This window comes from Massilibacterium senegalense (genome assembly GCF_001375675.1).
Classification (GTDB): Bacteria; Bacillota; Bacilli; order Bacillales; family Massilibacteriaceae; genus Massilibacterium; species Massilibacterium senegalense.
Window position 1 is genome coordinate 470,514 of the sequence record NZ_LN831785.1, and the last position, 51,317, is coordinate 521,830.

Annotated in this window: 40 protein-coding genes, 8 tRNA genes, 1 rRNA gene and 3 pseudogenes (1 of these 52 only partly in view); 1 reads left to right on the forward strand and 51 read right to left on the reverse strand. The window is 35.0% G+C overall.

Features of this window, described 5'->3' with window-relative positions; all coding sequences use genetic code 11:
* The 14 genes and pseudogenes from BN1372_RS03060 to BN1372_RS03130 form a co-directional block, all read right to left on the reverse strand.
* Nucleotides 1-636 carry the 5' portion of an aspartate/glutamate racemase family protein gene (locus BN1372_RS03060; protein WP_062197386.1) on the reverse strand. It extends 60 nt beyond the left edge of the window, so only the first 636 of its 696 coding nucleotides appear in the window; the start codon lies at nt 634-636; the stop codon falls past the left edge of the window.
* A gap of 107 nt (nt 637-743) precedes the next feature.
* The gene (locus BN1372_RS03065) at nt 744-1,793 is read right to left on the reverse strand and encodes a DUF1835 domain-containing protein (protein ID WP_062197387.1); all 1,050 of its coding nucleotides are present in this window, start codon (nt 1,791-1,793) and stop codon (nt 744-746) included.
* Between the two features lie 323 nt (nt 1,794-2,116).
* Nucleotides 2,117-2,365, reverse strand: coding sequence for a hypothetical protein (locus BN1372_RS03070; RefSeq protein WP_062197388.1), 249 nt, complete (start codon nt 2,363-2,365; stop codon nt 2,117-2,119).
* The gene (locus BN1372_RS03075; RefSeq protein ID WP_062197389.1) at nt 2,355-2,864 is read right to left on the reverse strand and encodes an RNA polymerase sigma factor; all 510 of its coding nucleotides are present in this window, start codon (nt 2,862-2,864) and stop codon (nt 2,355-2,357) included. The genes BN1372_RS03070 and BN1372_RS03075 overlap by 11 nt, the downstream gene beginning before the upstream one ends.
* A 10-nt stretch (nt 2,865-2,874) precedes the next feature.
* A complete protein-coding gene (locus BN1372_RS03080) occupies nt 2,875-3,252 on the reverse strand; it encodes a hypothetical protein (protein WP_062197390.1) in 378 nt (125 codons plus the stop codon).
* Between the two features lie 9 nt (nt 3,253-3,261).
* Nucleotides 3,262-4,014, reverse strand: a complete 753-nt coding sequence (locus tag BN1372_RS03085) for an ABC transporter permease (protein WP_062197391.1) — start codon at nt 4,012-4,014, stop codon at nt 3,262-3,264.
* Nucleotides 4,011-4,730, reverse strand: a complete 720-nt coding sequence (locus BN1372_RS03090; RefSeq protein WP_062197392.1) for an ATP-binding cassette domain-containing protein — start codon at nt 4,728-4,730, stop codon at nt 4,011-4,013. Before BN1372_RS03090 ends, BN1372_RS03085 begins: the two co-directional genes overlap by 4 nt.
* Nucleotides 4,731-5,008: 278 nt before the next feature.
* Nucleotides 5,009-5,407 (reverse strand): RidA family protein, encoded by a 399-nt coding sequence (locus BN1372_RS03095; protein WP_062197393.1) that lies wholly within the window; start codon nt 5,405-5,407, stop codon nt 5,009-5,011.
* Nucleotides 5,408-6,338: 931 nt separating this feature from the next.
* Nucleotides 6,339-7,247 carry a D-alanyl-D-alanine carboxypeptidase family protein gene (locus tag BN1372_RS03105; protein ID WP_062197395.1) on the reverse strand — a complete coding sequence of 303 codons (909 nt, stop codon included), beginning with the start codon at nt 7,245-7,247 and terminating at the stop codon, nt 6,339-6,341.
* A gap of 161 nt (nt 7,248-7,408) precedes the next feature.
* The gene (locus BN1372_RS03110) at nt 7,409-7,945 is read right to left on the reverse strand and encodes a M15 family metallopeptidase (protein WP_062197396.1); all 537 of its coding nucleotides are present in this window, start codon (nt 7,943-7,945) and stop codon (nt 7,409-7,411) included.
* A 95-nt stretch (nt 7,946-8,040) separates the two neighbouring features.
* Complete coding sequence (locus BN1372_RS03115) at nt 8,041-9,162, reverse strand: HAMP domain-containing sensor histidine kinase (RefSeq protein ID WP_062197397.1); 1,122 nt, start codon at nt 9,160-9,162, stop codon at nt 8,041-8,043.
* Nucleotides 9,155-9,856 (reverse strand): vancomycin resistance response regulator transcription factor, VanR-F/VanR-M family, encoded by a 702-nt coding sequence (gene vanR / locus BN1372_RS03120; RefSeq protein ID WP_062197398.1) that lies wholly within the window; start codon nt 9,854-9,856, stop codon nt 9,155-9,157. The genes BN1372_RS03115 and vanR overlap by 8 nt, the downstream gene beginning before the upstream one ends.
* Nucleotides 9,857-10,041: 185 nt before the next feature.
* On the reverse strand, nt 10,042-10,422 hold the full coding sequence (locus tag BN1372_RS15815) for a Tn7-like element transposition protein TnsE (protein WP_187118382.1): 381 nt from the start codon (nt 10,420-10,422) through the stop codon (nt 10,042-10,044).
* Between the two features lie 9 nt (nt 10,423-10,431).
* Nucleotides 10,432-10,983 (reverse strand): annotated as a pseudogene (locus BN1372_RS03130) (TnsD family Tn7-like transposition protein); the annotation flags it as partial.
* Nucleotides 10,984-11,387: 404 nt separating this feature from the next.
* Here BN1372_RS03130 and BN1372_RS03135 point away from each other — a divergent pair.
* Nucleotides 11,388-12,574: pseudogene (locus BN1372_RS03135) on the forward strand (IS256 family transposase).
* 842 nt (nt 12,575-13,416) lie between these two features.
* Here the strand turns inward: BN1372_RS03135 and BN1372_RS03140 are convergent.
* The 37 genes and pseudogenes from BN1372_RS03140 to rrf all read right to left on the reverse strand — a co-directional run bounded on the left by BN1372_RS03140 (nt 13,417) and on the right by rrf (nt 51,223).
* Nucleotides 13,417-13,920, reverse strand: a complete 504-nt coding sequence (locus BN1372_RS03140; protein ID WP_062197401.1) for a Mov34/MPN/PAD-1 family protein — start codon at nt 13,918-13,920, stop codon at nt 13,417-13,419.
* Entirely contained in the window at nt 13,898-15,526 is a 1,629-nt protein-coding gene (locus tag BN1372_RS03145) for a ThiF family adenylyltransferase (RefSeq protein ID WP_062197402.1), read from the reverse strand. Before BN1372_RS03145 ends, BN1372_RS03140 begins: the two co-directional genes overlap by 23 nt.
* The gene (locus BN1372_RS03150) at nt 15,519-16,406 is read right to left on the reverse strand and encodes an SMODS domain-containing nucleotidyltransferase (RefSeq protein ID WP_062197403.1); all 888 of its coding nucleotides are present in this window, start codon (nt 16,404-16,406) and stop codon (nt 15,519-15,521) included. Before BN1372_RS03150 ends, BN1372_RS03145 begins: the two co-directional genes overlap by 8 nt.
* 4 nt (nt 16,407-16,410) lie before the next feature.
* Entirely contained in the window at nt 16,411-17,385 is a 975-nt protein-coding gene (locus BN1372_RS03155; protein WP_062197404.1) for a hypothetical protein, read from the reverse strand.
* Between the two features lie 231 nt (nt 17,386-17,616).
* Complete coding sequence (locus BN1372_RS03160; protein WP_325062676.1) at nt 17,617-18,330, reverse strand: hypothetical protein; 714 nt, start codon at nt 18,328-18,330, stop codon at nt 17,617-17,619.
* A gap of 238 nt (nt 18,331-18,568) precedes the next feature.
* Nucleotides 18,569-19,672: a TnsD family Tn7-like transposition protein gene (locus tag BN1372_RS15460; RefSeq protein WP_062197405.1), complete on the reverse strand. Its 1,104-nt coding sequence runs from the start codon at nt 19,670-19,672 to the stop codon at nt 18,569-18,571.
* Nucleotides 19,673-19,678: 6 nt separating this feature from the next.
* Nucleotides 19,679-20,410, reverse strand: a complete 732-nt coding sequence (locus tag BN1372_RS15465; RefSeq protein ID WP_062197406.1) for a TniQ family protein — start codon at nt 20,408-20,410, stop codon at nt 19,679-19,681.
* A 290-nt stretch (nt 20,411-20,700) separates the two neighbouring features.
* Entirely contained in the window at nt 20,701-22,014 is a 1,314-nt protein-coding gene (locus BN1372_RS03175; RefSeq protein WP_230198786.1) for an ATP-binding protein, read from the reverse strand.
* Nucleotides 22,001-24,121 carry an integrase catalytic domain-containing protein gene (locus tag BN1372_RS03180; protein WP_230198787.1) on the reverse strand — a complete coding sequence of 707 codons (2,121 nt, stop codon included), beginning with the start codon at nt 24,119-24,121 and terminating at the stop codon, nt 22,001-22,003. The genes BN1372_RS03175 and BN1372_RS03180 overlap by 14 nt, the downstream gene beginning before the upstream one ends.
* A 799-nt stretch (nt 24,122-24,920) precedes the next feature.
* Nucleotides 24,921-26,888: a hypothetical protein gene (locus BN1372_RS03185; RefSeq protein WP_062197408.1), complete on the reverse strand. Its 1,968-nt coding sequence runs from the start codon at nt 26,886-26,888 to the stop codon at nt 24,921-24,923.
* Nucleotides 26,882-28,501 carry a UvrD-helicase domain-containing protein gene (locus tag BN1372_RS03190; protein WP_062197409.1) on the reverse strand — a complete coding sequence of 540 codons (1,620 nt, stop codon included), beginning with the start codon at nt 28,499-28,501 and terminating at the stop codon, nt 26,882-26,884. Before BN1372_RS03190 ends, BN1372_RS03185 begins: the two co-directional genes overlap by 7 nt.
* On the reverse strand, nt 28,485-30,263 hold the full coding sequence (locus BN1372_RS03195) for an ATP-dependent nuclease (protein WP_062197410.1): 1,779 nt from the start codon (nt 30,261-30,263) through the stop codon (nt 28,485-28,487). Before BN1372_RS03195 ends, BN1372_RS03190 begins: the two co-directional genes overlap by 17 nt.
* A gap of 108 nt (nt 30,264-30,371) precedes the next feature.
* Complete coding sequence (locus BN1372_RS03200) at nt 30,372-31,229, reverse strand: DUF2726 domain-containing protein (RefSeq protein ID WP_082418924.1); 858 nt, start codon at nt 31,227-31,229, stop codon at nt 30,372-30,374.
* A 239-nt stretch (nt 31,230-31,468) separates the two neighbouring features.
* The gene (locus BN1372_RS03205; RefSeq protein WP_062197412.1) at nt 31,469-31,897 is read right to left on the reverse strand and encodes a hypothetical protein; all 429 of its coding nucleotides are present in this window, start codon (nt 31,895-31,897) and stop codon (nt 31,469-31,471) included.
* Between the two features lie 19 nt (nt 31,898-31,916).
* On the reverse strand, nt 31,917-33,443 hold the full coding sequence (locus BN1372_RS03210) for a Tn7-like element transposition protein TnsE (protein ID WP_074018116.1): 1,527 nt from the start codon (nt 33,441-33,443) through the stop codon (nt 31,917-31,919).
* Entirely contained in the window at nt 33,424-35,268 is a 1,845-nt protein-coding gene (locus BN1372_RS03215; protein WP_062197413.1) for a TnsD family Tn7-like transposition protein, read from the reverse strand. Before BN1372_RS03215 ends, BN1372_RS03210 begins: the two co-directional genes overlap by 20 nt.
* A 26-nt stretch (nt 35,269-35,294) precedes the next feature.
* The gene (locus tag BN1372_RS03220; RefSeq protein ID WP_062197414.1) at nt 35,295-36,134 is read right to left on the reverse strand and encodes a TIR domain-containing protein; all 840 of its coding nucleotides are present in this window, start codon (nt 36,132-36,134) and stop codon (nt 35,295-35,297) included.
* Nucleotides 36,135-36,162: 28 nt separating this feature from the next.
* Nucleotides 36,163-37,839, reverse strand: coding sequence for an ATP-binding protein (locus BN1372_RS03225; RefSeq protein ID WP_062197415.1), 1,677 nt, complete (start codon nt 37,837-37,839; stop codon nt 36,163-36,165).
* Nucleotides 37,814-39,970 (reverse strand): Mu transposase C-terminal domain-containing protein, encoded by a 2,157-nt coding sequence (locus BN1372_RS03230; RefSeq protein ID WP_062197416.1) that lies wholly within the window; start codon nt 39,968-39,970, stop codon nt 37,814-37,816. The genes BN1372_RS03225 and BN1372_RS03230 overlap by 26 nt, the downstream gene beginning before the upstream one ends.
* Entirely contained in the window at nt 39,967-40,806 is an 840-nt protein-coding gene (locus BN1372_RS03235; protein ID WP_062197417.1) for a heteromeric transposase endonuclease subunit TnsA, read from the reverse strand. The genes BN1372_RS03230 and BN1372_RS03235 overlap by 4 nt, the downstream gene beginning before the upstream one ends.
* 153 nt (nt 40,807-40,959) lie before the next feature.
* Nucleotides 40,960-42,762 (reverse strand): glutamine--fructose-6-phosphate transaminase (isomerizing), encoded by a 1,803-nt coding sequence (gene glmS / locus BN1372_RS03240; RefSeq protein ID WP_062197418.1) that lies wholly within the window; start codon nt 42,760-42,762, stop codon nt 40,960-40,962.
* A gap of 569 nt (nt 42,763-43,331) precedes the next feature.
* Complete coding sequence (locus tag BN1372_RS03245) at nt 43,332-44,417, reverse strand: isomerizing glutamine--fructose-6-phosphate transaminase (RefSeq protein ID WP_187118383.1); 1,086 nt, start codon at nt 44,415-44,417, stop codon at nt 43,332-43,334.
* A gap of 412 nt (nt 44,418-44,829) precedes the next feature.
* Complete coding sequence (gene glmM / locus BN1372_RS03250) at nt 44,830-46,188, reverse strand: phosphoglucosamine mutase (RefSeq protein WP_062197420.1); 1,359 nt, start codon at nt 46,186-46,188, stop codon at nt 44,830-44,832.
* A 120-nt stretch (nt 46,189-46,308) separates the two neighbouring features.
* Nucleotides 46,309-47,535: a CdaR family protein gene (locus BN1372_RS03255; protein ID WP_062197421.1), complete on the reverse strand. Its 1,227-nt coding sequence runs from the start codon at nt 47,533-47,535 to the stop codon at nt 46,309-46,311.
* Complete coding sequence (gene cdaA, locus BN1372_RS03260; RefSeq protein WP_062197422.1) at nt 47,528-48,343, reverse strand: diadenylate cyclase CdaA; 816 nt, start codon at nt 48,341-48,343, stop codon at nt 47,528-47,530. Before cdaA ends, BN1372_RS03255 begins: the two co-directional genes overlap by 8 nt.
* A 135-nt stretch (nt 48,344-48,478) precedes the next feature.
* Entirely contained in the window at nt 48,479-49,093 is a 615-nt protein-coding gene (locus BN1372_RS03265) for an anti-sigma factor (RefSeq protein ID WP_062197423.1), read from the reverse strand.
* A 15-nt stretch (nt 49,094-49,108) separates the two neighbouring features.
* A pseudogene (locus BN1372_RS03270) lies at nt 49,109-49,444 on the reverse strand (sigma-70 family RNA polymerase sigma factor); the annotation flags it as partial.
* Between the two features lie 161 nt (nt 49,445-49,605).
* Nucleotides 49,606-50,184: an RNA polymerase sigma factor SigW gene (gene sigW / locus BN1372_RS03280; RefSeq protein WP_407656430.1), complete on the reverse strand. Its 579-nt coding sequence runs from the start codon at nt 50,182-50,184 to the stop codon at nt 49,606-49,608.
* A gap of 124 nt (nt 50,185-50,308) precedes the next feature.
* Nucleotides 50,309-50,384: transfer RNA gene (locus tag BN1372_RS03285), tRNA-Lys, on the reverse strand.
* A gap of 6 nt (nt 50,385-50,390) precedes the next feature.
* A tRNA-Gln gene (locus BN1372_RS03290) sits at nt 50,391-50,465 on the reverse strand.
* 12 nt (nt 50,466-50,477) lie between these two features.
* A tRNA-Tyr gene (locus BN1372_RS03295) sits at nt 50,478-50,562 on the reverse strand.
* Between the two features lie 8 nt (nt 50,563-50,570).
* Nucleotides 50,571-50,646, reverse strand: a tRNA-Thr gene (locus BN1372_RS03300).
* A gap of 20 nt (nt 50,647-50,666) precedes the next feature.
* Nucleotides 50,667-50,742: transfer RNA gene (locus tag BN1372_RS03305), tRNA-Val, on the reverse strand.
* A gap of 96 nt (nt 50,743-50,838) precedes the next feature.
* Nucleotides 50,839-50,913 (reverse strand) — tRNA-Glu (locus tag BN1372_RS03310).
* 24 nt (nt 50,914-50,937) lie between these two features.
* A tRNA-Thr gene (locus BN1372_RS03315) sits at nt 50,938-51,013 on the reverse strand.
* A 3-nt stretch (nt 51,014-51,016) separates the two neighbouring features.
* Nucleotides 51,017-51,091: transfer RNA gene (locus BN1372_RS03320), tRNA-Asn, on the reverse strand.
* Nucleotides 51,092-51,107: 16 nt separating this feature from the next.
* Nucleotides 51,108-51,223: ribosomal RNA gene (rrf, locus tag BN1372_RS03325) — 5S ribosomal RNA — on the reverse strand.
* Nucleotides 51,224-51,317: the final 94 nt, after the last annotated feature.

Below are 51,317 nucleotides of genomic sequence, written 5' to 3' on the forward strand. Positions count from 1 at the left end.
CAATGGTACAGTGGCATCTTCTTGTTTTACCAATAACCCAATTTCCGTACAACCAAGAATGATTCCTTCTGCCCCGCATTCAACCAAGCGTTCCATTACTGCTTTATAATACTCCCTCGATACTTGCTTGATTTCTCCTACACATAACTCTTCATAAATCACTTTGTTCACCAGTTCGCGTTCTGGCTGATTGGGAACTAAAACATGGATGCCACTTGATTCTAATCTGGACTTATAAAAATCTTGTTCCATTGTATACTTCGTTCCTAGTAGACCTATCGTACTTATGTTAGATTTTTTAATTTGGTTTGCTGTAGCATCTGCGATATGCAAAATGGGTATGCTAATTTTTTCTTCCATATGTCCAATGACTTTGTGCATCGTATTTGTACAAATAACAATAAAATCTGCACCTGCATTTTCTAATGAAATTGCAACATCCCCCAATAGTTCACCTGCTTTATCCCAATCGCCTTCAAACTGATACTGTTCTATTTCTGCAAAATCAACACTATATAACAAACACTTTGCTGAATGCAGACCTCCTAATCTATTTTTAACCTCTTCGTTGATAATTTGATAATACTCCACTGTAGATTCCCAGCTCATTCCACCAATTAATCCAATTGTTTTCAAAAGGTTTCACTCCGATTTCATGAAAATTTTTCAAGCATAACTTTTGCCTAATAAGTACATATAAAAAATTACATACTCTTGTGAATGTTTTATGTTCCCTACATGAATTAGTGAAAGGGATTTACTAGTCGCACACTATAAAACCGCAGCCCTTTTAAATTCCCCTGCATTTCAAAAATACCTTTTTCTATCAACTTTCTTAATCGATACTCTAAAAATACATCTCCTACACACTGATCTAAATGTCCTAACGCTTCTCCTATTAATCTCGCAGATTTCATAAACTCTTCCGATTCTTGTTCACGTTCCCGCTCTATCTGAAGTTTTTTTGCTAAATTCATCATGTACTGGTCATAATAGTCTTCTCTGACACTCTTTATTTTCTCTTTTCTCCAAATCCGCAACGTTTCCTTCGTTTCCGCAAGGGCTAACCATTCGTTTTCATACTCTTTTCTTTCATGTTCCGATAAAATCTGACCCGCACCTTGTTCGTAAATGACTTGCAATTGTTCTGAAGAAATTTCTCCTGTATGCAAAACTGTGTATTTACTATCTGGCCGATTAAAATGTTCTTCATATGCTTTTGTTGCGTTGACTACGGTGATTTCGTTTGGTTTGTTTGATAATGCATGTAGCACAAATCGAAGTCCTGTTTGCTCGTGTGCATTTTCAGCTACCCAAATGATAATCGGTACATCTTCCGGAATTGCACTCATTTGGTTTATCGATTTATGGAAGAATTGTTGAAAATCTTCCTGTTCATCATGATAGATTTGTTTCATCCAATCTAATCTAGCTTCTTGTCCTATTTTTTTATGCAACATCCAAACAGGTCCAATCGAAAACATTTCCCAAAAGGAAAGTACTTTTTCTACTGGATCAACTTTCATTTCCCTTAGAGCCATTTTCAGTGATCCCGCAGTTGAATCTCCAAAAACAATATGGACTTTTTGCATCTCGTTTTCCATCGTTTCTGATTGTTCTTTTGGTAGCTTCAAAACTAATTCATACATTTTTTCTATTGTACGAATAAACTGTGTTTCTGGATAATCTGTTTCTCTCCACAACGCTACTTGACACATAACTTGAAAAAGCAGCGTTTTAGCTTCTGATTCTGGTAGTTCTTCGATGATTTTTTTCAATTTTTCTATCTGCATAAATTATCCACCCCTTTTCTAAAATGATTTATTTTTCAATGATACGTATTCACACAAACGATCATCTCCATTGTTTAAATACTCATATACACACAAAGATTAATAATGCGTGCCAGTTTCGCGTTAAAAAATTTCACCCCCATCCTTTATTTACGACAACGAGTGGTGATAGCAAGAGCATTGATAGCGCGTAGAGATGTATGCCCATAACGTTACAATCACTTACAACTTTAGCAAACTGTCCTACTATCCTTTATGTGACACATCATGTCGAATACATTTTGTAGCAAAATAATCTAAAAAAACATACGTGACCTTTTTGTTTAACTTATCCATAGCATTTGAAGGATTGTCATAAAAACAATACTTACTAACGGAACGATTCTCATTGCTTGCAAACCAAAAAATGTTTTGTGAACCGTTTCGAGTGGATTTTGTGTTGGTGAACCTAAATAGCGAATAAATCGTTGCCATCTCGTTTGTTTCATCGCAAGTTTTTCTTTCGGTATTTCAACGGTATAAGCATCCAGTTGGTTCTTTAAAACTACTTCATCTTTAAATTCATCCTTCATCCTGAAAATCCTCCTTTAGTTCGTCCTTCAAAATTTTGATGGCATGATGTAACCGCGACTTTACCGTACCTACTGGAATAGCTAATATTTGTGCAATTTCTTCTTGTGGCAAATCGTCATAATAAGCAAGAATGATGACAGCGCGTTGTTTCTCAGGCAATTTTGCAATTGCTTCCTGGATGATTATTTTTTCATCTGTCGAAAATCGTTGTGTCGAAATCGGCACTAAAAACGGCAAAAGAGAACGCCATTTTTTACGACGATTTAATTTGTTCATAAGAAGCCGATAAGCAATTTGAAATACGTATGCTTTAACGATTCCTTTTTCGCTATCAAATTCGTGTTTCTTTTTTTGTAATACTTCAAATGCATCATGAACGATATCGACACTTAGCTGCTCCTCACGAGTATAACGATATAAAAAACAATATGTTGGCTTATGTAACTGTTCATAAAGGGCTGCAAATCCTCGTTCATCACCTTGCTGATAGTCCTTCATCCACTCCTCATTACTCTTGATCATTTTCTACCTCTAAATGAGCTTTGATTGATTTTAATGTAACCGAAACACGAGAAAGAAGATACAAAATCGTCACAATTACCCATGCTTGAGATTGATTAGTAAAGAACTGAACGAAAGGATTTTCAATCGTTTCCCCAGATGAAAGAAGAAAGTTTAACGCTTGTACGCAAATAATCGTATACATCGCTATGACTAGTGTTAACGAATCAAATACATTCCAGCGTAGAAAAACGGTTGTTTTGTTATAATTTATTTTTCTATTTTCTCGTACAATGTATTTGCGATCATATGGAATCATAATCGCCATAATAATAGTAATAAAAATCCCCGTCACCACTAATGACACCGTCCAACCAATATCCATTTTTACCACCTACCTTCCATACATTTTTTTCGCAAAAAAACTAAGCAATACACTTAATACAAGGAGAATAAGAAGATACTGATAAAAAGGTAACCAAGTGCTATTCGTTACGTCTAATTGAGCTTGTAATGTATCATTCAAATACAACATCGGATTCCAGCTTAAAAATACATAATAATCTTGTGGGTCCTTACCATTAATCGTTAAAAATAAAGACGGCATCGTAATCGAAAACATGCCTACTATCATAATGGAAGTTAACATACTTTGTGCAACCTTTTCATTTTTAAACATGCCTGCCAATATAAAACTTAACGGATAAAGTGTCAGCAAAACAAAGTTACACATAAGTAAAATCATAAAAAATGTGCGCAATGAAATAGGAATGAACAACCCATATCCAACTAAAATGAACACTAAAAATATATTCATTAAAATAAAAACCCCAGCGCCCATTCCTAAGTAGTAAGCAAAAGAAGAAATATCGGTACGCTTCAACCAGTGAAAGGTTCGATTTGCTTTTAACTCTACTAAATTAATCGTAGCAGCAGAAAATGCAAACGAGTAAATGAGTAACATGATAGATATCGGTAGAAACTGTCCCTTCACCATATAATCGAATGTTTCCGTACTATTTGTTAAAGCAAATTTACTCGCCCAAGACATAGGAATAAACAGAAAAGCCGGCAATAAGTTTCCTAACAACACCCCTAAATTCCTCACATTTTCTAGCATATAGCTTTTCGCAATATGGACAATCATCCTACCTTCCCTCCTAACACTTGACCCGTTACTTCAAAATAAATACCCTCAATCCCTGGAAATATCGTATTTTGATACTTCTTCTGTACTTCATCCTTTGTACCATGCTCTATCATCTGTCCCTTTTGTAAAATATAAACGTAATCAAACAAGGATTCAAAACCCGCTACCTCATGGCTAATGACAATCATTATTTTCCCTTCTTGCAATTGTGTCGTTAAAAATTGCTGTAATTTCTTTTTCTTCGTTAAATCTAAATCGGCAAAAGGTTCGTCTAACAAAATAATAGGTTTATTTAATAAAAAAGCTAAAATAATAGAAACTGCTTTTCTTTGACCACCGGACGCATGTTTCATTAAAATATGTTCAAACGACACAATATCTAGTAAGTCATATAACTCTTGTATGTTAGATGGATTCGTTATAAGTTTTTGAAATAATACTATTACTTCCCGTATTTTTAAGTTGGGATAACTTTCAAATGATTGATATTGAATTGCAGTTTGATCATACGCATGAAAGACTGCATCATTTCTATAAATAGAACCACTATCGTATACTTCGCCCCCTGCAATACAGTTTGCTAACGTTGATTTACCAGCACCATTTTCACCTAAAAGCAAATAACATTTTCCTTGTTCAAACGTTGCTGAAACACCATCTAATATAGCCTGACTACCATATTTTTTTACAAGATTATGTACATGTAATACCAATAAAAAAACCCTCCCTCATTGTGTTTTCATTACCTATACACATAAGGAAGGGAAAAAGTTCATTTTATTTTTAAAAACAATCAATTATTCATCACTTCTCTTTGCTGTTCATCTACGCATTGATACAACCTTCTAGCAGGTAAGCAAGCAGCAACGTGTTTTATTATCTTTTTTCTACTAAATATAACGCCACTTCTCACTTAAAATGTGCCCATATTAAAAACCATAGAATCACCTAGCTTTAGGTGTTCCATGGTTTTGATGAGTGTGTTTGAACTTTATACTTTAGCTGCCCAAATTTCTATTTCAATTTTTATCTCGGGTAACCCTAACTCAGCAATATATCCAATCGTCATTGCTGGATAATCATTGCCAAATAATTGTTCCCACTCTGAATCAAAAAATTCCCAATCAATTTCCTCAGTAGCCCATATGTTCACTTTTATAATGTTTTCAGCGCTTAAGTCCTCAGAATCTATCACTGTTTTTATATTGATAAATGTATTACTTACTTGTTCATTCATAGTTTGTGGAAATTGTCCATTTCCATCTACACCGACTTGACCTGATGTAACGTATAACTCTGCATTCCTTGGAATTTTTGTAATATGTGTGTAATTGCCAACTGGTGCCGGAATACTTGTTGGGTTTTTTCTTGTGATTTTTTCGTTTTTCATTTATTTACCTCGCTATTTAAAAGATTTTTCTGCAGTTTTTCCTAGAACGTCAAATTTCGACTCACTTCATCCTTGAAAAGATTTCTAGAAAAAAACAGCAGTGGAGTATCCATATCCGTAAGATAAAAACTTAAGTGATTTTTTCTTCATGGTAAACACTCCTCCCTCTTAAAGTGACAAGATTTTTAATAATTATTGCTATTGTATAGGAAATAGGTTCTTTACGCAACTTAAATATTAATCTAAAGTATGTATATGCTTGTCGCCATTGTAGTTGTAAAATTAAAGTGTTCCCTCATCCCATCTTCCAAACCCTTGTCATTCCTGTCTTTCTCCCGTTTTCTCTATTTCCATTGTCAAATGAGTTGTTCCCTAACTCGCTTATTTTCCATCCTGTTTTTTGTAAATACCTTGATTTTTAGAAGAATAAGTTGTTCCGTAGAGACAGGAATATAAGGAATTAAGAAGGAGGGTTTCCAGGCTTTTTTCTGGTTCTTTCTCCGCTTTTGGACATAAAAAACGAGGAAAACTAGAGACAATCCTCCAATTTTCACTCGTATTAGGGAATAACTTATTTGATCAAGAGAACAAGTTATTTTGCTACGGAACAATCGAATTTTGCGATAACAATTATATTTATTGTTAATGATATACCACATATCAGGAGCATATAAGACTTAATTGAAAATTATAAGGGAGAGTTACAGGTAGACACAAAAATGTCAAATGACAATAGAGTTGTTTAAATCTAAATGTTTCTTTGGAATAAAGTTTGATCAAAATTCCTTGCAAACCCAATTTCTATGCTAACTACAAAAGGCTGCACTTTGAAAGATAATTTTTTTATGAGCCCTTTTGTTAACGTTATATGCGGGTTACCTGATGTATCTAATCAAAACTTTATTTTAAAAGCAACACTTATATCTTTTCATTATTCATTTGATTTAATTTTTGTATACAATTTCAACGTATCCACTATTTGTGCTTTGTCTGGATGACTAATGTCTTCTAGTGGAGCCCCCATGACGATACTTATATATTCACGATCATTTACCAACCCAAGTGTTGCCCAACATTGTCCAGCCTCATACGTTGTACCAGATTTTCCACCAATAATTTCAAAACCGTTTTGCTCCCCTTTATTCAGGGACGTGAGAACAGTTGATTTTAACAAAATTCCATCAGGATGGTCTGCAGTTGGCGTTGTTTGAAATGTCTCTGTTGTAAAAATCGTTTTAAAATGACCATTATCTAAAGCATAATCTAAGAGCTTGGCCATATCAGAGGCTGTCGTATATTGTTTTTTATTATGGAGGCCTTCAGGATTAGTAAAGTGTGTCCCATTTAATCCTAGTTCAACAGCCTTGTCATTCATCATTTGAACAAAGCCTTCCACACTTCCGCCCACATGAATAGCTAAAGAGTTAGCTGCCTCACCACCAGAAGTTAAAATAGTACCATATACAATATCCCGATATGTTACTGCTTCCTTTCCAAAAAATCCTGCCATTGAAGAGTTGCTTGCAACCATTTCCCGATACGTATCTATATCTATAGGAGCAATTGCAGACAAGTCATCAATATTCTCAAGTGCTACAATTGTGGTCATAATTTTTGTGAGCGATGCAGGATATGCCTTAGACTTAGAATTCTTTTCATAAATTACATTTTCGGTTTCCCTATCAACCACATAAATATAAGGACTGACATAATCATCGGTACTAAAAAGGTGAAAAAAATCTTTCATATTTACATTCAATGTATCTTCTACTCTAAGTAATACAAATATAACAATTATCATGATCGTTGAAACTTTTACAAACGTTAAAAACCTTCTCATACCGCCTCTACCTTTCAATAACAACATATTTGCTTGATTATCTATAATGAATGCTTTAAAACACTGTTTTCTTAAAGAAGCCCGCTACTTTAAGCGCAATAATTCACAATATAGCTTGAACACTTTTCCTGTGAAGATGGTAATTGTCATTCACTTTTTTCCTATTTCCCTGCGTATAAGGATTGCCTAGGAGGGCTTTCTCCACTTTGCAAATCATGTATGCTCCGTCCAAAATTCATTTGTAAATGGGGGTAATCTTTGAAGTCCTGCCAGTCTCCTCCCCATTGAAAGCCTAATTCTTTTGCAATGTCGACAACTTCCAACCAATCCGATTTTCCGTTTCCGTTATCATCGAAAGTCATATCCCATATGGGTTGTTTCTTTTGATTTAGTAAGGCAAAATCAATGGCTAGTCCATAATTATGGTACGACTCGCCTCCCTGAGCGTGAGTAATAATTTCTCCTTCTGTAGTTCTTCCTTTTGTATAAAGATGATTTTGTTCTTCAAAACTGCGAAAATCATCTGTAATCATGACCTCAATTCCTTGTGCCTTTGCCTGTTGGATTAGCTGTTCGCTTCGCTCGGAAACGACATGATAAAGCCCGTCCGGCAGTTCAGAATCTAGATTATTTAGTTCATTTAAGAAAGTTACACAGAAAAATAATATTAATAAAAAGAAAAAGCCCCACTTCTTCATTTCTTAGTTCCCTCCCATGCTTCTTGACTTAAAATATAGGTGAAACTATTTAAAAAATAAGTGGGGTAATTCTTAAATTTTTCTTAAATTGTATATCAAAGATCATTATTCTCAATGGGTTCATTCACCTCATTTGGCAAGCGGACTTCAAAAATTGTCTGGATTATACTACTTTCGGCAGTAATCGATCCATTATGCTGTTCCACGATATTTTTAGCAATGAACAAGCCAAGACCTGTGCTATTTTCTTTATGCGTCCGTGACTTATCTCCGATATAGAACATATCAAAGAGATGTGGAAGTTCATCTTTAGGAATGCTGTCTCCGTAATTAACTACCTGAATAACCACATCGTTTTCATCAATAGAACCATTAATATCAATATACTGACCGTCATATCCATAACGAATTGCATTAGTCATAAGATTTGCGAACACACGTGCCAATAAATCTCCATCACCCATAATAGGTAAATGAGTATCACAATTCATCCGAGCAATTAAACGGTTCTTTTCAAATAAAGGATACAATTCTTCTAATAATTGATTAAGAAGATCAGTTAAATTTATTTCTTTTTTTCCGACTGGAAGCATTCCATAATTCATTCTAGTGATCTCAAATAATTCATCAATTAGTCTTTCTAAGCGTTGGGATTTAGTAAAGGCAATCGTTAAAAAATGTCTAGTTTGCTCTTTAGTTAGGTTTTCTTCTTTAAGGATTAAGTCCAAATATCCTAGAACAGAGGTAAGCGGAGTTCGCAAATCATGAGCTAAATTTACGACTAATTGATCCTTACTGCTTTCTGAAAAATCCCCTCGTTGAATCGCTTCTTGTAATTTTTCACTTGCCAAATTAATGTCTAGGGCAATCTCACCAAACTCATCATTGGATCGAATATGTACTCTATGATTAAAGTCACCATGAGCAAGGTTACGAATTCCGTTTGAAATCTCATTAAAATAGATAGAATAGGGCTTAGTAAGTAAAAAGAAAAAAAGAAAAGATATTAAAATAAATAAGATAAAAAAGATATTAAAATCCCCGAATCTCCTCATCAAAATGCGAAGTTGAGCCAAAAAATCCCCGTATTGAACCTCTGTGTGATAATAGAACTGGAGAACTTTAAAAGTTATATACGTTATACTACCTGATAAAAACATGCTTAACCCGAATAAAAGTACCATTTTCGAACGAAAACTACGCTTTATTTTAGCCATTGAATGTATACCCTACTCCCCATACTGTCTTAATCCATTTGTCCTTCCTTTTATCTTCTTTAAGTTTTTTCCGTAGCGTACGTATATGAACCATAACGGTATTACCACCTCCAAAATATGCTTCATCCCACACCTGCCTAAAAATATTTTCCACACTAAAAATCTTCTTAGGGTGACTCGCTAATAAGTACAAAATATCAAACTCTTTAGGTGTCAGCTCGATTGTTTCTCCATATAGAGTAACTAGACGCTGCTCAAGAGAAATAACTAATCCCCCATACTCTAAGACGATTTGATTATCTGTAACTGTATTAGGCTTATTTAACTTCATGAACCGACGGAGCTGAGCATTAACACGAGCTACCAATTCTATTGGAGTGAAAGGTTTAGTCATATAATCATCTGCTCCAATTACAAGTCCATGTACTTTGTCAAAATCGGATGTTTTAGCACTCAAAAATATGATAGGCATATTATACTTTTCACGAATACGGCGGGTTACCTCATAGCCATCCACTTTTGGCATCATGATATCTAAAACTAGCAAATCAATAGGTTGAGTCTCAATGATATGAATAGCCTCTTGTCCATCTGATGCTTTAATAACATGATACCCCTCTTTTTCCAGATGAATGGCAACAAGTTCGGCAATTTCCTCTTCATCATCAGCAATCAATATCGAAATATCTTTCATCTTCCCACTCCTCGTAATTCGAAACTTCCTATTAACTTACCCGGTACTTTAAGTATATCGTTTCGCAATCTCTTCTATAGTTTTAAATCTTATTTTGGCATTTCCATATTAAATGACCCAATTTTCGGATCCAGAGGAGATAAAAAGCGATATGACTGTATTCCAAAACCACCCAAGCGATAAATTCACAAGAATCTAAAAAGCCTAAAAGCCCATTGATCTTGAGTTTCTTTGAAGTGCTTTATCTTTATACTCTCCTGATTTTGTAAAAAGGAATGGCTCCAACTACCACTAGAATTCGCCAAATTATTAGGTAAATTATTAATAATATGTTCGTTATTAACATAATTTCCTTTAGATAGCATTAATAAAGTTAATAATGAACGATTATCCGGAACTGCAATTTCTAGTTTATAAGATGTCTTCAAATTAGTCGATGCTCTGACAATCGCACATACTCTCCTTCTCCCATCCGGCAAATATGAAAACTTCCGTCCTAAAGGAAGATAAACAAAATTCACAGAAACACTTAAGTGTTTATAAAATTCAGCAAGATACCTAATCATTGCAATGAATTAATCTAATCCATAGTTCATATATGTATCAGCAATTTCCATAGATTGGAATTCTATAGGTGTTATCTCCCCTCCATACATTGATTCATCTAGCCCAAAAACGCCCTGTTTTATTCCTTCACCTTGACCGGAGTTTGAAATGTATACTTCTCCTTGGTTCACTTTTTGCTCTTGTTTTGGTATCCTATTTACTATAATTGGTTGATGGAAAGTCATCTGAGTAGTCTCTATATCAATGACCGGTTGATTCGCGTCCTCTCTTGATCGCTCTCCGTTGTTTTCATTTAATATATGTACTTGCGACTGATTTTGATTTGACAGTCGCTTTTTTCTTTTATCTGGTGTATATAGACATTTTTTTATTGATTTATGTTGAATATCCAACACTTTAAAAATATCTGTTGTATGTTTTCTTGCATAAATAAAACCACATGAACATGTAAATCTACCAATCAAATTTTTCGTTTTAAAATCCCTTATTACTTCTACATCCTGAATGATGAACTGCTTATAGTGTGATGTAGCCTTATTTAAACAAGGAAATGGACCAGTTACAAATGCACCTTTATCTGTAAAATTATACTAAAAATATTTGATGTCCCGCTGTAAAAATTGTAAGAAAAATAAATGGCGCAATGGCTGAATACAACAATTCATTTGGATATGGATTTGTGAAGAAATGCAGCATTTAATCACCTCATATTTTTTTATTATAATAACTTCACCGACCTGATACTCAATTTTATTATGTAAGATTTTATCTTCTAAGAAATTATATTTCTTCCTCAACTTACATCTTATATATTTTTCAATTTTATTAGTCGCAATAAAATATCTCTTTCTTTCATAGAGAGTGTAAAATATTTTGTGTAAATGAAAAATTCCATGTAAAAAGGAAGGCCTTTTCTTGGTAGAATTAAGTCACCATAACCAATCCTAGAAAAGAGGTCTTCCCTATGAATCAGTTTACAACAGAAATTGTCGATGCACTAGTGAAAAAGCAAGATATTACGGAAGTTTTCCGTTCGCACCTAGAAATGACAATCAATTCGCTGCTGGCGACGGAACTAACAGAATTTCTAGCCTATGAAAAGGATGATTGGACTGGCTTTAACTCAGGCAATTCACGCAATGGGTCTTATTCGCGCACGCTTCACACAGAGTATGGCAACTTGGCCATACAAATCCCTCGTAATCGTAATGGCGAGTTCAAACAACAGACGGTCGCTCCTTATAAGTGCTCAAACGATACGCTGGAAGAGACGGTGATTCACCTATTCAAGAAAGGTATCACGATGGCTGAAATCGCTCAGTTAATCGAGAAAATGTATGGGCATCATTACACACCACAAACGATTTCGAACATGACAAGGGCGGTATCGGAAACAGTTGAAGCGTTTAATAAACGTCCGCTGCACAATCGCTATGTGTGCGTGTATTTAGACGCAACGTATATTGCCGTACGTCGTGATACGGTGTCAAAAGAAACTGTTTACATCGCTGTTGGAATTCGTGAAGACGGCTCAAAGGAAGTGCTTGCTTACACGATTGCCCCAACGGAGTCGGCTTACAACTGGCAGGAGCTGCTAAAAGAGCTGAAAGACCGGGGCGTGGAAGACGTCCTATTATTCGTATCAGATGGCTTAAAAGGCATGGCTAACGCTACTTTTAGCGTGTTTCCAAAAGCGAACTATCAAGTACGTCTTGTGCATGTTGGTCGCAATATTATGCACAAAGTGCGTGTAGAGGATCGCAAGGAGGTATGCGAAGATTTTAAAACGATTCACCAGGCAAAGGACGCCGAAGCAGCTGAGCTAGCTCTTGGGCAGTTCTATTAAAAATGGAGAAAAAAGTCACGAAAGGCTTACTTGATAACCCATATTTACTGACGTTTTATCAATTCCCAAAAGCGATTTGGCGAAGCATCTACTCGACAAATCTGATTGAATCTTTTAATAAACAAATCAAGAAATATACGAAACGTAAGGAACAGTTCCCGAACGAAGAATCGCTGGAACGCTTCTTGGTAACGCAATTGGAAGATTACAATCAACGTTTCGTCACGCATTGTCCTATCGGCTTTAATCAGGCCCGTGCAAAGTTGGAAGAAATTTTTGAGCAGTTGCATGAAGCTGTAAAATAATCAGGACGCGCCAGCGCGAAATTTGGATGTATAGGAAAGGGCTAGCCCTTTCCTATACATCCAAATCAAAGCCACGAACAAGTCTATTTGAATACGAAAGTGACGAACTACCTTAAAGGGTTGAAAAGTCATTTACACAAAAATATTGACAGTCCCAAAAAAGCCTTACTTCCAAAAAGGTCACCTCGTTTATTCAATTTTACTTAATTTTTATTTTACTCTTACTCCATTTTTAATTCAATTTCTTCATGTAGTTTCGACATACAATCTCAAAATGTTACATAAAAAACAAGTGTGATTGTCGAAAATAGGCCTCTAGTTTCAAAGATTATCAAACCCTGCTATAACTGATAAACTAAAGTGTACAGTTTCCTAACTAATAGGTAAACACTGGAAAGGACACCGATTCTATACCGTAGGGAAAACAACAGAATAGAGCAAAGATAACGAAGAGAGAAGAAGGTTTAAATCCTTATTGGAAAAGAGATTGAGGGGTTTTGAACAAAAAGAAAAGGGACGAATTCCTACTGAATCCGCCTCGATATTGTATTAATTTATGATTGAAAAAAACCGTTTGAATAATGATTGATTACATAATAGACTACCCGTTGCCTTTGCCGTTTGGATACCAACTATTTAGCAGTAGGTACCGACTTTTTAGCATAGAATCCAACTTTAAGGCAGGGAGATATAATAGAAAAACGAGCATAGAATAAAGACCAAGAATATTTCCCTCATATCTTTAAAGTACCTATAGTTCAACATCTATTGCGATTCTGACACTTCATTTAAAATTGATATAAGTATATTAGATTCTCATTACTTAAAAGGAATAAAAATAATCAATGATACTTAATAATCCAAGGTGGATTGGGTATCTTGGAACATGATATGGCTTTCAACTTACTATCACTGTTAAGAGAATACACACCGATTTTTGATGGATCATAATGATTAACAATTACAGTCACTAAAGAGTCCCTGTACTCTGCAGGGATATACTTTGATAAACGCTGTATCGCAATTAAGTCTCTTTTACTCGGGTTAAGATTATTAGACAAATGCGTATGCCAATCGCCCAAAAAGTACAATTTGTAATTAGATAGTTCGTTAAGTTTATTGCAAAACTTAGTTACATATTTACCATCAATTTCAATTGAATCAAAAGACATTTTTGCATTTTCTCCTGGGTCTGAGGCATGGGTAATAATCAATTGTTCTCCCTGTTGATATCCAACGAGTGCACCCCCTACCTCAGTTTTGAGTTCATGTTGACCAATAATTTCATTTATATTGGAAATACTATTCTCTGTAAATAATACTTTATTGATTTTCATAACATACATCACAGTCCTCTAATGCAGGGTTACTTAAATACTCCACACTATAGTTCCGATTCCCTCCATGGTCTCTTTCACTCCATAAAATATAGTGTTTCTTATCCAAATCCACACCTAACAAGGTGTCCATAACAGCTTGCGAAACTAACCCACCTGCAATATTAACACTTGATATTCCTCCAATGAATGTTGGTTGATCACAGCCTGGTGCAAACTGCATTTCTCCTGCAGGTGAACTTGGAGGTTTCTGCTGTCCGTGATTTCGATTCCAACAACCCCAACATCCTGAATGATTAGGTATACATTTTACAACTTCACAGCTCCAAGCCCCATTTGTAACGGAGCTAATAATTAGAGGTATTTTATTATTAACACAAAGTCTATTTAGAAAATGTGATACACTGTGCTCCCCTGTAGTATCTACAATTATATCGGAGTTTACTAATACCTCATTAATCCTTTGATAAAAAGAAGAATCTTTAATATTACCTACTGCAACTTCATATACATCTACTTTTGCCATTGGTGCTAATTCTCTGATTCTATCGCCAACACCAATTACTTTAGGCAGCCCATACCAATACTGTTTAACTTGATGTCTTATTGCATTCGAGGGTTCATAAGTATCATAATCAAACAAATTAAATTCATTGACTCCTTCTTGTGCCAAAGTAGTTGAAACAATTGACCCTAAAGAACCTGACCCTACTATTGTAACTACATGATTTCTTAATAAGGAGCCATAAGGAGTACGAATTTTATGATCATCTTCACTTACCAAATAGCATTGTATCCATGAGGCGGTTCCCTGAAGGATTTTTAAGGCAATCCATGCCATTCTTTTATTTCCTTTTTTACCCCACTCATCTTCAAAAACAAAGAATAAAAATTGATTTTTACTTGGTTTTATACGAATGTTATTCTCAACCAACCATGACTTAATATTTTCAGTTGTCAATGGTGGAGGGCTATTTACCATGTAAATCTTAGACCTATATAAGGTTGAACCTTCGAACCAATCCTTGTAGCCAGAATGTGCATCGTTATTCTCATTTTGTAAGGTAATTGATTTGAGCATTCCTCTCTTTTGTCTAACAGAGTAATTTATTACCATATCATTTACACTCTCTAAATCAGAAAGTACCATATCTCCAAACGGTGGAGGTATTAATATACCACCATCCGCATAATTATATTGGTTTACAATTGGTTCTGGAACAAAATCATTATAAATTCCAGATTCCTCGTCAATTGTTAATGGTGAATAATTAACTATTAGTTCCTCAGCCTCTTGGAGAACCTCCCTCGCCGTAAAATCGGCTCTCCATCGTTCAGAGGAAAAGCCAAAGCAACATAAAGACTTAGTTAATTTCCTCTGGTGCCGTACTAAAACCAATTCATCTTTAACATCACTAATCACCGTAGGCGGAAACGAAGGGTATCCGTTTGGATATATAATTCTCAATGGATACTCTTTTAAAACTGATGATTTTCCAATAAACTCGACAGTATCACTATGTTTATTTAATAAGAAGCCTTTTGATTCGAGGAAATGTTTCTCCCTCTCAAAAACCTCTGGCATCTTTTCATACCATAATATCCCTTTATCCATGTCTTCTATCTGGTTGCCTCCCCCAATCGGACGTATTCCTCTTCACCACACTGGAACCTGTATAATAACTATTATTAGTTGTACCAGTGAAGTCATTAAATACCTTTTTCCAAGCAGATAATTGACTATCATTGTCATCATCTAAATAACTTAAACAATTAGATGCAGTGGTTTTCATAAATAGTTTTTTGTGATATTCAATTACATCAGCAACGTTATTATTTGAGTTGGCAGGATCTATTAGGTTGATATCCTCAACATTGTCTACAATATACTCTAAAACTTCTTTAGTTCTATCCTTCAAGCCTGTAGCAACCGAATCCTCTAAAGCCTGTATAACCAATAATTCCATAGCAAATGATTTAAACTTTACATTCCATTTGTTTTTCCAGATTTTCATAAGTTTAATTACATTACGACAACCACTCTCAGTAATGTGAGACTTATGCTTCTCTATGTTTGTTTTAATTCTACTATCATCATCAGACCGATATAAAAATACGTCATTATTACTATCATCTTCCTCATCTATTCGACGACCAGGAACTACATCAACATCGAAATCTATTAATCCAATTGATACTTTCTGCTTTCTTACATTATAATTATCGTCTAAAAAGTCGAATACTGCGTTATACATTTCCTTTAATGTATCAAATGATTCCTTCTTGAAATGAAAAGCAAGGTCTAAATCTTTACTCGAATTAATTGCTGTATGCTTTGCTATAGACCCTGAGTATTTAACCGTTTTAACCTTATCGCCAAATTCATCTCTTATTGCTATTTCTACTTCATCTCTCTTTTTCTTAATCTCTTCTTTAGCTTTATCATCAATCTTTTCTTCTTCAAGTAACGATTCAAGATATTCCGCAATAGTCATTATTTTATCTCCTCTCATATGATACTACATTTGCTAAAGACACCATATTGCTTGTTAGGCTCGTCGGCATATTTGCTAAAACAGCATAAGGGTAAGAATTAATTAAATTAGCGTCCTCCCCAACAATCCTATTGTCAAAAGTCGCATAAACTACTATTGGAATGCTTAGGTCTAATTCCTTCAGTTTTCCAATATATTGCTGTATTATCCCTTCCTGTTCTTTTCCATCTAATTCATATCTATAAATAATAATATCTATTTCTTTATTATTAATTTTTTTCTCAAATTCTTCAAATTCATCTAAACCGATTATTTGTGCTTCCCCTACAATCCCACGAATCCTGGCTACTTCAATGCTCTCCATTTCCTCTTTTTTATTTTCAGGAGTTAAAACTACAACCCTACTGTTTCGAATAGAATGTTGGCTTTCTATAAAACGTTCTAATTCATTGTATTTTACCTCAAAACCTTCAATCGTAGGATCAATTAAACTTTTAATTTTATTTTTCGTTTCTTCTTCAATTTCCTTTACAAAATTCTTTATGGTTGTGTTTGCCTGCTCTCCAATTTCATTAATAGAATGCTTTATAGTTGTATTAGCATTTTCTTTTACTTCTGTTTTCGTTTGACCAAAAATCCAATACAGGACTATTATTCCTCCTGTTACCAAGACACCTAATGCCACAAAAAATAAGCTGACTAAGTTCATGAAACTCTCTCGGTCATTATTTGCAAAATCCTTATAGTTTGTATACTCCTGTTTAAGAAAATCTATTGTTTTTTCAGCATTACCATTTCCTGTTGTGGAGTTGCTAACGATTAGATTATTGACCTCACTGCTTAATGCAGCAAGTTTTTCTTCTAATTGATCCTGCTTTTTGTTCGTTGAATAATGAATGTATAATAAAAAGAATAAATTGAAAGCTAATAGAATTATGAGTAGTATCCCTAGCACCTTTTCAATATTGCTTTTCAACATATCCACCCCCTGTATTTCTATTTATTATTTTTCCAAGTTAATCTAGCATGGAGAAATTATTTACTGATTCCCCTGACTAGCCTCTCAGGTGTAAAATGTAGAATTATCAGTTCAAAGTATTAATTATTATCTACATAATTAGAATAATACTTTTCCCAATAATTCTCCTCGTCACCAACTATACTATGTAACCACTCATACATTAGCATATTTTCCAGCAATCGCTTTTTTCTATCTCATAAAGGGTTTTTTGGAAATTTTGGGGTATAGCATGTTTAAATTAAATAAATTACTTTTTTGCTTATAATCATACTCATATGGCATCCAATCTTGATTTGTTTTTATTCTATGTTTGACTGGCCACATAGAAATATCTTCAAAAAACCTGTTTGTGTAATCAGTAACAAATGCCCAAATATTCACTTTGTATTTATCCCACGTATTGTTCACCCATTTATCAATTTCTTCTGATAGGAGGATTGGTAATTGATCTTTTTGACTATGGATGCGATGATAATCTTTTATAAATCTAAACAACATTTCAGTTTGATTCCCTAAAAAAGGATTCTTTTTGATAATTTGCGAATAGCAATCGTATGAACATGCCCTAAATTCATCTTCTTTATGGTATAACAGAAATAATTCATTCCTCTTTAAGACACTTATAATGGAGCGATGTATATGTTTTTCATGATCATCATAAATACTCACAAGCCAGTCCTGAATTTCTCGGTCATACTGTCTCAACTGATTTCTAAACTTTTCTAACCTCTCATTATTTACGAATGTTTTTTGATCCATCTCATCAACTGGAAGATACTGATTGAAATACTCAAAAACATAATTGACACAGATTCTCAAATTTTCCATGCGTTCATTTACATCGAACTCATTTAATTTATCTTCTTTTTTACGGCGAGCTACATATTCCTCCAAATTCAGCATCCTGTTATCACCTCGCATACAATAAAAATGTATTCTTGCTTTCTTATTAACCCTGAAACTCTTAATTATTAAGTTCTCTAAAAACTCTACAAGGCATATTCAGCCTTGCCTACAGTCACTATCTACTTCTATTTTACAGCAAAAGTCTAATAAAACTATGCAAATACCGAAATATTCCAACTAAACATTATATTATTTATCAAACCATCAAAAAAGAGTATCCCATTGTTTAGAGATACTACCCCATGTCTATCAAACAACTATGAAGAAGCTCATTCACTTCTTCGTAGAAGTTTTTCTTAATTCCAGCCTGTCTAAGCACCTTCCAAACTCTTATCTTCTCTCCGTCATCATCCATTTTCTCAATGACATATTTTATCCGCCGTTGTCGAAACTCTTTGTCTGATTCACAAACATCATCTATAAATGCTTTAGTTTCAGGCATTTTGTCCATATGTTGCTCCAATAACGCTCTTTCTCCGATTGCATCCCCAATAGCTTTAACTGTTATCATTTTCGGCTTACCAGGTCTGTTTTGTATATCCTCTGTCGCCTTTTGAACACTCTTTAATATTTCCTGATCTCTTTTCTGCCAATCTACTCGTTGATTTACACTCTTAATCTTTCGCAATTTAGGTGAATGATCGTTTAACCATTCTCTATCATTTCTATATAAAAAGGCATAAGTAGAGGGCTCTTGATTCCTCAACGCTGTTTTGGATAGCTCTGGTTTTCCTTGCTGTAACTTTATCCAGATTTGACGTTTTTGTTCCAATATAGCCTTCTTTGAATAATGTTCTACTTTGGATTTAACTTCACTCTTTTTACCGTTTGCATATTTAATCACGGTTCCAACATCTGCATTCATCCTTCGAGCAATCTCCCGATAACTTAGGTTTTCTTCTACCAAAGATTGTAGCTCATTTTCCCATATGGAACCAAAGTTCATAATACGAGTATACTTATACCGATCTTCTTGCTCTTGATCCCTACCTTGCCTTGTATAGGAAAAACCACATGTGAGGCAAGTAAACCTTCCAATTGGTTTCTTTGTTTTCTCACAACTTCTAATAGTAACCTCTTCAATGAGATCTTTCTTATACTCTGAACACACAACGTTCAAACAAGGCCATTTGGGTTTACCAAAGGGGTTACTTTCAAATGAATTCTCCTTAAACACCGATTGAACATCCAATCCAAGAAAATTTAGCATCAATATGTGATAATAAGGATGAAAAGACTGTCGGTGTTTACGAGAAATATTGAATAACCATTGTCCAACACCTGCATGAAGACTCTTCAGCAATTCTTCAGGATAATACCCACGAAAATTATCATGCAAATACTTCTAATCCACCCGCCCATTATGGTTAGCAAATCCTTGATCCATTAAATGATAACGATAAAATCTTGTGAAATGTGAAAAGGACTGGGATTCATAATGCCCATTCAATAAATGCTCAGCTTGTAGAAGGACTTCCTTGAATCTTTCTAGGATATTCCAATCCACTTTCTTTTCCCTAGTCAAGTCACAATTACTTGTAGTCGGCAATATAAAGGCATGCTTATTTGAATGAGTGATTGGCACTGCACTATCCTCCAACCAGAGTTCATGTTTTGGACAGACAAGATTCCCTGGTAGTTGATGTAGTCGGTGCCAGTATAGCTCTCCATATATAGAAAGATCCTCTCTCGAACATGCAGAACAGTATTTTAAATACTTATTTTGAGGAATGGAACATGCCATGATTCCAGATTGCATGTAAATACTTTTTCCATCATCACTTGTCATAGAGTTATAAATTGATTGAGCCTTTTCGGTTGGTAAGAACACTGTATAAAATGGATACATTGTATGATTTTCTATAAGTTCTTTTTCATTTAATGTCGTATTTGTAGGTAATCGCTTAACAAGCGAAACAATTCTCGATGGCAAAAATACAGAAGCACTTATTGTTCGTTTACCAAATAAGTCCTCTAATGTGTGTTTCCAATAGACATTGCCAGATCTAATGTGATACCGGGCAACTATACTATATAAAAGCTCATCTGGATAGGGTGTTGGAAATTGAATAATCATGATACTGCACCAGAGTCAGGATAATCTTGCTTTATTACACCAGCATTTTTTAACGATTGGTACGCATTTAATCGTTGATTTTTCCCTTGTTTAATAATAGTTCTTAAATCTTCACCAAATAAATTATCATCACTTTTTTCATCACTATTTAATAGAAGAAATACTTCTTTAACAATATGCGAAACATCTTTTAACTGATTATTTTTGAAAACTATCTTTTGGACCTCCTTATTGGCAACATCAAACCCAAGTAAATTTAAACGGAATACAGCATCATCTATTAATTTTGATTACTCATTCTTCCGCTTTGCACCTTTTTGTAGTGAAACCATTACCTGTTTTTGTTCAACAATAATCTTTTCTTTCTCCATAAGGTTTTCAATATTTGGCAGCATCAAATCATCATATTTTGCTAGTTTACTATAGTCATTACCTTTTAATGTCTGCAACATCGGCTGAACCATCTTCAATTCTTCATGAGCCACTTTTTTAATTAATCCAGTTGTAATTTTTTCTGTACCATTACTAATTGCACGAAGTTGTACCATCATATATAACTTCACTGCGATGTCGGTAACGCCCTGAGACTCAAAATATATGGCTGAAGAAAGTTCCTCAGATAGAAGGACCCCTTCTTTCGTCCATTGATATTTCCACATTCCTTCAATAAATAAATCCCAGGTAGCGTCCATTTCAAAACGGTCCCACATAACGTTCCCCATATTAGTGCTCCTTCTTGCTTTTCTAAACTGGGATTGCAACACATCCATAGCCTTTGGGGTCCCCACCATAACTAAAGGTATATTTATCGTATTAATCAACGCTGTAAAAAAGTTTAGTATCTGATTTGAACTGGAGCTTTTTATCCCTTTTAAATGCTGCAATTCATCTAAAATAAGCATCCCTAGGTTAATACTCTTAGCAATTTGAGCGATAATTGGCATTAATTGACTGGTTGACAATCTACTATTCATATATCTATTAAAATAATTTGTCCCAAGAAGTTGATCTACTTGATACATAAAATCATAAATAATGGTTTTTACTGAACCATCAAAGGGTGTCTCAATTTTCAGGTAGGTTACTTGGTACTGATTCAATGGTTGTTCATTGTAAGACACATGCGAAATCACTTGTGGAATGGTCTCCAATATTCTCTGTAAAGATCTAGTTTTACCTACACCGGAAATTCCCAAAATACTCAGTGCTTGTCCTGTCTGAATAACTGACTTATCAAAGGATTTATTCTGAATATTATTCCAGTTATCCACGAACCCTTGTGCATAAGTGCTAGATACTGGATTCCGATAAATATACCCCGATCTAATTAATCGTGATATTGATGATTCAATCTTTAAGTGAATGGGCATAGCTTGAAAATAATGAAGTAATCTAGTAATCAGATGAACCCTTTTATAATCATTTAGATTTCTCTCTTCCGTATGATAAGGTGGGTACATACATAAATGATCAATGACCTCTTCTTGAGAATAAATAGGAGGCAAAGCCTCTATAAGAGGATTGCCTTGATATTCTAATATTTCCTGTTCCTTGTATTCAGCAACTTGGGGTTTTATCCCATTATCTAATTCAATTATCCCCATCGCTAAGCACTTCCTTCTGTTTTTTTCGGAACATATCCAAGGTCTTTGCCGATTCAGCTTCTTGACTTACCGAATTCAATTCCTTTTCCGGATTACTTCGATAAACAACAACTTCTTTATCTGTGCTCATTACTTCTTTCTCCTTTTGCCTGTTCTCCCTTATATTCTTTATATCTTTAGGAACCTCACCATTAAGGGAATGTTTTTTAGCTTCCTTCTTCGCCTTTTTCACGATTGACTCTATATCCTGAGCAAGTTGAATCGCCCCATTAATACCATCTTCTTCAAATTCAGCTTCTTGCTGTCGTCTATTCTCCTTTAGGTTAACAAGCTCTTCCGCTTTTGCATTTCGATACATTTCGTATTGCCCAATTAAAGAACAAACTTCATTGTTCTGCCTATCAATCCGAATGTAAATAGTTGCCACACTTTGGGGATCATAATAAATATCCATTTTCCAACTACCTTGAATACGGGCTTTAGAGAACCAACGTTCTTTGACAGCTTTAGAGCATGTGTAGTAAAGACCACCAAAGTGTATTCCTTTCGGAGTCACGTTTGCTTGAGACTTTGGATAAACATTGCTCCTAATTGCATCTAAAGACATTTCCCTCAGTAGACCTGTCTCTTTATGAAGTCCCCACTTAAAAATTTCAATTGGTATAGGAGGAACTTTTTCCTCTAACATATCCTGGGTCAAAGGATAGTCTGATAAATAGTTATGATTGTTATAATAAAGCACCGTTCGGATCAAAATTTTGGCGTACTCATTTAGGTTTAAAACTGCCTTTTTACGGTAATCCTTTCCGCCACGCTTCATAAAATCTTTTTGAACTGCTCCTGGTAGGAATGGTGAAATATGGTCTTGAAGAATATCAAAATATTTCTCACAAACAGCTTTGAGTTCTGGTCTGTAAGATCCTAAGTTCTGTACCTTAATGTTTAAGTTCTCAGTAATCTGTGTTAATTCATCAGAAATTAATTCACTTCCACGGTCTGCCATAATGGTATGTGGAAGATAGTGAATAGGCCAGTCGTTTTCACTAATCTCCATATCGAGTGCCCGTTTACAAAAATCCTTCTTATTTTCAAAAGTATTAGCAAGAGCCACTCTCAAAGTCTCCTTAGACATATTTTCAATTGAAATGCTCAAACCAACAATACACCTTGAGAAGATGTCCACGACTAAGTAAATCATGCTACGGCCAATCACTATATTTCTATTTAAACTTGAAACTAAATATATATCCCCAATAGTTGCATCAATAGCATATGTACCTATCCCTATTGAATCTTCAGTTGCTGAGCCGGTAATAGCACGATAGTTCTGTAAAAATTCCCTCCTCCCTTCTCTTTTATGAATTGCATCTTCCGGCTTGTACCACTTGCGATACCAATAATAGAATTGGTCATATGAAATAATCGGCTTATCCACATCCAATACTTTATAGCCTGTTTTATCATCCTCTTTGGAAAAATACTGCTTTATCATTTGTTGGTAAGCATATTTTAATGATGGCTTTGAACGAATAAAGTAATATTTTCCTAGGCTAATTCTAATGATTTTCTTCCATTCATCAGTGATGGCTGCTCGCTGAATAGAAGAAGAATACGCAAATGGTCTTCCTGCTTTTTTGGTGTATTTACGTTCCTTTCCCCGCTGTTTTCCGCAATTATTAAAATCGGGTAGGAGAGCATTTTTTATCATTCCCCTTGACCAATAGCGTTTTAGATATTGCCGGACCGTTTTAGAACTAATTCCAAACTCCTTACTCGCCAATTTAATTAACTCCGACCTACGTTTCGATATAAAAATATCGGGAATTAAATAGATGTGGTTAATTACCTTCCATGCCTTTTCACGTTTTTCAATTTCTGTATCAGATAAATCCTCTTCATCTACATTTATAGCCCAGGGATCAGTTTCCATTCTTACAATCTCACCACTATCCATAGAAGATTCTATATGGTGTAATTCCTCACTATATGGAAATGATGATTCACGAATATTAACCAAAAAACAAAGTTGGTGCTCATTATCAACCCAGACAACTCTTTGAATAATTTCGGGATTTTCAGTGCTTCGTAATAAATCATTAATTACCAACTGTATCTTACATCACCAGCCTTTTCATCAGAAACTTCAACATGGTAATAATTTTTGTCCAGTTTAGTGTTGACATTCCACTAACTGCATTATCTGCTTTGGATAGTTACTTATTCATTCCAAGCTCCTCTTCTAATAATTCGTTTAATGCTACTACTCCTTTCCCTTACAATACTTAGAATATTATACAGTCCCTTCCGTCAAGCGTATGATAATATTTGATTGCTCGGCTCCTTTAATCCTAAATCCTTCACGCTCTACTATGTATCCACCTAAAAAACTCGTTCCAACTCCCCTTCCCCCTTAAACCTTACCAACTCTTACTCTCCCAACGCTTCAAGCCATTTCTCAATATTCCCCGCCTAATAAAGTCGTTCCCGACTTTGCCTCACATTTCCCCGACTTTTGTTCAGTTTTTACAACCAATTTGGACTAAAAAAGTCACTCCAGAGTAGGTTGTAAGGGTTTAGGGGAAAAGAAAAAGGAATAAAGGCTCGAAAACCCTTATTCCTTCTGGCTTTTATTCTATTCCGAAAGACCGAAGGTCGCCAGATTTTTCTCTGGTTTTCCTTCAATCTTGATACGACTTTTTTTGTCCTGAACCGAGTTTTTTAGGTCAGGAGCGAGTTTATTGGGTGAAAACACTACACAAAACTGTTGGTTTGAAATAAAGTTTGATCAAAAGTTCTCTACAAACATTGATTTTATATATAGATGAAACCCGCACATTTTGAAAAAAGATTGATCAAAATGTATGAGTTTGATTTTTGTGTAGAGCTTATTTTATAAAAAAGATTGATTAAATTGATGCTTTATTAAAAATGTTTAAGACATCTCGCTTTTGCCCATCTACAAAATAATTTTCAAGTATAATAAAACTATCAAATATATTAAAATCTATATCATCAAAAATGGATAAAGCCTCACATATTTCTTCAAACATCGTCATATTTATATATCTACTAGTATCTCGATGTATTGTCCCTATCAAACACTTATTTTCCTTTAAAAGAATTTTAAAGTTATTAAAAATCACTTTATCATCTAATTCATAATTATCAATTAAAGAAATACATTTATCATATGAACTAGCAGCCATCGCCATTTTTCTTATACTTTCAGTGTAACCTTCTTTTAAGCTATCTATAGTAACATTTGGCTTCTCTTTACAAATAACAGGCAATGACAATAAATCTTCGGCTATTGTAATAAAAGAGTACTTCTTAGGTATGGAAGAAATCATTGCATTTAAAAAAGGTTTTCTGTCCATAGTAGCTGAACTTATAATCAGTAAACTTCTATCGGAAGAAACTAGCCTTTTTACCTCTTCTATTACTTTAAATGGTATAGAATTTATTATTTGATATTCTTCTAAAGACACCTTCATCTCTAGCTTATCTATTTTTATAAACGGAGTCGTACAATACTCAGATATACATTCTAAAAAAGAGCACTCTTCTAACTCCATATATCTATAATTCTCATCTTCTGATTCTTTATTAGCACCTATATATTTAGATATCATTTCATAATCATAATAATCATAATTTTGTATAGATAGAGATTCTCCATCTGTTCCTTTCAAAAATACTATATCTTCTTTAACAGATATTTCCCTAACTTTTAAACTCATTAAATACCCTAATAATCCAAGTCCTTTATTATAGAGTTCAAACCTATTCACAAGAGCATTTCTTTCATACTCTGTTTTAAATTTCATCCCAATATCTCGAAAATATTGTTTTATCGTTGCCGTATTATAGATATCTAATTTGGCCTTAGAAAACAAATACTCTTCATACTCTTGATTAAACTTAAATATTATTTTTTGTTCATCTAAATTAGATTTCTCAACTATGTCAAATATCTTTAATTCAAGTACGTCTTCTTTGTATTCCTTTAAAAACGTTTGATAAGTAGAAATAAAACCTATAACATCTGATTTAGAAACCTTTTTATGTGTTTGATAATCAATCTTAGGGTTTTTAATAAGTGAATTAACTACGGTAGAATCAAAAAAACTAATTGCTATTTTATGAATTATTGCTTCTAAAATAAGTTCATCAAAATCCGAAACTAAATCTTTATAGTTTTTTCTTAACAAAATTTTCAATTCTTTTTTTAAACTAGTTATTGATTGATCTTTTGGTTGATCTTCAAATATAAAATGCAATTTTTCTACAAATTGGTTTAGCTGTACTACTGAATTAATTTCAATTATTTCAGCAAAGTGCTTAGGATATGTATTTTTAAATTGCTCAACAAATTTAGAAATACATATATCACAAGCGTTTTTCTCGCATCTATCACATACAATCCCAACTCTTTCGAAATATTCCCTAATAGTATTTTCTTTATTTTTATTAGACTCGTGTTTTATCAATAAATGAAGGATATACGAAATACCTTTTTCTTTATTTAAAGTAAATATATTTCCATCTTCTTCAAAAATATCTGTACTAGGCACTTTCGTATTTGTATTAAAAAATAGCATATGATCATCAGCTGTTTGTTTATAGAAATTATATATAGTTTTTGAAATTTCTGGTGAATATAAACCTATACTTTTTTTATAGAACTTCACTTCAATCGATTCATTTCTATTATTAGTATTAAAGACTCGAATATCTGCACCACACTCTATGCCTACACTTGAATTATCATTTTTCAACTTGAGTAATTCTTTAACAGCTAGGTATATTTGCTTGTAATATCCATTTATAGATCCAGCGACGTCTGTTATCATAAAATCCCTACCTTCTACCAATTCAAATTTCCCCTCATATTAGAGACATTATTTAAATATAAAAATGGTGACTCTTGAGCTCTAATAAAATCTTCTTGTCTAGGTCTATATCTTTGTTGTCCTATCATGATATAACAAGCTTCAATTGCCCTCGTAACCCCCACATAATGTAAATTCAATGCTTGTATATAATCTTCTTCAGATACCCAATCGCCTTCAGGAGGTAATATCCATTTATATAAATCCAATAAAAATACACATTTAAATTCTAGACCTTTAGACTTATGTAGCGTCATAATATTAATTTCGTTTTCCGTTGCAGGTTTGAAGCTATATAACGCTTCTTCACTCTCCAATATTTCTGTAAGCAGTTGAATTATTCTCTCATCTTTTTGTTCAGGATAGATTAATTGAGCTATCTTAATAAATTCTTTTATATTTTTTTGAAAATTATCATCCTCTAGACCAAATAGCATACTTATTAATTCTAAACATTTTCTAAAATCTTTATAATAGAACTCTTCATTTATATACTTACTTACGAAATCAAGAACAGTGATTTCATTAAGTTTAAACAAATAATATGAAATTAATATATCATTGAATAAACTTGCCCAATTACCATTAATTTTATCTAAGGGGGTATCTACAAATAACTTATTATCTACGGATAAAAAATTAGCAGCTCTTCTAGCTGTATCATTTCCTCGACATAAAATTGCAAAATCACTATTCCTATTTATATTAAATTTGGTTTTAATTTCTTCTAAGTTATTTTCAATAGCATAAATAATTTGCTCATCCGTTCCTCTTACATTAACCTTAAATACTCTCTTATCTTTTTCTATGTGTTCTCTCTTAACACCCATTAATTCTAATGAATAATCCGATATTGACTTATGACATCTATGGTTACGAGTAATTTCTAAATGCGTAAAATCATCATCGCCTATCAAAGATAATAAATATTTTGAGTATCTATTACTGAATGCGTAAATAGCTTGATCTAAATCTCCAACAGCTATTCCTATAATGCCGTTATTAACTAGCTTCAAGAATATTTCATGTTGAATTTCACCGCAGTCTTGATATTCATCAATAAAAACATGGGTATATCTAGCTTTAAGGTATATTAAACACTGAGGTACATTATTTAAAATAAATAAGGCTGTTTCGCCACTAATCTCTAAGAATATCAAACCTCCTTGGAGCGATTCCTCTAGTAGTTCAAATAATTTTTTATCATTACTATTTTCTTTCAACTTCTTTAATCTTTTAAATTTAGGGTAATCGTCTATTGAATCCTTAACTTCTAATGGTTCTCCTTTTCCAAATAAAAGCTTTGAAAAAGGGATAATAATTTCGGAAATATAAAATTTATCTATAGTACCAAAAAAGTGATAATTACTTTCAGTACTTTTTCTTTTGTAACGTTGCTCTAGCTCCTGACTTGCTTTTCTTGTAAATGAAATAGCTATAACACCCTGATAACTTAATAAGTTTCTAGAAATATCAATCATTTTTTCGATAATAGTATATGTTTTACCGCTACCTGGTTTAGCAGTTACCACCAAATTTCCTTGATCTTCAATAATTCTCATTTGTTCAGATGTAGGTTTAGTTGCTTTTTTCATTCTCATTAACAACCTTTTTAGCTAAATTTTTTATTTGTTTAAGTGGTTCTGAAATTTTATCGTCGCTTAAACACTTTAAATCATCAAAGTGAGCTTTTAAAAATTTCAGCATATTTTCGGCTTTTGCTTTTTGCATCTTATCTACAGTGCTTTTTACTGCTCTAGTATTATAGAACTTTTTTAGCGAACTAAATAAACTACTGTTGGCTAAGTCATTCTCCAAATCAATTTGTGATATATATATATTGTCTTTTTCTACCTCTTGAATAATATACTTAGCTAGACTTTTCGCTACTTGTGGATGCTGTCTAGATTTTAACCATTCATTTTTCAATTGATGGGCTTCCCAATATTTGATTAACTCTTGATTATCCTCTGTTTGTAGAAGTTCTGTATAAATCCCCATGACTCGTGATATGCCACCTTGGAAAGAAAACTCAACGTCCTTTTTTCCAATTTTTTTTGTTTTATTAAAAATATCATTATCAGTTCTTAATACAAAAGGAATGTCTAGAGCCAAACAAATTTTTATATATGGCTTAAACCCAACACCGTTAACAGATATAATTGACACATTCAACCTATCTAAATCAATCTCTAATTGTTTAGCTAAAGCAGTATAGAACAGCTTTTCTGAAGGACCTTCAACTAAAAATACTGCATTTACAAAAAATACATCAGATGTTATAGCATCTAATCTATAACCAAAATCATCAAAATTCATTTTTAACTCTTCACTACATCCACCTTTTGCAGCTTTAGTAGATTTATTCTTAGAATATAGTTTGACAATCCTATCAGGCTTAAACTCTGTTGCAATATACGGAGAATGTGTAGTAATAAAAACTTGCTCCCCGAATTTTTCCAACAAATAACTAGAAAGCTTGCGCTGTTGTTGTGGATGTAGGTGAGCCTCTGGTTCTTCTATAGCATAGAAAGTTACTTTCTCTAAAGAACTCACATTTTTTTGTTTAGAAACCCATGTAGCTAAAAAGATTTGATTATTTCTACCATCTCCACCTAAAGTTAAAGCACCTTCATCCGTACTATATGTTAATTCTAAGTTATCTAACATTCTAGTAGCATCAGAATTAGTATTCTTGTAAGTTAATACTTTGCCTTCATTATGTATAGCAAGTAAACTTAATTCGTTATTTACTTTATTTAGAGATTCTTGAATATAATTCAAACGGTCCACTCTTTTATTTACAAGTTCTAAGTTACGCTTAATTTTGAGAACAGATTTCTCGTCTGATTGCGTTTGTTCTTCCGTCAATTTTAATTTAGCATCTTCTAAAATTTGGTTTTTTTCTCTTTTCATAAAAGATTCTAAATTTCGATTTGTATTCACGTATTCCATGTTTAACCGCTTAATATAAAATCGTGAATTTCTTTCTTCTAACGTTTCTTCTGTAGCCCCCGAAAGAATACTATATTCACTCTTCTTTGAATTCTTATATTGTATATAAACTGTTTCGTTGTTCAAATCTCCTTTAAATACAGATATTAAACAATCCTCCGTAACTTCTACAAGTTTTACTGTTATTTCAATAGAATCTGATTTGGTATAAACATTGTAATCACTGTTAAATAAATCTAAGTCCCTATCACTTAAACTACGATCAAAAAGAATACGTAATGCATAAATTAAGTTTGTTTTTCCAACATCATTAGCTCCAATAATTAAAGTTTGCTCTGCAAAATTAATTTTTTCATTATCAAAATTTCTAAATCCTTTAATTTTTATCCACTCTATTTTCATTAGACAAATCTCCCATTATGTTTATCAAAAAAATTTAATTGGCATATGCTAAGTACCGTTAGGCGAAAATTATTAGACCTATTTTCAATAATAATTTAGTTATGTTAACTATCCACCTAAACTTGCCGATGCTAAACGGTATTTCTTTTGAAACTTATTAATCATCAGATCGATTTCCTTATCAGAAAAACTATTAACCTTTTTTTCAAAAAAATCCGATAACTCTTTATACAATTCGAAAATTAATATTTCTTCCAAAAGGTCACTTTGAATCATCAGAAATCTCTGTACTTTCATTCCACTAGTACTAACTATCCATTGATTATTATCTATGTGTATCCAGCTAATCCCATAATAGTTTTTATTGTTATCTGTTCCTATCCATACATTTGGGATGGAACTTTTTATTTTTTTTGCTTCAAATAACTTTCTAATTTCATTTCTAATATCAAAAGATAAGAAAAATGGGAACTTTTTTTGGTAACCTGATATCGAAATTATTGATTCAGGAGAGAATGGCTCATCATATGGAACCGCCCCATTTCTCTGTGCCTCATAAAAATATTCAGCTGAAAACCAAACCTCTATACACCAACTCAAAAGGTCTAAACTGCGATACTTCTTATCCAAATACAAGGAGTTAATTCTTAAAAGAGGGAGATTAAACCTTTCCGCTAATCTATTTTTAATTTTATCTCTCGACTTTTGAACTTCTGTTGAATGGGCCTTCCCATCAAACTCTACTGCAAATAATGGTTGCAATGTTGTATTATCATATACAGTAAAATCAAAATGTGATTTTAAAGCGAAAGAATACTCTTCATTTGAAATTCCACTATCAGTGATTGGAAATATATCCGCAAGTCTCACCTTGGGAAATACTGATGCATTAACAGTCTTACATACTTCATCAAGTCTTTCATAAGTTATTTTTTCGTAATTGTTAAAAATTCTCTTTTTTAGGATCGTACCACCCTCTTAATAGATTTCTATTCAAAGTTTATACTCCCTATATCAAAAATCTCGGTTCCTAAATCGGTTTACCCTATTTTTTCTTTGAAATTTAAAAATAAGAATATAAATAACACAATTTCAACATTAAACATTAAACATAAATTTAATCTCATTTAAAAATAGTTGATTTATATTCTGTGCCATAGTTTGAAACGCTACGATAATATCAATTCTCTTTTTTAAATTCTAATTTATCCAATTACCTTCTCCATCACTTCAATCCCATAACTCTCAAAAATATCTATCAACTTTTCAGCCTTCGCTTTAAATCCTTGAGTAACACCTACATTTACACCATCTGAGTTAACATATTGATAACTCAAATATTTAAATCCGCCCCGAGGTCCTACATATTTCACAACATCATATGCTGTTTTTAATTCTTCCAATTCTTTCCTTTTTCTTTTCTCCGCTTCAGCTAAATATTCCTCATCAATGATTTCAAGCGACTCCCATAACACATCTAAAATCCCTTTGCCCGGAAAATTGACGCTTACAAAACGGTCATCATTTTTGCTCCATCTACCTACTTGTCCTACAGTAACTCCTTCTGATCCCGCTACTAGTCCTGATAAATACTTTGTCAAATCAGCGGTTAATCGTACTTTTATTTTCCTCATAAACTAAGCCTCCTTAAATTTAAATAACTTTATTCAATATCACAGTGGCTCTATGTCTATATTCCTTTTTCCCATGCCTCAACGTTAAATAATTTATCCGTTTATAACTTAACTGCGCCTTATCCCATACACCATTGTTATCTATCAAACCTTTGAGTATTGCATTTAGTTCATACATTTTATTCTCAGGTCTATTAGTAAAATAAATGAACGTTGAAATTGCTTTATCTTCTCGTTCAACTTCTATTACATCAAAAGCCTTTCCAGAGAATAGTTTCACTTCGGCAATGACATATTTCCTCTCCGTCACACCATCACTCAAGTACACAAATCGTTTATCAGAGAATTTCTTTAAGCTGCCTTGAATAATATTGATTGACTCGACCTCGCGAAAGCTTTGTAGCACACGCATAACTTTTAGAAATTCTCCTAGTTCACCATCTATTTGAACCTCCATTAATGGCTGGTGTTCTAAACCTCTAACAACATTATTTCCTCCTACATCTGCTGTAGAGCGATAGTTATTACTATTGATAAGGCGCTTTTTCGTATTCGCATCCTCGAAATCACGTATTTTGTTTGTCTTCCTAGGTACTTTCGTTATCTTCGGCATTGTTGTGTATACATGAACTTGATTCTCCATTTCAACAACATCAAAATTGTCTGTTGTTCCGTCGACTTCTTCATCTAATATCAGCTCATCTTGCTGACTGTTTGAACTTTTTTTCGGTTGCAACGTATATTTTTTCGGCTCACCTGATTTAGTCGTTTGGGCTATTTCAGGGTGTGAATATGTTATCTCCTTATATGGGATATGTTTATTATTCACCTTTGTAATTCTCAATATCGTCCCACCACTACTATTTGATTTAACAACCGCGCTTATTGTTATCGGCTGATTAAATAACCAATCAAACTGCAAAATATTTTTTTGATAAAATGTATACGCCAACTCTTCAAATATAGTTCTAACATCCGGATTTGTTAGCATCCATACTAAATGTTGTAAAGGTGTTGGCTTTGTATATTTAACATGATAATTCGACGAAAAATCTAAATGGATCTTATCGGGGGAATAAGTTTCAAGAAAATACTGTGCAAATGAATCCATTTGAAAAAGCAAATACAGTAAAAATCGATTCGGTGCTAAAATACTACGAACTACTTCAATCAAAGGCAAAACATAACTTTGGTTGCCTTGCTTTACAATAAAACTTTTTGAGATATCTTTATCATTCGTTCCTTGTACTTGCCAATCACGCTCATAGCCTGAAACATTATTAGGGTAGATTGTGATGTTTACTTCATCAATGTCTTGTGGAGGGATGCTTTTAGTAATATCCCCATCTACGTAATAATGTTGAATTGCCAAAGCTGGCAGTGTACCCCAATCTGCTAAAATTTTTTCCGTTTTACCTTTTGCTCTAAAATAAGTATGAATCATAATTTTATTATCATGCCAAAAAGGAGAGCTTATCCAAATTAATTGGGCTTGCTCTCCTTTGTTAAAAGGCCAATGTTGTAGTTTAACTCGTTGTTCGCTCATCTTTCTTCACGTCCCGTTTCATCGCTATATAATGTTCTAATATAGGTTTTATTTCATGAAAATGATGTGATTTAATTGCTGCAACTCGTTGCACTTGCCATAAAAGTATTGGCTCGTTATTTTGTAGTAGTTCATCGATGATTTTGTAGCAACGACGTAATTGAAAATCTTGAACAGATTCTGTAATCTGCTGTAGTAACTGTCTTGTTCGAGGTAGCTTATCTAAATGGCGTTCTAAATTAGCTAATATATCTAAACGTTTACCTATTATGGATTGAGTTATGCGTATAGGCTTTTCTTCTTTTAAGAGCTGATTGTGTAGTAATTTTATTTGCTTTACATATTGTAAATCTCGCTTCGCCCAATCAACCGATTTCGATGACTTTTGTTTTCGCTGTTTTACTGGTAAATTTTCTGTTAGCCAAGCGTTATCATGACGGTAAATGGACATATATTGCTTTTGAAATTGTTGTCTTAACTGTGTACGTGAAAAAGTGGGGAAGCGTTTCATCCCTTCAATTAGGTCCTGTTTGTAGTGTACTAATTGAGCATCAACATTTACTAATTTTTCGTACTGCTTTAATTCGACATTTCGATTCAAATTCCTTTTAATTGTTTTCGAATCAACACCTAATTCTCTCGCCATTGCTCGAATGCTTAGGTTTTCACTAGCTAGTTCGTTTAGCTTTTGTAACCAAACCTCGCCAAAAGCTTTCACTCGTCCTATTTTAAAAATATCTGTCGTATGTTTTCTTGCATAAATAAACCCACATGAACATGTAAATGTACCAATCAAATTTTTCGTTTTAAAATCCCTTGTTACGTCTACATCTTGAATGATGAACTGCTTGTAATGCGATGCAGCCTTATTTAAACAAGGAAATGGACCCGCGCCAAATGCACCTTTATCTGTTGAATTTTTTTCTAAATTCTTTATATCCTGTTGTAAAAAATGCAGTAAAAGTAAATGACGTAGTGGATGAACGTGGCGTTTACTATTTCGTAATAATACCTTTAACCAATTGTATTCATATGCTTCGTTTAGTTCACTTTCATATCTTTGTAAAAAGCCTTTCGGGAAATGTGAGCTTACTGCTTGATACAACTCTTTTTGTCGAATACGATTAGAGGCTGTTATTAAATTACGCTCTCTTAATAATGCTCGATACTTTGACGTAACGACTTCTCTTGAAAGCCCATGCAATGGCAACTGTAATAGTTGATACGCTTGCTTTGCTATTGTCACAGCTATTTCCTTATATGGATCAACGTCATAAATAGCCGTTAAATTCATATGCCTTAACTCAAATCGAATGTATTGTATTCGACTATCCGTTGTTGCTGGGTATTTACGTAATGGCACTTCATGATGCGGGCAATAGTTAATACCTTGAAGTTGGTGCTCTCGATGAATGTACGGCTCTCCGTATTGTGCATTATCTGTTTTTGCACATTCAGCACAATAATATAAGCCGTCTTTTTTACAAACACTACCCGCTACAATACCAAGTCTCGTATATAATGCCTGTCCATCTTTTAATACATCTTGTAAAATTTCCTGCTGCCGCGCTTTCGATAAAAACGAAGCATAGTATGGATAAATGGTATGGCTGGCTAAAAGCGATTCCACCGAGTAATGCGGTCCTAGGTTTTCCGCCAAAATAGAAAAATAACTACCAATCTCCACACTCGGTATCACACAACGACTGCCAAACAACTCCTCCAACGTATCTTTACAATCAAGATTTCCACTGTAAAAGTGGTAACGCGCAATGGCTGAATACAATAATTCATTGGGATATGGGTTTGTGAAGAAAGGTAGCATTTAATCACTCCTAAAATATTAAGAAACTATACAAATATTTTATTTGCGTCTATTTCAAAACCTGCATTTTTTAATTCTTTAAATAATTCCAGATGCCAACCATTTCCTGAGTCATAATTAATATATACGACTCCTGATATATCATTTGGTTTTTCAATCTCATCTTTAACTAAAGCACATACTCTTTTTCTTCCTAATCGCCCTATTAAAAGACCATGTTCAAATACCACATTTTGTCTTGCTCTCATTTGCAAATTCTCGTCATTTTTAGCTTTTCCTAAATCACAAGGAGTATAAAGTACAATTCCATACCCTACGTCTGTATGTTCTTCAAGTTTCTCGATAATTGTCGATCCACCACTAGCTTGTTCATGTAAAATGATTGGTTGTAAATCCAATCTTTCTAAAAATCTAGCAACAGAAAGTTTAACAGCTTCATCATGTCCGTGTACTATAAATACTTTCTTAGTATCAAGTTTCTCAGGTGCGCTATCTATCGATAAAATCGGAACATTTTTTACTTTTGAATTAGCCTCTTTAATAATTTCCGCTGTAATATCCCGAGTGTAATCTTCACTATTAAAAACTTGCTCTTTTGTAACGACCCATACAAGACCTTGAGCTAAATTTGCTTGCTTTCTATCTCTTATGATTTTTATAGATTCATCAGTAGTTTTGATTATTATTCTGATAATATTTTTAGAGTTTAAAAAATAACCACTAAATTGCAATTTACCTTCTTGCAAATATGGAACTATTATTTCATCAATAATTTTTTCTTTGTCTTCCTTATCAAATTCATACAGTTCTAAATTTTTATCCGCCCCAGGAATATCAGTTACTTCCATGAACACATGATACAACATTAACTCAGCCCCTTAACATCCTAATATTTTACATAAATATTTTAACATATCCATTCTCTCTTAATAATTCATATGGATGTTTATTTTGCTTCAATGCTTGATTTCTTAAATCTAATAAAGGTAATGTTAAAAGAGAATTACCTTTTAATTCTCTTTTTTCTTTTTTCTGATCATTTACTTTTATTAAATACGGTATTAACTTTGACTTTATGCTATTACTATCTGTATCGGAGGGGAATTGTTCCACTATTTTTTGGGTAGCAATTATAATTTCGTTAGAAGACAATGATTCAAAAATTCCTATAGCCGCCACTTCCATACTCAAACTCTCAATCATTTCTTGTTGCCTATACACCAACGTATTCTGCCGTTCCTTCATCGCAGCCTTAACTTTACCTTCATATTGCGTATTCCTCTTATGATTCATCATCAACTCATCTAAATTAATCATAATATCCTCATACTTATACATCGCTGCAAAATCATTGTTTCGAATCGCATTTAACATCGGCTGGATAATTTTCATATCCTTTTTTGCTGTCTGCTTCAACACTTTTGACGTAATAACCTCATCTTCATTACTTTCATCAAATAATGCGCGTTCCTGAGCTAGTATAAAGAGGTTTACTACTACAGACGTTATCCCTTGGCATTCCTCATAAAAAGTCTTTTTAACGTCTTCTGTAAGCGGAGAGCGTGTTTTTAAGCATTGTAATTCCCATAGCGTTTCTAAAAAGAACTCCCATTCCTCACTTTGCTCATCCATTCGATCCCAAATAATTGCACCATCACTTGCCGCGCGTCTTGCTTGGCGGAAGTTGCCTTTAAATAATTGTTGAGCTTTTGATGTGCCAATTAAAACGGTTGGAATACCAACAGTATTTGAAAGTGTTACAAAGAAATTCAGCATTTCTTCTTGGTCATTTTTCGCATGTAATAAGTGCTGGATTTCATCAATCACAAGTACACCAATGCCATACATGCTTGCTAATGAAGTCATATGCAATAGCATTGTTGATGTAACGCGATTTAAATATCCGAATTTCTCTAAATAGCGCGTCCCCAATAAATCATCAATTGCTTTAAAAAAGCTTTTGCATAACGTTGAAAGGCTACCGTCATAGGGACAATCAATTTTGAGCCAGACAATTTGCGTTTTATTAAACGGTTGCTCTTCATACACTTGATGCTTAATGACTTGCGGATACATTAACAACAAACGTTCAATGGCTGTCGTTTTACCAATACCTGAAATCCCTATAATAGATAAGCTGTCCGCTGTTGAACGGATATGATTCAATCGCTCGTCAATGCATTTATGTGCCTGTTCCTCATCTTCACGCAAATGATGCAATGCTCGGATTCGTTCAAGAAATGATTTATCTAATGGATTACGTGCTAAATAGCCTCTACGAATTAATGTGGATAAGCGACGCTCTACTTCGAAATGAATGGGTAACGGCTGAATGAAATTTTTTATTCGCTTTAGTACGTGATAGCGAATATTCGTTTCACTTTGCTTATCTTGCTCGCTAATACGTGGTGTCACCATAAATCGCTCTAATACATCATCCTCACTAAAAATGGGTGGTAGCGCTTCGATAAATGGATTTTGAGCGTATTCAGTAAGCTGTTGTGGCTTGTAATTTGCTTCTTCTACATCGCCTTTTAAAACGACATTATTCATCTTTTCCAAATTTCTCATCTCGCTTCCGTTTTAGTTTCTCCATTAAGCGTGAAGACGATTTCTTTTCGGGCTGTTGCTCTAGCTTAGTACGTGATGTAAAGTCGATAATTTCTGCCGGCTGTTCTGCAACTGTAGGGGCTAAATCGAACTTTTCTTCTTCACGATTAGCGGCTTTTTCAATCGCTTTATTATCTCGAATGGCAGCGAGTTTTTCTTTTTTGCTTGTTGGTTGATGCTGTGCCTGTTTCTTCTTTTTCTCTGCCGCCTTAATAATTTGTTCCATCATCGTATCTGCATTAATTGTTAGCTGTATTTGCTTCGCTCGTTCCTCTTCTTCTAGCTCATTTCTTAGTTGTTGCTGGAACACAACATCTTCTAAAAAATCAAGTTTGTATTGCTGGCTTGGTTCTAGCAAAATACATGTTTCGTAACCCATTCCATTATCATTCGGGATATAAATTTTTTCTAAATGACGCGGATCATAAACAATATCAATACTTTTATTTTTCAACTTTGCATACCACTGTTCTTCAATCGCTCGTTTCGAACCGTATAATAAATTTTTAAATTTAATACCTGCTCGTGAAATCGTTGCTCTACCGCGAGGTAATACATTTAACCGTAAAATATCTCGGTCCACCGTTCGAAGTCGCCCTTTACGATTTTGAATGCCCCAATTCCATAAATTAATTGGCGTTGGTACGACACTATCTGTAATCATTTCTTTTTCCATCGGGTATTTATCAATAATTTTATGATTGTGCTGCAAAACTAGTGTGATGATGAGCGCTGTAAATTCTTTTAAATTTAGCGTGGCATCTAATCGATAATCTCTGTCCCCACGCTCTCTATATTCTTTTTGAATAGCACCTGGGGCTTTTTGCTTCACCTTTCCGTTAATCGTGCGGAATTTGCGCTCTACAATACCTTTTAAATCACCGCGATACGCTGTAGTGTTTTCAATTTTAATATTTAAGTTATTAATGATTCCTTCTACTGCATAGCCTTCAAATTCGCCTCGGTCTGCAATAATAATTTCGGGAAGATGATATGTCGGCCATTGTTCCTCTGTAATCTCGATACCATATTGCTCACAAAATTCAACTTTATCGGCAACCATATTATCCAAAGCCATCATTGCTCCAAGCCATGATGGTCCTTCTAAACCTACGTAAATGCCTGTAATAATACGCGAATAAACATCAACAATCGCATAAACTACAGGTCTTCCAATAATTCGATTCACATCAAATGCACTCACTAAATAAATATCTGCAATCGTTGCATCAATTTGAAAGCGTGTGCCAGGTCCATTCGTTTCAACTTTAGAATTACTTAATAACGGACGATGCTTTAGCTCGTATTCTTTTGCACTTTTGCGAAATTCGATGTCCTTCTTAGGGTCTTCTAATTTCTTAAACCAATAATAAAACTGGTGATATGAAGGAATTCGATTCGACTCCCAAATACGGTATTGAATTTCTCCGTTTTCTTTATAGCGGTCTGAGTAAAAATCACGCAAAATAAAACTGTACACGTCTTTTAACGAATAGTTATTTGCTTTACGATAGTATTTATTAATCGCATGCTCAAATTGCGTTTTGATTTCATCCGTAATATTAATACCGCTACGATATTCTCCGTTAACGGTTACTCTACGTGGACGTCCTATTTTTTCATGGCTTAGCTTTTTCGTTTTGCCTCTCCCACCTGAATTTGCATAATCAGGAAGCATTGCATTTTTGTTCATCCCACGCTGCCAATAACGGCTGAGTAATTTTTTCACCTTCGTTTTTCCTAGTCCACTCTGTTCCGAAATCTCTCCAATTTTCGCTTCACGTCCTTGTTTCTGCAAAAGTTCCTTCATGTTTGGAAGTAAATACTTTTCAACCGTTTCCCAATCTTCTTCACGCTTACTTTTTTGGATAACTGTTAATTCACTATCTGGTATTGCTCTAGCAAAAGGGTCCGCTACTATGAGCAACTGACCTTGGTTAAGCTCTAATTCTAAATGGCTATATAGCTCTCTTTTTGGCATAGCACTCGTTGTATCAATATTTACAACGTAGGCATATGATTCCTCGATTTCAATAATCCGAATGCGTTGCGAATCAGCTGTGTACTGTAATACTTGGTTAATATAAATCATCCGTACTTCACCTTCTTCAACTTGCTTTCATCGATAGACTCAATGACAAGCGGTTGCTCCACGTTTAACGGCTCCAACATGTCCACTCGAATCGTTTTCGTTGCGAGTAAATGATAAAACAACGTCATGCCACTCCCTAAAGGCATATGCGTGTCCTTATCAAATTCACTTGTAATAGCTCTAACGCTTCCATCATTCGTTAAAAGGCGTTGTAATAATGCCATAGACAGGTCTTCAATATACTGAGCACTTAGACTTTGGAAAGCGTCATAATGCTCAAGGTTGTAATAGTCATGAATGTAGCTAATGTTTCTCGCCATTTCTTTCGGAATTTCTAGCTCTGTTACAATGCCCCAATCAATTTGCTGTCTTTCCCAATACACGCGCTCAATCTCAAATTTCTCAATGACACGCTCCTTTAACAGCTCGTCTTTCATTTTGATTGTTCTAGCAAGTTCAACCAATCCTTCTCCTTTATCTACGGTTAATAAAAAATCCGTTGTCATCACAATAGGCTCATGCGTTTTTGGGTCTGTAGGATGTTTAATTCCTAACTCATCTGCAATGACAATTGTTTCTTCCAACGGTAGTAAAGGAAATTGCTCTCGAATATCAACAACAAAATCTGAGTATTCAGTTAAATAAAAATAATTCCGTTCCAAATCTGATAGAAACTCGTGCTGCCTGTTTGTTTTAATACCTTTTAATCGTGTGGACCGACCTTGTGAAGAAACATCTTGAATCTTTAACCAAGGTTTATACTCCGAACCAATACCAGCACCGCGACCTTCTTTAATCCATTTTTCGTTTTTAGATGTTCTTGCTCGTTTAGACATAAAAAACACCCCTTTAGACAAATATAATCTAAAGGGGTGTTCCATCGCAACTTTTTTACAACCGTCGCGACTTTATTTTAAACATCGTATCTTTTTTATAAACATCGCAACTTTATTTCAAAGCTACAAAAACCAAACCTACACCATACCCGCCTACTCTACTGTAACCGATTTAGCCAAATTTCTCGGTTTATCAACGTCACATCCACGATGAAGCGCTGCATAATACGCTAGCAATTGCAACGGTACAATCGATACGAGCGGGGTTAAGTGTTTATTCACAGTTGGAAGAATGAATTGGTCTCCTTCTGCTTCTGTTTGTTCTGTACTGATGATGCAAGCGTGTGCTCCGCGTGCCACGACTTCTTTTACATTCCCGCGTATATTCAAATTCACGTTTTCCTGCGTATTTATGGCAAGGACAGGTGTGCCTTCTTCAATTAACGCGATGGTTCCGTGTTTTAATTCTCCCGCCGCAAATCCTTCTGCTTGTATATACGATATTTCTTTTAATTTTAGCGCTGCTTCTAGAGAGACGTAATAATCTACGGCACGTCCAATGAAAAAAGCGTTCCGTGCATCTGTTAAATACGTCCGCGCTAGTTGTTCGATGGTTTCTTTTTCCCCGCAAATAGTTTCTACTTCGTTTGCTACAATCGATAACTCTTTGACTAAATCAAACGATATAGATAGTCCTTTTTGTTTAGCAAGGTCATTCGCCAAAATGGCAAGGACTGCTAGTTGTGCTGTGTACGCTTTTGTAGACGCTACGGCGATTTCTGGACCTGCATGTAAAAGAAGTGTTGCGTCAGCTTCGCGCGATAAGGTAGACCCGGGAACGTTTGTCATCGTAATGGTTGGGTATCCTAAATTTTTTACATTCACAAGTACAGCTCGGCTGTCTGCTGTTTCGCCGCTTTGGGAAATGAAAAGAAACAATGGTTTTTCTGTTAATAACGGCATGTTGTACGTAAATTCGCTTGCGATGTATACTTCCACTGGAATTTTAGCGAAGGCTTCCATCAATTGTTTTCCGACAAATCCCGCATGGTAACTCGTACCGCAGGCGATGATATAAATTCTGTCTGCTTGTAACATTGCTTGACGGATGTTATCTGCAATGTGTAATTCTCCGCTTTCGTTTTGATATTGTTGGATGATTTTACGAATAACAAATGGTTGTTCATCAATTTCTTTTAACATGTAATGATCATACGTACCTTTTTCAATGTCACTTTCGTCTAATTCTGCTTGAAATGGTTCGCGTGTTTGTACGATGCCATCTAAGTTTTTAATCGTTACTGCGTCTCTTGTAAGCAGAACGATTTCTTCATCCATGATTTCTAAAAACGTATTTGTTACGGCTAACATTGCCATCGCATCACTAGCGATGACGTTAGCCTGTTCACTTAAGCCAATAAGAAGTGGGCTTTTATTTTTCGCTACGTACAATATGTCCGGTTGCTCTGCATCGATAAATGCTATGGCATACGAACCTTTTACTTGTTTTAATGTTGCTTGAAACGCTTTTTCTACATTTCCGTATTTTTTTGTGTTTTCTTCTAGCAATTGAACGATTACTTCTGTATCTGTATCGCTTTTTAACACAATATGTTGTAAATACGCACGTTTTAATGCTTCATCGTTTTCAATGACTCCGTTATGGACGAGCGTAAAACGCCCGCTCGCACTTTGATGTGGATGGGCATTTACTTTACTTGGTACCCCGTGCGTTGCCCAGCGTGTATGACCGATGCCAACCGTTCCTACTACATTCGCATCGACAGCAGTGCGTAACACGTCAATCCGCCCTTTTTCTTTAAATACGTGTACACCTGTTTCATTTGCGATGGCAATACCTGCTGAATCATATCCACGATACTCTAATTTTTCTAATCCTTTCAGCAATCGTTCTTTCGCATCTTCTACTCCAATATAACCGACAATTCCACACATACTCTGTCTCCTTCCAACTACGTACTCTCATCATTGCTTCGTTGTTTGTCCAAAAAGTCACCTTTTTGTTTTTAACGTCGCTCATAGTTGTGATAATCAACTAGAAGGCACCCGCCGAATGTTCGATAAACCTTCTCCTCGTCCACTATTACTTATTCCGTCCGTGTAATAGTTCTGGCGCTCCGACATCACAACTTGTGATATCGTGTAAAAAATATTACGTTACTTTTTTTGGAACGTCAATAAAAAATTTTCATTGAAAACGCTTTTAAAATAACATTTTATATAATTGTAAAAAAACAAACAGCATCTTGAAAAATAGGGCACTGTACCCATTAGCATTATCTTTTACTCTTTCCATTTTAGGCATAAAAAAACCGAACCTTTCTAAAAAGAAAAGTTCGGTCTTGGATTTGCTATTTATGAAGGAGCGCCCTCCGCTTTTTATTCTAATCTAGCTCCGGGCGCTAGGGGCTAGAGTCATAAGCTGGATGGCTCCATGAGGAAAGAACGCCTCATTCTGCCATCTAGCTTATGCTTGTCGCCCCTGACCGAGCGCCCTCCGCTTTTTATTCTTCCACGACTGCTTTTGTTAGGTTGCGTGGAGAATCGACGTCGCGTCCTAGTTGGAGTGCTGTGTAATAGGCGATGATTTGAAATGGTACAATCGATACGAGTGGTGATAATGATTCGTACACTGCTGGGATGACGATTTGATCGCCTTCTTCTTGTGTTTCAGTTGTACTAATCACGCATGTTTTTGCACCTAATGATGCAATTTCTTTCATATTGTGATGAATCACTTTGCTTACGTTCTTTTGTGTGCTGACAGCAAAGATTGGCATACCTTCATCAATTAATGCCATGGTGCCGTGTTTAAATTCTCCTGCTCCGTATCCTTGAGCGTAAATATATGAAACTTCTTTCAATTTTAATGATGCTTCTAACGCTGTATAATAATCCATTGTACGACCTAAGAAGAAACAGTTTTTCGCTTCTGAGAAATAATCACGCGCAACCATTTTATATGGTTCTTTATCTGCAGTAATTGCTTCTACGACGTCTGCGATGTTTGCTAGTTCTTCTGCTACGTTAATTGGTAACGGAAGTCCTTTTTGATTTGCAAGGTCTGCTGCAATCATAGTAAGGACAACAAGTTGTGCCATGTATGCTTTTGTCGATGCGATTGCAACTTCTGGACCAGCATGTAGTAACAATGCATGCGATGCTTCCCGAACAAGTGTAGAATCAGGAACGTTTGCAAGTGTTAAAGTCTTGTAGCCTAATTCTTTCACTTTATTGAATACTAGTAAACTATCTGTTGTTTCTCCGCTTTGAGAAATAAAGATAAAGAGTGGATTTTTTGATAATAACGGCATGTTATACGCAAATTCACTCGCAATGTGCACTTCTACCGGTACTTGTGCCCATTTTTCAATTAAATCTTTTCCGACTAATCCAGCATGATAGCTTGTGCCACATGCGATAATATATAAAGTATCTGCCGCTAACAAACTTTGACGAACATCAGCTGCTAACTGAACTTGGTTCGCATTTGTATACTCGTTAAGAAGATGACGAATGACGGCCGGTTGTTCGTCGATTTCTTTTAACATAAAATGCTCATAATTTCCTTTATTCATTTGTTCTGCCATGATGACAAAACTCCCTTCAACATAAACTTTCATCATCATGATGTTGGTTGTGCAAAAAGTCACCTTTTTGTTTTCAACATCACTTACGGTTGTGATGAAGCAACCAGAAGGCATCCGCCGAAAAACTCGATCACGTCTATCTTCCGCTACTTCTTTCTATTGAAATAGTTCGATACACGTATCCCACTTTTGTTCGTACAAAAAGGAATCAACCTTCTCCTCGTCAACTATGTGCTAATCCGTCCCAACATAGTCCTGGCGCTTTTTGGCTCTTCAGAAGAAAAGCCTGAAAAAATCATACTTGAATTTACATCATTAGTCAATACGAACACAAATTTGTAAACGTTTCCTCGTAAAAACAAAAATAGATGCACGTGTTTTTGTCCACTTGTGCATCTATTTTTTCGTTATCTTATGCTTTTGCTCCTAGTTCTTCTTCTACCACCGCCACGATTTCATCGACATATGCTTCACATAAACTTTCTGTTTCTGCTTCTGCCATGACACGAACGAGTGGTTCTGTTCCAGATGGACGAACTAAAACACGACCGTTGCCAGCCATTTTGTGTTCGACTTCTTCGATTTTTTGTTGTACACGTTCATTTTCAAACACAGCTTTTTTATCTGTCACACGTACATTTTTTAAGACCTGTGGATATTTTGTCATTTCACTCGCAAGTTCTTGTAATGATTTTCCTGTTTTCTTCATAATATTTACGAGTTGAATAGCACTTAACATGCCATCACCTGTTGTTACATGTTCTAGGAAAATAATATGTCCTGATTGTTCCCCGCCAAGTACGTAGCCACCTTCACGCATTCCTTCCATTACGTAACGATCTCCTACTTGTGTTTGAATGGATTGAATACCGGAAGCTTCTAATGCTTTGTAAAAGCCTAAGTTACTCATGATTGTAGAAACAACTGTATCATTTTTTAATAAATCATGTTCATGTAAATATTTCGCACAAATAAACATAATTTGGTCACCATCGACCGTCGTTCCTTCATGGTCGATCGCAATGAGTCGATCGCCGTCTCCATCAAAAGCAAGGCCAATATCTGCTCCTGTTTCTTTTACAAATGCACTCAAGGCTTCTGGATGTGTCGAACCAACACCTTCATTAATATTTAATCCATCCGGAGATGCCCCCATTGTGGAAATATCCGCTTCTAAATCTGCAAATAAATAAGAAGCTAATGAAGAAGTTGCACCATGTGCACAATCTAGTGCTACATGAATACCAGAAAAGTCTTCATCAATCGTTTGTTTTAAGTGAGAAATATATTTTTGACCACCTTCAAAGTAATCAATCACATTCCCTAAATTTCCTCCGATTGGACGTGGTAATAAATCTGTTTCTGCCTCTAGTAATTTTTCCATTTCTAATTCTTGTTCATCCGTTAATTTAAAACCATCTGGGCCAAAAAACTTAATCCCATTATCTTGTACAGGGTTGTGAGAGGCAGATATCATCACACCCGCTTGTGCTCCTAATGCTTTCGTTAAATACGCAACTCCTGGTGTAGAAATAACACCAAGACGCATTACTTCACAACCGATGGATAATAATCCCGCTACAAGGGCACCTTCAAGCATTTCACCAGAAATACGTGTATCGCGACCTAGCACTACTTTCGGTTTTCCTTCTGTTTGAATATCTTTCGTTAAAATATATCCACCACAACGCCCTAGTTTATATGCTAGTTCTGCCGTAAGTTCGGTATTTGCTACACCTCTGACACCGTCTGTTCCAAAATATTTACCCATTTACATGATCTCTCCTTCATGCCATGAAATATTTATCGTTAATAAAGAAAGCTCTGCACCAAATGGCGATGATTTCTTATGTTTATCCATTCCTAGAAATAGATAACACGAACTCCTTCATTAATCTTTGATTCGAATTGTTGCTTTTTTCACTTCTGCTGTCACTTTTACATTTTGTGGACTATTAAATTCAATGGATACATCGTGGTCTCCGCTTGATAACGTCGTTAAATCAACATAGGCTTCAATATCTCTTTGACTCATTGATTCTAACACAGATGGAGCGCCTTTCACAACGACGTCTATTTTTCCGCTATCTGGTGTAACGAAAAACGCTTTAAAGCCATCGGATAATCCAGCCATTTTAATTGGCAATTTTGTGAAGGTGGAAGTTGCTTCCTTCTCTACATCAATATGCACCTTCACCTTGTCAGGGTCCACTTTTGTTGCATCTTTTGGTACCGTCACAGGCACTTCAATGGTTGTATCTTCTTGAATTTTAGATAAATCAATTTGTCCACCATCCACAAACTCAATATTCTCTAATACTGTTTGCGGCCCAAAAACCGTCACTTTTTCAGGTTCTGGCGTAATCGATACGATACTTAATCCTTCTGGTAACGAACCCTGACGATTAATTTTAAGTGGGACTTCTTTATATGGGAACGTAATCGGTACTTTGACGTCGACTACGGCTGGATCTGTTAGAATATCAACGATTTCGCTATCTTTATTGTAAACATTGACTGGAATGGTTTCTTGGATTGTTTCTTTTTTCCCTTCTACGTCAATGTATCCTTTAATATAAGAAATTTGATCAATTTGTTCCCTAGTACCTGTCACTTTAATAACATTTGGGTTTGCAATCGGCTTTTCCGTCGCAAATCCGTCTGGGAGCTTGTTAACATTCATTAATTCAATTTTAACTGGAAACGAAGCGGTAATTTTTTCTTCGATTGTGACGTCAATCATTTTCGGGTCTACTTTTACGTCTAGCTTGTTCGAAATGTTTTTATACTGAACGGGAACTTGTTGTTCTCCAGGTTGAACATTTTGTAAATCAATAAAAAACTCATAATCTTTGTTTAACTGCGTTTTAGTAATTAAAGACGTTTGTCCTTTTAACGTCACGGTTACTTTTTTAGGGACGTTGGATACGATAAATTTATTTTGATCATAATACACGACTAATTTTACTTCAAATTGTTCCTGTGTCTCTTTTGCCACTCGGAATGGATTACCTGCAGGATTTGCAGATTCGTCCAACGTTACAATAAAATACAACATGAGTGCCAGTAAAAAAGCCGTGATTTTGACAAACCAAGGACTTTTAAACATTTTATCCATTTCGTTTTCCTCTCCATTGCCAACGTGTCGTCACTTGTGGCGTTTCATGGGCTAATTCTTGCAATAATATTTCTCGTAAGTCTTTTTCTGCAATATTCCGCAATAATTCCCCATTTTTCGCAAGTGACACATACCCGGTTTCTTCTGAGACAACAACGGTTAAACTATCGGTCACTTCACTAATTCCTACTGCTGCCCGGTGTCTTGTTCCTAATTCTTTTGAAATAAAAGGACTTTCTGATAAGGGCAAATAACAAGCAGCTGCTAAAATTTCATTTTCATGAATAATGACTGCCCCGTCGTGAAGTGGTGTATTTGGAATAAAAATATTAATTAAAAGTTCGGAAGATAGCTTCGCATGTAATGGAATACCCGTTTCTACATAATCGCTCATCCCTGTTTCCCTTTCGATGCTCATTAACGCACCGATGCGTCTTTTCGCCATATAGTAAGTAGCTTTTACGATTGCCTCTACATGTTTTTCAACCGCTTCTTCTTCTGGACTTGTCCCCCGTGAGAAAAACTTTCCCCGCCCTAACTGTTCTAATGCCCGCCGCAATTCTGGCTGGAAAATAATAATAATCGCTAACAAACCGTATGTAATGGCCTGATTGACCAACCATTGCAATGTTTTTAAACCTAATAAGTAACTCACTGCCCAAACAAGCAAAATGACAATAATACCTTTTAATAACTGAACAGCTTTCGTTCCGCGTATGACCATCATTAATTTATAAATGACATACGTGACGACTAAGATGTCTAAAATATCAGCTAAATAATTCCATATTGAAAAATCAGCGGGCATCTATTTTTCCTCCAAACTCTCACAAAATACAGGTATATTAACCTCTATAGTATATCATAGATACATTTCACCTTAATATTCTTCCAAACGAAAAATAAAAAACTTGGACCTTCGCCAAGTTTTTTATTTCGTTAATTATTCGAACATACTTTTGATTTTATACCATAACCAATCAAATAATTCGTCAATTTCTTCTATTTCCCCTGTTACCTCTCCCGCATTTGCTAAATATTGATTGCCGTTTATAATGACCGCGTCACCATGTAACTCTCCTTCAATCCGTAAATCCCCATTTTGAATGATTAAATCATCTTTTACAACAGTGCCTGCCGGAATAACTACTTCTTGTTTTTGATGGTCTACTACTACTTGATTTGTCTTTTCAATCGCAGCACCCGACACTTGAAATTGGCCGCTCTCTTCTGTCCAAGACTGATACGTACCACCAAACATGAAGACAAAGAAAATCGCACAAGCCACTAAAAATGGATGTTGTACAAACCATCGTTGTGCTTGAAATCGTTTTTTCTCTTTTGGCAACTGCTTTAATAAATCATCGACAAAATGTTCACTCGGGAACTCTTTTTTCATATTTTTTAAATGCGTTTCGACTTCCATTAGTTCATAAAAATGATTTTTGCAGTCAGGGCATTGTTTGATCTTTTGGTGTAAAAGTTGGTATTCATCCGCTGTAATTTCTTCATCTAACTGTTTATGCATCAGTTCGATAATTGTTTTATCACATTTCATAACCGATGATCTCCTTTACGTAAACTGACGTAATTTCTTCCGTAAGGCTTCCCTACCACGATGGATTCTCGTTTTTACTGTTGCTACCGGAATGTCAAGAATTTCACTTATTTCTTTTAAGGACAAATCATTCATATATTTTAACGTAATGACGATCCGATATTTAGGCGACAAAGTACTAATCGCTTCTTGTACCCACGCTTGCACTTCCATCGTCTCTACTTCGATTTCTGGGCTCCTCGTATCTGCTTCTAATTGCTGATACATCGTCTGTCCATCTGAACCAACAATTTCTGCATCTAAAGAGTAATCAGGCTTTTTTTTACGTAAACGATCAATGGATACATTGGTTGNTCGACTTCCATTAGTTCATAAAAATGATTTTTGCAGTCAGGGCATTGTTTGATCTTTTGGTGTAAAAGTTGGTATTCATCCGCTGTAATTTCTTCATCTAACTGTTTATGCATCAGTTCGATAATTGTTTTATCACATTTCATAACCGATGATCTCCTTTACGTAAACTGACGTAATTTCTTCCGTAAGGCTTCCCTACCACGATGGATTCTCGTTTTTACTGTTGCTACCGGAATGTCAAGAATTTCACTTATTTCTTTTAAGGACAAATCATTCATATATTTTAACGTAATGACGATCCGATATTTAGGCGACAAAGTACTAATCGCTTCTTGTACCCACGCTTGCACTTCCATCGTCTCTACTTCGATTTCTGGGCTCCTCGTATCTGCTTCTAATTGCTGATACATCGTCTGTCCATCTGAACCAACAATTTCTGCATCTAAAGAGTAATCAGGCTTTTTTTTACGTAAACGATCAATGGATACATTGGTTGCAATACGAAATAACCATGTTGAAAAAGTTCTTGATAGATCATATTGTTCAATATTCATATACACCTTTAAAAAGGTTTCTTGCGTAGCATCTTCTGCTTCTTGACGATTTCCGAGCATACGAAAACAAACGTAATACACTCGATTTTTGTATTCCTCGACAAGTTGGGCAAATGCTTGCTGGTCCCCTTTTTTTATTTTTTTTATGATTTTTTTCTGCTCTAGATTATCCATTGTTTCAATCCCTGTCCTTATTGCAGTTATTCTATATACGATTGTAAACAAAAAAGGTTTCATTTCCTATGTTTTTTTAAAAAAAATAAAAAAACCTTAAATCTGTGACGATTTAAGGTTATCATTTCTAAAATGGTGAGCCATAGAGGATTCGAACCTCTGACCCTCTGATTAAAAGTCAGATGCTCTACCGGCTGAGCTAATGGCTCATAAAATGGTTGGGCTAGCTGGATTCGAACCAACGCATGACGGAGTCAAAGTCCGTTGCCTTACCGCTTGGCTATAGCCCAATAATAGAAAAATGGTGGAGGGGGACAGATTCGAACCGCCGAACCCTCAGGGAGCGGATTTACAGTCCGCCGCGTTTAGCCACTTCGCTACCCCTCCACAGGAACTGGTGCCGGCAAGAGGACTTGAACCCCCAACCTACTGATTACAAGTCAGTTGCTCTACCAATTGAGCTACACCGGCATAGGTAAATGTAATTTGGATGGTGGAGGATGACGGGTTCGAACCGCCGACCCTCTGCTTGTAAGGCAGATGCTCTCCCAGCTGAGCTAATCCTCCATACACATAAATATTCGTTTTAAAATGGGAAACTGTACAGGATTCGAATAAACGTTTATATGCTAGTCCAGCACTCACCGATTTATTTGTGATAAATGGTGACCCGTACGGGATTCGAACCCGTGTTACCGCCGTGAAAGGGCGGTGTCTTAACCGCTTGACCAACGGGCCAAATCCCAATATAAATGCGCTCTCTGGAGCTTCCAAGCGGATTTGAACCGCTGACCCCTTCCTTACCATGGAAGTGCTCTACCTACTGAGCTATGGAAGCAAATGGCTCCACAGGTAGGATTCGAACCTACGACCGATCGGTTAACAGCCGATAGCTCTACCACTGAGCTACTGTGGAATAATAAAAAAGAATCGCCTGGCAACGTCCTACTCTCACAAGGAGAAACCCCTCACTACCATCGGCGCAAAAGAGCTTAACTTCCGTGTTCGGCATGGGAACGGGTGTGACCTCTTTGCCATTATCACCAGACAAAGTTATTCTTTCAAAACCAAATAACGAATGTTGTACAACCAATTTAGTATTAGGATAAGCCCTCGACCGATTAGTATCTGTCAGCTACACG

Bases quoted from the DNA above. Each gene is read 5' to 3' on its own strand.
- BN1372_RS03105 (WP_062197395.1), bottom strand. From the start codon at position 7,247: ATGAGAAGGTTTTTAACGTTTGTAAAAGTTTCAACGATCATGATAATT.
- glmS (WP_062197418.1), bottom strand. From the start codon at position 42,762: ATGTGTGGAATTGTCGGTTATATTGGAGTAGAAGATGCGAAAGAACGA.
- BN1372_RS03255 (WP_062197421.1), bottom strand. From the start codon at position 47,535: ATGGATAAAATGTTTAAAAGTCCTTGGTTTGTCAAAATCACGGCTTTT.
- BN1372_RS03160 (WP_325062676.1), bottom strand. From the start codon at position 18,330: ATGCTGAATTTGGAGGAATATGTAGCTCGCCGTAAAAAAGAAGATAAA.
- BN1372_RS03095 (WP_062197393.1), bottom strand. From the start codon at position 5,407: ATGAAAAACGAAAAAATCACAAGAAAAAACCCAACAAGTATTCCGGCA.
- BN1372_RS03230 (WP_062197416.1), bottom strand. From the start codon at position 39,970: ATGATTTATATTAACCAAGTATTACAGTACACAGCTGATTCGCAACGC.
- BN1372_RS03110 (WP_062197396.1), bottom strand. From the start codon at position 7,945: ATGAAGAAGTGGGGCTTTTTCTTTTTATTAATATTATTTTTCTGTGTA.
- BN1372_RS15815 (WP_187118382.1), bottom strand. From the start codon at position 10,422: ATGATTAGGTATCTTGCTGAATTTTATAAACACTTAAGTGTTTCTGTG.
- BN1372_RS03075 (WP_062197389.1), bottom strand. From the start codon at position 2,864: ATGAAGGACTATCAGCAAGGTGATGAACGAGGATTTGCAGCCCTTTAT.
- BN1372_RS03150 (WP_062197403.1), bottom strand. From the start codon at position 16,406: ATGACTATTGCGGAATATCTTGAATCGTTACTTGAAGAAGAAAAGATT.
- BN1372_RS03235 (WP_062197417.1), bottom strand. From the start codon at position 40,806: ATGTCTAAACGAGCAAGAACATCTAAAAACGAAAAATGGATTAAAGAA.
- BN1372_RS03205 (WP_062197412.1), bottom strand. From the start codon at position 31,897: ATGAGGAAAATAAAAGTACGATTAACCGCTGATTTGACAAAGTATTTA.
- BN1372_RS03145 (WP_062197402.1), bottom strand. From the start codon at position 15,526: ATGGATAAAGGGATATTATGGTATGAAAAGATGCCAGAGGTTTTTGAG.
- BN1372_RS03065 (WP_062197387.1), bottom strand. From the start codon at position 1,793: ATGCAGATAGAAAAATTGAAAAAAATCATCGAAGAACTACCAGAATCA.
- BN1372_RS03115 (WP_062197397.1), bottom strand. From the start codon at position 9,162: ATGGCTAAAATAAAGCGTAGTTTTCGTTCGAAAATGGTACTTTTATTC.
- BN1372_RS15465 (WP_062197406.1), bottom strand. From the start codon at position 20,410: ATGATTATTCAATTTCCAACACCCTATCCAGATGAGCTTTTATATAGT.
- cdaA (WP_062197422.1), bottom strand. From the start codon at position 48,343: ATGCCCGCTGATTTTTCAATATGGAATTATTTAGCTGATATTTTAGAC.
- BN1372_RS03190 (WP_062197409.1), bottom strand. From the start codon at position 28,501: ATGAAAAAAGCAACTAAACCTACATCTGAACAAATGAGAATTATTGAA.
- glmM (WP_062197420.1), bottom strand. From the start codon at position 46,188: ATGGGTAAATATTTTGGAACAGACGGTGTCAGAGGTGTAGCAAATACC.
- BN1372_RS03210 (WP_074018116.1), bottom strand. From the start codon at position 33,443: ATGAGCGAACAACGAGTTAAACTACAACATTGGCCTTTTAACAAAGGA.
- BN1372_RS03245 (WP_187118383.1), bottom strand. From the start codon at position 44,417: ATGGCAGAACAAATGAATAAAGGAAATTATGAGCATTTTATGTTAAAA.
- BN1372_RS03085 (WP_062197391.1), bottom strand. From the start codon at position 4,014: ATGATTGTCCATATTGCGAAAAGCTATATGCTAGAAAATGTGAGGAAT.
- BN1372_RS03225 (WP_062197415.1), bottom strand. From the start codon at position 37,839: ATGAGAAATTTGGAAAAGATGAATAATGTCGTTTTAAAAGGCGATGTA.
- BN1372_RS03070 (WP_062197388.1), bottom strand. From the start codon at position 2,365: ATGAAGGATGAATTTAAAGATGAAGTAGTTTTAAAGAACCAACTGGAT.
- BN1372_RS03175 (WP_230198786.1), bottom strand. From the start codon at position 22,014: ATGGGGATAATTGAATTAGATAATGGGATAAAACCCCAAGTTGCTGAA.
- BN1372_RS03220 (WP_062197414.1), bottom strand. From the start codon at position 36,134: ATGTTGTATCATGTGTTCATGGAAGTAACTGATATTCCTGGGGCGGAT.
- vanR (WP_062197398.1), bottom strand. From the start codon at position 9,856: ATGAAAGATATTTCGATATTGATTGCTGATGATGAAGAGGAAATTGCC.
- BN1372_RS03080 (WP_062197390.1), bottom strand. From the start codon at position 3,252: ATGGATATTGGTTGGACGGTGTCATTAGTGGTGACGGGGATTTTTATT.
- BN1372_RS03140 (WP_062197401.1), bottom strand. From the start codon at position 13,920: ATGTATGTTATGAAAATCAATAAAGTATTATTTACAGAGAATAGTATT.
- BN1372_RS03215 (WP_062197413.1), bottom strand. From the start codon at position 35,268: ATGCTACCTTTCTTCACAAACCCATATCCCAATGAATTATTGTATTCA.
- BN1372_RS03195 (WP_062197410.1), bottom strand. From the start codon at position 30,263: ATGAAAATAGAGTGGATAAAAATTAAAGGATTTAGAAATTTTGATAAT.
- BN1372_RS03155 (WP_062197404.1), bottom strand. From the start codon at position 17,385: ATGTTGAAAAGCAATATTGAAAAGGTGCTAGGGATACTACTCATAATT.
- BN1372_RS03265 (WP_062197423.1), bottom strand. From the start codon at position 49,093: ATGAAATGTGATAAAACAATTATCGAACTGATGCATAAACAGTTAGAT.